The following is a 53,546-nucleotide window of genomic DNA, read 5'->3' on the forward strand; positions in this document are numbered from 1 at the left end:
ATCACGTTCAGCTGGAACACGAAGAAGATCGCCACCCGCTGGGCCGACAACCTGGTGGCCGCCATCGAGGCCAGCCGCGAGGCGACGCTGGAGCGGTTGTTGTTCGCGCTTGGCATCGAGCATGTCGGCGAAAGCACGGCGAAAGCGCTGGCGCAGTGGTTCGGCGAACTGGAACTGATCCGCCACCTGCCGTGGCCGCTGTTCAAGCGGGTACCGGACATCGGCGGTGAAGTAGCACGATCGCTGGGTCATTTCTTCGAACAGCAGGGCAACCAGCAGGCCATCGACGATCTGCTGCAGCTCGGCCAGGTGCGCATCACCGATGAGCATCCGCCCAGCGGCAAGCTGCGCGAGGGGCTGGATCTTGCACAGCTGCTGGTGGAGGCCGAGATACCCGGCATCACCCGCCTGCGTGCGGAAAAGCTTGCCGCCGCACTGAGCAGTGCGCAGTCGATACTGGATGCCGAACACGGCCAGTTCGTCAATGCCGGGCTGCCTGACGACACCGCGCGCGGCCTGGCGGCGTGGCTGGACAGCGAAGGCCACGGCGAGCTGCTGCTGCAGGCAGAAGCGAAGATGAAGGAGATCCTGCAGCGCGCGCCGCAGCAGGCCGGGCAGCCCGTCGGGCCGCTGGAGGGCCAGACCGCGGTGCTGACCGGCACGCTGTCCGCGCTTACCCGCGATGTGGCCAAGGAGCGTCTGGAAGCGCTGGGCGCGAAGGTTGCCGGCAGCGTATCGAAGAAGACCAGCTTCGTGGTCGCCGGCACCGAAGCCGGTTCCAAGCTGGACAAGGCCCAGTCGCTGGGCGTGCCGGTGTGGGACGAAGACCAGCTGCTGGCCTTCCTCGCCGCCCACGAATGAAACGTACCAAAGCCGGGTACCCGCCCGGCGGGACCCCTTGAAGGAGAGTCGCATGCAGATCGCACCGCTGGATTTCCGCATGGCCGCCCGCGCCGATGAAGCACAGTTGCTCATCCTGATGCGCGCGTTCTACATCGAAGACCAGATCGCGTTCGACGAGGCGCGCGTGCGCCGCGGGGTCGATGCCTTGCTGGCCGACCCGCGCAATGGCGAGGTGCTGATGCTGCTGGACGAGAACGGCGCGGTCGGCGGTTACGTGGTGATCGCGATGGGCTTCAGCCTGGAGCAGGGCGGGCATTTCGCGCTGCTGGACGAGCTGTACCTGGCGCCGGGTGTACGCGGACGTGGCCGTGGCCGGCAGGCACTGGCGATCGTCGAGCAGCGCGCACGCGCACGCGGTGTCGAACGCCTGCGGCTTGAAGTGAACCGCCACAACGAACTGGCGCGCCGGCTGTACACCGCCACCGGCTACATCGACGATACCCGCGACCTGATGACGCTGCCGCTGGACCATCCGCGCGACGGCCTGCTGTGAGCGCGCTGCTGCAGGCGCTGCGCCAGCGCGCCGCGCTCAACGCGATGGTGCGCCGCTTCTTCGCCGAGCGCGAGGTGCTGGAAGTGGAGACCCCGATCCTGTCGGCGGCAGGCAATACCGAGCCGAACATCGACAGTTTCCATACCGATTTCAGCGGCCATCGCGATGCCGGTGCGCGTCGTCGCTGGCTGCGTACCTCGCCGGAATTCCCGCTCAAGCGATTGCTGGCTGCCGGCGTGGGTGACTGTTACGAGCTCGGCCGGGTGTTCCGCAATGGCGAAGCAGGCGGCCGCCACAACCCGGAGTTCACCATGCTGGAGTGGTACCGGGTGGGCTGGGACCATCACCGGCTGATCGACGAAACCGCCTCGCTGGTGCAACAGGCGCTGGCGTCGGTCGGGCGGGTGGCGACCCTGCAGGTGATCGACTACCGCACGCTGTACCTGCAGCGCATCGGCGTGGATCCGTTCGAGGCGAGCATCGCCGAACTGCGGCTGCCACTGGCCGGCATCCAGATCGATGCCGCGGGCCTGGGGCGGGACGACTGGCTGGACCTGTTGATGACCCACTGCATCCAGCCGCACTTCGATGACACCGTGATGACCGTGGTGCATGACTGGCCGGCATCGCAGGCGGCGCTGGCGCGGATCCGCGACGATACGCCGCCGCGCGCGGAGCGCTTCGAGCTGTACCTGGGGCCGGTCGAGCTGGCCAATGGCTACCACGAACTGGGCGATGCGCAGGAGCAGCGCGCACGCTTCGAAGCTGACCATGCGCGTCGGCAGGCACGTGGGGATGTGCTGCCGCCGCTGGACGAAGCGCTGCTGGCGGCGTTGCCGGCGATGCCCGCCTGCGCCGGCGTCGCGGTGGGCGTGGACCGGCTGCTGATGGCCATGGGGCGTACCGCGCGGATTGCCGACGTGCTCGCATTTGATTTCAGTCGTGCCTGAACGTCGTAACCGGCGCTTGCGGGGGATACGCGATGATGCTCTTATCACGCCGGTTGCCGCATGGTGGCAAACGAACCACGATGACAGGGCGGACGAGTCGTTGAACAAGTTGTTGGCAAGCACGGGGGCCTCGTTGGGCGCGCTGCTGCTCTGGACCGCGCTGCTGCCATCGGCGGCCGCGCAGGGGCAGGGCGGCTATGCCGGCGAGGTGGTGCGTTGCCAGTCGCGCGACCTCGGATGGGTGCACTGCAACATGGATGTCGAAGGGGGCGTGGAACTGGTGCGCCAGCTGTCCGAAAACGCCTGCGTGCGGGGCAGCGAGTGGGGCACCGACCGTTCCGGCGTGTGGGTCACCCTGGGGTGCCGTGCTGAATTCCGCGCGCGCGGTAGCGCCGGCGCCGCAGCACCGGGTGCACCGGCCAAGGTCGTCAGGCGCGTGGTGCGTTGCGAATCCAACGGCCGCCCGCAGAGCTGTCCGGTGCGCCTGGAAGGTGCGCCGGTGCGCCTGCTGCGGCAGAACTCGCGCATGCCCTGCCGTGAAGGCCACAGCTGGGGTTATCGGCGCAACGAAATCTGGACCACGCGCGGTTGCGAGGGTGATTTCGAGATCGGCGCGGCGGACGGCAGTGGCTTCGTCGATGCGCCACGCCGGCTCACCTGTGAATCCAAGGATCGGCGTCGGCGTTTTTGCGGGGCCTCCATCACTTCCGGCGTCAACCTGCTCAAGCAGCTGTCCGGGCGCGCCTGCGAAGAGGGACGCAACTGGGGCTGGGACAAGCGTGGGATCTGGGTGGACGACGGGTGCCGCGCCGAGTTCTCGGTGAACTGAGCGCGCATTACAATGGGCGCATGAACGCGCCCACCGATATCGACTACGCCCGCTACGACCACATCCGCCCGATCCTGTGGACCGGCGATGCCCTGCAACTGCTGGACCAGCGCAAGCTGCCCTTCGTGGTGGAGCACGTTGCCTGCACCACCAGTGACGAGGTGGCCACCGCCATCCACGCGCTGACCGTGCGCGGCGCGCCGGCCATCGGCATCGCCGCTGCCTGGGGCGTGGTGCTGGCCGCACGCGAGGTGCAGGCCGACGACGGCCCGCAGGCCCTGCAGAAGCTGGAACCGGCGCTGCAGCGCCTGAATGCCTCGCGGCCGACGGCGGTGAACCTGGCCTGGGCGCTGGCGCGCATGCGTCGGGTGCTGGGCGCGGCAGGCAATGACTGGCAGCAGGTGCTGGAACGCGAGGCCGAAGCCATCGCCACCGAAGACCTGGCGGCCAATCGGCACATGGGCGCCCTGGGTGCCGGCCTGATCGACGCCGGCAGCGGCGTGCTGACCCACTGCAACACCGGGTCGCTGGCCACCGCCGGCTTCGGTACCGCACTGGGCGTGATCCGCGCCGGCATGGCCCAGCAGCGCATCGCCAAGGTGTTCGCCGGGGAGACCCGGCCGTGGCTGCAGGGCGCACGCCTGACCGTGTGGGAGCTGCAGCAGGATGGCATCGATGCCACCTTGATCGCCGATTCGGCCGCCTCGCACCTGATGAAGACCGGTGCGGTGCAGTGGGTGATCGTCGGCGCCGACCGGATCTGCGCCAACGGGGACACCGCCAACAAGATCGGCACCTACCAGCTGGCCATCGCCGCACGCCACCATGGGGTGAAGTTCATGGTGGTGGCGCCGTCCTCGACGGTGGACATGGATACCGCCGATGGCGGACAGATCGAGATCGAACAGCGTGATCCCGGCGAGTTGTACGGGGTCGGCGGCAGCCGCACCGTGGCCGACGGTATCGCCGCCTGGAACCCGGTGTTCGACGTGACCCCGGGGGAGCTGATCGACGCCATCGTGACCGAGCGCGGGGTGATCCTGGCGCCGGCCGTGGCCAGCATGCGGGCCGCCTTCGGCTGATCCCGGACGGGGCGGCGAAGCGGATGGGGGAGGCAAGCGGGGCAATCGGTCAACAGGTGGACAACCGGTCCCTAAGTTGCTGATTTCTTCCGGTAAAAAGCCGCTGAACAGGGGAGAAAATTCCCGTGCTGTGGTAGACTCCGCCAGTTAATCGAGATTCCGCCGCTGCCGCCCTGAAAAGGGAGTGGCGCGACGGACTGGACCGCTACCAGACAACGGAACCCGAATGGCAGAATCCGCCAAGGAAATCATCCAGGTCAACCTGGAAGACGAGATGCGCAAGAGTTACCTCGATTACGCGATGAGCGTGATCGTGGGACGCGCGTTGCCTGATGCGCGCGACGGCCTCAAGCCTGTGCATCGCCGTGTGCTGTTCGCGATGAGCGAGCTGAACGCACACGCCAACAAGCCTTATTTCAAGTCGGCGCGTATCGTCGGCGACGTCATCGGCAAGTACCACCCGCATGGCGACCAGTCGGTGTATGACACCCTGGTACGCCTGGCGCAGCCGTTCGCGCTGCGTTACATGCTGGTCGATGGCCAGGGTAACTTCGGTTCCGTCGATGGCGACTCCGCCGCGGCCATGCGTTACACCGAAGCGCGCATGTCGCGCCTCGCGCATGAGCTGATGGCCGACATCGACAAGGAAACCGTCGATTTCCAGCTGAACTACGACGAAAAGGAAAGCGAGCCGACGGTCATGCCGACCCGGTTTCCGAACCTGCTGGTCAACGGTTCGGCCGGTATCGCGGTGGGCATGGCGACCAACATCCCGCCGCACAACCTGACCGAATCGATCAACGCCTGCATCGCCTTGATCGACAATCCGCAGATCGATGTCGATGGCCTGATGGAGTACATCCCGGGTCCTGATTTCCCGACCGCGGGCATCATCAACGGCACCGCCGGCATCATCGCCGGCTACCGTACCGGCCGTGGCCGCGTGCGCATCCGTGCCAAGGCGGACGTGGAAGTGGCCGACAACGGCCGCGAGTCGATCATCGTCACCGAAATTCCGTACCAGGTGAACAAGGCGCGTCTGATCGAGAAGATCGCCGAACTGGTCAAGGAAAAGAAGCTCGAAGGCATCAGCGAACTGCGCGATGAGTCCGACAAGGACGGCATGCGCATCTACATCGAAATCAAGCGCGGCGAGTCGGCGGAAGTTGTCCTCAACAACCTCTACCAGCAGACCCAGATGGAGTCGGTGTTCGGCATCAACATGGTGGCGCTGGTCGACGGCCGCCCGCAGTTGTTGAACCTCAAGCAGATGCTGGAGGCGTTCGTCCGCCACCGTCGCGAGGTGGTGACCCGCCGTACCGTGTTCGAGCTGCGCAAGGCGCGCGCCCGTGCCCACGTGCTGGAAGGGCTGACCGTCGCGCTGGCCAACATCGACGAGATGATCGAGCTGATCAAGAGCTCGGCCAACCCGAACGAAGCCCGCGAGCGCATGCTGACGCGCGTGTGGGATCCGGGCCTGGTCGGTTCGCTGCTCGGCGCCGCCGGTGCCGAAGCGTCGCGTCCGGAAGACCTGCCCAAGGGCGTAGGCCTGGTCCAGGGCGGCTACCAGCTGACCGAAGTGCAGGCCACGCAGATCCTGGAAATGCGCCTGCACCGCCTGACCGGGCTGGAGCAGGACAGGCTGACCGACGAATACAAGCAGCTGCTGGAAGTCATCGCCGGGCTGATCCACATCCTGGAAAACCCGGACCGCCTGCTCGAAGTGATCCGCGAGGAGCTGATCAACGTACGCGAGGAATTCGGCGACGCACGTCGTACCGAAATCCGCCACAGCGAAGAAGACCTGGACATCCTCGACCTGATCGCCCCGGAAGATGTGGTGGTCACCCTGTCGCATTCCGGCTACGCCAAGCGCCAGCCGGTCAGCGCGTACCGCGCGCAGCGTCGTGGCGGTCGTGGCCGCAGCGCGGCGTCGACCAAGGAAGAGGATTTCATCGAGCAGCTGTGGCTGGTCAACACGCATGACACGCTGCTGACCTTCACCAGCGCCGGCAAGGTGTTCTGGCTGCCGGTGCACCAGTTGCCCGAAGCCGGTTCCAATGCGCGCGGGCGCCCGATCATCAACTGGATTCCGCTGGAACCGGGCGAGCGGGTGCAGGCGGTGCTGCCGGTGCGCGAGTATGCCGAAGGACAGTTCGTGTTTTTCGCCACCCGCAACGGTACGGTCAAGAAGACCCCGCTGGGTGAGTTCGCCTTCCGCCTGGCGCGCGGCAAGATCGCCATCAACCTGGACGACGGCGATGCCCTGGTGGGCGTCGGCCTGACCGACGGTGCACAGGACATCCTGCTGTTCGCTTCCAATGGCAAGACCGTGCGCTTCGGCGAAGACAAGGTCCGTTCGATGGGCCGTACCGCTACCGGCGTGCGCGGCATCAAGATGGCCAAGGGCGAAGAAGTGGTCAGCCTGATCGTCGCCGAAAGCGCCGGCGGGATCGAGGACGAGAACGAGGACGATACGGGCGTGGAGGACACCAGCGTGGACAACGGTGATGCCGTGGTCGAGGTCGGTGACGAGGCGGGCATGAAGTTCATCCTGACCGCGACCGAGAACGGCTACGGCAAGCGCACCCCGCTGCCGGAGTATCCGCGCAAGGGACGTGGCACGCAGGGCGTGATCGGCATCCAGACCACCGAACGCAACGGCAAGCTGGTCGCTGCGGTGCTGATGGGTCCGGCCGACGAAGTGCTGCTGATCTCCGACGGCGGGACCCTGGTGCGGACGCGTGGCTCGGAAATCAGCCGGGTCGGCCGCAACACCCAGGGCGTCACCCTGATCCGCCTGTCCAAGGAAGAGAAGCTGCAGGCGGTGGAGCGGATGGACGCCTTCATCGAAGCCGACGAGGAGCAGGAAGGGGCGGTCGATGCTGCGGCGATCGAGCCGGCGGCTGCTACCCCGGCCGCAACGGACGAGACGCCGTCGCAGGACTGACCGCTCTCTTGGTGGTCAACGGAAGACGCCGGCCCAGTGCCGGCGTTTTTCGTTACGCAGGATCGGTAGTGTCGAGCTTGCTCGACACTGCGGTAGTTCCCCACACTGCGGTGCGCGCCCTACGGTACCTGGCCATGGCTTTCGCCACGGATGCTGGAGCCATGTCCAGTCAGCTTCGCATCGGCCGGGTTTCGCTTACGGGGACTTATTACTCCATCACCACTGTCACGGCACAACGGTCGCCTTGCTTCGTTGATCCCACGCTCGCTGCGCTGATGATGGAACAGCTTGAGCGAAGCGATCGGTCCGGCCTGACGCGCTCATTCGCTCGAGTGGTCATGCCCGACCATCTGCATTGGGTGATGCAGCTGAAAGACGGAAGGCTGTCGCGCTGCGTGCAATCATTGAAGTCCCGTTCCGCGATCGCGATCAATTCAGCTCGCGTGGGCGAAGGCACGGTATGGCAACGGGGCTACTACGATCATCTCATCCGGGACGGCAACATGAAGCCAGTGCACGCGCAGCGCTCCGCGACGCGGTAATCTTGCGGTCCGCTGTTGAAGGAATTCCCTGTGCGTACCGTGCACGCTCTGCGCTATGTCACTCCGCTCCGCGAAGGCGGGTCGTTGCCGGCGATCGTCGAAACCGACGATGAGGGCATGGTCGTGCTCAAGTTCCGGGGTGCAGGCCAGGGTCCAAAGGCACTGATCGCTGAGCTGATCGCCGGGGAGATGGCGCGCACGCTGCAGCTTCCGCTGCCGGAGATCGTGTTCGTCGAACTGGATGCCGAGTTCGCCCGCACCGAGCCCGATCCGGAAATCCAGGAGCTGATCCGCGCCAGCGAAGGGCTCAACCTGGGCAGTGATTACCTGCCCGGTGCGATCAACTACGACCCGGCCGCGATGCCGGTGGATGCTGAGCTGGCCTCGCGGATCGTCTGGTTCGATGCGCTGGCCAGCAACGTGGACCGCACCGCGCGCAACCCGAACCTGATGGTGTGGCACCGCAAGCTCTACCTGATCGACCACGGTGCGGCGATGTACTTCCACCACGATTGGGCGACGGCGGGACAGGCCTGCGAGAAGCCGTTCGTGCTGATCCGCGACCATGTCCTGCTGCCCTTCGCCAGCCGGATCGCCGAGGTCGATGCCGAACTGGCAGCGCGCCTGCCGGATCACGAAATCGAACGCATCGTCAGCCTGGTGCCGGACGCCTGGCTGGTCGACGAGCCTGCATTCGATACGCCGGCCGCCTACCGCCAAGCCTACGTCGACTACTTCATCCATCGCCTGCGCGTGCGCGCGGCCTTCGTCCAGGAGGCCGTCCGTGCCCACGCTGCATACCTATGATTACGCGGTGATCCGGGTCGTTCCCCGGGTCGAGCGCGAAGAGTTCATCAACGTCGGAGTCATCGTCTCCTGCCCGGGCGCCAGGCACCTGGAGGCGGCGATCGAGATCGATCCGGCGCGCCTGCACGCCTTTGCTCCCAGCCTGGACCTGGAGGCGTTGCGGCCCTGGCTGGATGCCATCGTGGCGATCTGCCGCGGGGAAGCCGGCGCCGGGCCGATCGCGCAGTTGCCGGCGCGTGCGCGCTTCCACTTCCTCACCGCCAAGCGCAGCTCGGTGGTGCAGATGTCGAGCACGCATGTCGGCCGCACGGCAGATCCGGCGGGCGTGGTGGAGCACCTGCTGACGAAGATGGTGCGCGTACCGACCGGATGAGCCCACATGGGCCGCTGCGCTCGCCGACCACGGGGTTGCGGGTCCTGCGCGGATACCAGGATGGCCGGGAGCGCCGAGGGCAGCACGCAGCCGTTGATCACCGCCCAGCACTCCGGTCCAGGCCCGGTCCTTTCGTTGATCATGGCGCGTGCCCGCGCACGTGCTCGATCAGCGCGCGCAGCTTGGCCGGTTGGTTGTGCCGGTTCGGGAAATACAGGAAAAAGCCCGGGAACGGGGGCAGGTACTCGTCCAGCATGGTGACCAGTTCGCCACGGGCCAGGTAGGGCGCGAAGGTTTCCTGCATGCCGAAGGTGATGCCGCCGCCGGCCAGTGCGGAGCGCACCATCAGCAGCATGTCATTGGTGGTCAGCTGCGGTGCCACGGTCACGTCGAAGTCGCGCCCGTCTTCAACGAACTCCCACCGGTACGGGGCCACCTGCGGTGAGGGGCGCCAGCCGATGCAGCGGTGCCGGGCAAGCTCACGCGGGTGGGCCGGCGTACCGTGCTCGGCCAGGTAGGCCGGCGTGGCCACCACGACTTCGCGCTGCGGTCCGGTCAAGGGAATGGCCACCATGTCCTGTTCGATCACCTGTCCCAGCCGCACGCCGGCATCGAAGCCGGCCGCGACGATGTCCGATTCATCATCGGTCACGGTGACATCCAGGGTGATGCCGGGATACCGACGCATGAAGTCGGCAATCAGCGGCCCGGACAGGAAGCGTTCGGCGATGGAGGTCACCGCGACGCGCAGCAGGCCGTGCGGCTGGCCGTCGCTGGCGGTGTCTTCGATGGCCGCAGCGACCACGCGCAGCGGGCCGGCAATCTGGCGGTGCAGCTGTTCACCGGCTTCGGTCAGCCGCACGCTGCGGGTGGAGCGCTGTACCAGCGCGATGCCCAGGCTGTCTTCCAGGCGTCGGATGCCCTGGCTTACCGCAGACCGGGTCACCCCCAGGCGATCGGCCGCCACGCGGAAGTTGTGGCCTTCGGCGACGGCCAGGAACAGGCGCAGGAGGTTGAGGTCGGTATCCATTGGTTACCGATACTAACCATTCTGTCCAGCGTACAGGGAATTCCGTGGACGCCGCGCTCCTCATAGGCTGGCAGCTCCTTCAAACAGACAGCTTCCAGGAGCCTGCCATGAACCTCATCCAGGACAAGATCATCGTCATCACCGGTGCCAGCAGCGGTATCGGCGAAGCCACCGCACGGCTGCTCGCGCGCAGCGGCGCCACCGTGGTGCTGGGCGCCCGCCGCGTTGATCGCCTGCAGCAGGTGGTGGCCGACATCCAGGCCGAGGGCGGCACGGCGGTCGCGCACGCGCTGGATGTCACCGCGCGTGAGCAGGTGCAGGACATCATCGACCGCACGGTTGCCGCGTACGGACGGGTCGACGTGATCATCAACAATGCGGGCGTGATGCCGCTGTCGCCGCTGGCCGCGCTGAAGGTCGAGGAGTGGGACTGGATGATCGACGTCAACATCCGTGGCGTGCTGCACGGCATCGCCGCGGTGCTGCCGCAGATGCAGGCGCAGGGCCACGGCCAGGTGATCAACATCGCCTCGATCGGTGCGCATGCGGTGTCGCCCACCGCAGCGGTCTACTGCGCTACCAAGTACGCAGTCTGGGCACTCTCCGAAGGCCTGCGCCAGGAGAGTCCTGCGATCCGGGTGACCACGATCAGCCCGGGCGTCACCACCTCCGAACTGGCCGAGAGCATCTCCGATGCGCAGGGGCGCGAAGAAATGCGCAGCTTCCGCGCCACCGCCATTCCCGCAGAGGCGGTGGCGCGCGCTATCGCGTTCGCCATCGCCCAACCCGCCGACGTGGATACCAGCGAGATCATCATCCGGCCTACGGCCAGCCCGTACTGAGTCCGACGCGCGCGCTCAAACCGGGACCGGTGCGTCCGCCGCGATCAGTTTGAGCTGCTTCAGCTCGGCCCAGAAATCGGCCGGGATCGCGATCGCCATCGACTCCACGTTGGCGCGCACCTGCTCCGGCGTACGCGCGCCGGGGATGATCGAAGAGACCACCTGCGGGGCATCGGCGAACTGGAGGGCGGCGGTGCGGATGTCGATGCCGTGGCGCTCGCAGACTTCGGCGATCTTCGCGCGTTTGGCGGGCGCCCATTGCGGGATCGGACCGCCATACAGATAGCGCTCGCGTCCGGTGAGGTAGCCGGCCAGCAACGGTGAACCGACCATCACCGACACGCCCTTTTCCGCCAGCCTGGGGAAGGTGTCGTGCAGGGTGGCTTCGTGATCCAGCAGCGAGTACTGGCAAGCCAGGAGCATGATGTCCGGATCGGCTTCTGCTACCGCGCGCAGCGCCGGCTGGGGCCGGTTCACGCCAAAGCCCCAGCCCTTGATCAGGCCTTCTTCGCGCATCCTGGTCAGTTCGGGCATGGCACCGCGCAGTGCCTCGGAAAAACGCTGTTCCCACGGCATGCCGAGGTCTTTTTCGTTCTCCGGCGAGAGATCGTGGATGTAGACGATGTCCAGCTGGGAGACGCCAAGCCGGTTGAGGCTGTCTTCAACCGAACGCCGCGCGCCATCAGCGGAGTAGTCGTATCGATAGTGGAACGGGGCGGGGTCATGCCAGTTGGTTTTCTGCAGCGGGCCGGCGGTGCCGGTCAGCAGGCGGCCGACCTTGGTGCTGAGCGTGTACGCATCGGCGGGATGGGTGTGCAGTTCGTGGCCCATCCGCCGTTCGCTCAGGCCCAGCCCGTACCACGGCGAGGTATCGAACAGGCGCACGCCCGCCGCCCACGCCGCCGCCATCGTGGCATCGGCCGCCTCGCGGGTGGTCGGTGCCAGGCTGCCGCCAAGCGGCGCCCCGCCCAGTCCCAGCCGAGTGGGTGGACGGTAGCGGCTGCCCTTGGGCGTTGCACGCGGGGTGGCCTGGTTGCCCGTGCGCGGGGTGCCGCGGGTGGGCAGCACGCTGCCCGGTGCCGGCGATTGGCCGAACAGGGGAGAGGCGGCCATCATCGCCGCGCTGGCCGCGGCAATCGAAAGGAACTGACGACGTGAGTTCACTGGTGTCTCCTGTGGAGGAAGGCGTTCAGGGCGCTCGCAAGCCGTTCGACCATAGCGTGGGGACGTGTCAACGCGGTGGGAACGGCATCGCACCGCGACCGCTGATGACGATCGTCGGTGGGTGACGACCGTTGGTCGTCACGCTGTTGCTTTCCGCTGCGCTCGCCGAGCATGGCTCGGCGCTACCAGGGCGCGTGCGGTCCGGTAGTGACGGCCGCTGGCCGTCATGCGGATCCGGTGCGGCGTCAGTGCGCCAGCAGGCGCGCGTACAACGCGGCGCCGTAATGCGGCGCATGCAGGGGTGCGCGCAGGACGAAGTCCGGGCTTGCCGCGTGCAGCGCGTCAGCGAACGGGTGCATCAACGCGTCACCGGCGCTGAATGCACCGCCGGACCAGGACAGCGGCACCGGCTCGCCGGGCTGGAAGCCCAGGGTGACCCGCAACGCCTCGCCGATCGCCGCCAGTTCATGCCCGGCACGCTCGAAGATCGATGCGGCCACCGCATCGCCGGCCAGTGCGGCCTGCGATACCAACGGTGACAGCTGCGCCAGTTCGCCGCGCGAGCCATGGCCTTGGCCATACACATGCGCACAGATGTCCAGGTCGTGCTCTCCCAGCTTGAAGTGTTCGCGCAGGATCACGTGCAACGGGCCGCGCGGCAGCCGCCCGTCACTCATCCGCGAGAACGCGTTCAGGCCCTGCACGGCAATCCAGTACGCCGACCCTTCATCGGAAAAGGCTTCGCCCCAGCCACCGGCGCGCGCCGACGCATCACCACGCCGACCGTAGCCCATCGATCCGGTGCCGGCGATGATGTTGATGCCGTCCGCACAGGCCAGCGAACCGGCCCAGCCACATACCATGTCGTTGTCGCAGGCATAGCGCGCATGCCCCAGCACCTGGCCGGGAATCGCCTGCAGCAGGGCGGTGGCGCGACTGTCTTCGCCGTACGCCGGAAGCCCGAAGAACGCCTGGGTGATGTCGGCGCTGTTCGCCTGCACCTGCGCCAGCACCGCCTCGATGCCCGCACCGAGGATCGCACGCACCCCGTCCAGCCCCACCTGCGGATGGTAGGTGGTGCCCAGCTGGGCTTCGGCGAGCAGGCCAGCCTGCGCATCGATCAGCGCAAACCGGGTCTTGGTGCCGCCGCCGTCCACGCCCAGGTAGAGCGGGGCGGTCATGCGTCCAGCGCGTACAACTGCACGCCCTGTACCACGCGGTTGACGATGCCGGCCGGGTTCGGATTATCCGGCGTCACGCCGCGCTCCAGTGAATGCAGCAGCGCGTAGATCTGTGCGGCGGCGACATACGGCCACAGCAGGTCCACGTCTTCGGCACGTTCCAGTCCGTGCACGGCCAGGGTGTCCTGGAGCGCTCCGGCGCGCGGCTGGGCGCTGATCTCGACCACGCGCGCCGCACAGCCATCGCGGCGCAGTTCGTCGATCAGGTCATGGTCGTAGCGGCGGGTATACGGATCATTGGAGACGAACACGATCACCAGGGTGCTGTCGGTGACGAAGGTCTTCGGGCCGTGGCGGAAGCCCAGCGGCGAATCGAAACAGGTCACCACCGCGCCATTGGTCAGCTCGCCCAGCTTCAACGTGGCTTCGCGCGCCAGTCCCTGCAGCAGTCCGCTGCCGAGATAGACCACGCGGTCGTGGCGGGCTGCGGCGAGTTCCTGCAGCAGCGGCATCGCGCCTTCGATCACGCCGTCGGTGGCGCGGGAAATCGCTTCGATGCGGCCATCCAGCGCCGCAGCCGGTGACAGTGCGGCAAGGGTTGCATACATCATGCAGCTGAAGCTGGAGGTCATGGCAAAGCTGGTGTCGTGGGTCTGCTCGGGCAGCAGCAGGGTCATCGCCTGCGCGACCGGGATGCGGGCCAGCGCACCGGCCGGGTTGCAGGTCACCACCAGATGGCGGATGTCGCTCACCACCGCTTCGGCCAGTTCCACCGCAGCCAGGCTTTCCGGACTGTTGCCGGAGCGGCCGAAGGACACCAGCAGCAGCGGTTGGCCAGGATCCAGGTACAGCTGCGGGGCGCAGACGATATCGGTGGTGGGCACCGCATCCACGCGCGCGGCGAGCTGGCGGTCCAGCAGCGGTGCGAGGCATTGGCCGATATAGGCCGAGGTGCCGGCACCGGTCAGGATCACACGCGCCCTGGGATCATCCACCAGCGGGGCGATGAAGGCACGCAGCTGCCCGGCCAGCGAGTCCACCAGCGCATGGGTGGCCCGCAGCATGGCCGGCTGCTGGGCGATCTCGCGCGCCGTCCACAGCGCGCCCTTCGCCTCCAGCAGGGGTTCTGGGAATCCGAGGATTTCAGGAGAGGTCATGGTCTTGGCATGCATGGTGGTAGTCATCGAGGACAGCGCTGATATGGGCCATGGCCAGGGACTGCGGATCGAACGTAGCAGTTCCATCGCGCACTGCGTGCAGGGCATGGGGAAGGTATTGGCTGACGAGCGGCAGCGGCGGGGGATCGGCACGCAGGTTGTCGAACAGCTGTACGCGCGCAGCTTCGATGGCGGTGTCCGGCCAGTAGTAGCGGATGCGGTCGCTGAGGCTGTACTGCAGGTCGGTGGACAGCGCACGTCCGGCGCCGTGGTAGTAGCGCTGCCAGTAGCCCGGCGCCTCCTGCATGCGGCGCAGGGTGACTTCGCGCAGGCGCGCGCGCTTGCCCTCCTCGATCCACTCGCCTTCGATCGCATCCAGTGCCCACAGCGCTTCGCGCAGGGCGAAGGTCAGGCCGGGGCCGACCTTCAGGATCGCGAAATGGTCGCGCACCAGCGCGGTCAGCGCATCGCGGGTCTGGTAATCGGTCGAATGCGCTTCGAACACCAGCCTGGGCACGGTGGTGACCGAATGGCTGAGCGGCTGCGCCTTGTCGCTGTCGTAGTCGATGACATCGTGGTGGTCGAACTCCACGCCCGGCTGCACCACCGAGGCCAGCACGCGCTGCCAGGCGGCGTCCAGTCCGGCTTCGGCGAAGGCGACCCGGTGCGCCTCGATGGTGGTCAGCGCCGCTGCCGGAGTGGTCAGGGCGAGACCGTCGATCGCTTCGGTCGCGCCGCCCGGAACCGGCACTTCGGTGCCGATCACATACACCGGCGCCTCGCCGCCTGCGCTGGCCCAGGCGTCTTCGGCCGCGCGGCACAGGCGCACCGCGCGGCGCACGATCTCCGCTTCGGGCAGCGGCTCCGGATCGCCCTTGCAGGCCATCGAACAATCCAGGTGGATCTTGCGGAAGCCGGCGGCCACGTACTCGGCCACCATCACCTCGGCCTTGTCCATCGCCGTGGCGGCATCCAGCGCGGTCCATGGGTTGGGCCCCAGGTGGTCACCGCCGAGGATCAGCCGCTCGATATCGAAACCCACCCGCGCGGCGATGCCATGCACGAAGCGCACGAAATCGGCCGGGCGCATCCCGGTATAACCGCCCTCCTGGTTTACCTGGTTGCAGGTCGCTTCGAACAGCAGCAACGCCTGGCCGCTGCGCTGGGCGTGGCGCAGGCTGGCTTCGATGACGAGGGGATGGGCCGAGCAGATCGAGGTCACGCCGATGGCGTGGCCCTGCCGGTGCCGCGCGACCAGGTCGAGCAGTGCATGCATGGGGGAGTCCTTCAGGAAAGAGGGCGTTGTGCCGGTTCGCGCTCGGGTTCGAGCACCAGCAGCAGCGAGGCGACCAATGCCAGCACCAGGCCGACGGTCTTCAACGGACCGGGCACCACGCTGGCGAACAGCAGCGACAGCACGGCGGTGACCAGCGGCGCGCCGGCATTGCTCAGCGGCGCCACCACCATCGCCTTGCCGTGGCGGAACGCATACACCAGCGTCAGTGCGCCGACCGCGTTGAGGATCTGGATGCCGGCGGTCATCCACGGGCCATCCAGGCCCCAGTTGATCGGCTGGCTGAAGTCGGTCATCGCAAGCGCCACCGGCGCCAGCAGCAGCGCACCGACGGTCATGTAGGCGAAGATGCTTTCTGCCCGCACGCTGTCGTTGGCCAGCTTCATGAAGTAGGCCTGCAGGCCCCAGGCCAGCATGATCAACAGCGACTGCAGGAACCAGCCCAGGCCGGCTTCGCCGCTGCCGAAAGAGAAATCCAGCAGCGGCAGTGCGACCAGCGCCAGCACGATCCCCAGCGTGCCCTGCCAGCCGGTGCGCTCGCGCAGCAGCAGGAAGGACAGGGCGATGGTGACCACCGGCGACAGCGAGATCACCGGAAACACGAAGTATGCCGGGCCGATGGTCAGCGTATGGAACAGCAGCATCTGCCCGCCTGCACCCAGCAGGCCGATGACCAGCCCGTAGCCGATGGCGCGCGGCGAGCGCTCCAGCTGCCAACCGCCGCGCCACAGGATGTACAACGCCGGTGGCAACATGGTCAGCGCCCATACGCAGTACACCAGCGTATCCGGGAAGCCATGCGCGGCCGACAACGGGGACAGCGCGCCCCATACGCCCCACAACGCGACAGTCGCCAGCGCATAGCCGAGCCACGGGCGGCGTCGCGTTGTAGCGGAGACCGACACGGCGTCGGCATTCATGCCACGCTCCCGGCCGGAGTGGCCTGCAGGAACAGGAAGCGTTCGAAGCGCGCGGGCAGGGTAGCCACCGCACCGCCGTCGACCACGCCCAGGTCGGTTTCGTTGAACAGGTCGCGGACCTGCCAGCGGCCGGCCGGCAGGCCGCGCAGCTCGACCTTGCCGTCCCAGCGCGGGGCATAGAAGGTGTAGTACTGCGCACCATCCTTGCGGATGGCGTGGGCTTCGGGCTTGTCGAAGCCGATGTCATACAGGGTGCCGAGGTACTCGCCCTTGGGCAGCATGTGCGTGTTGTAAAGGCCTACCCAGCGGCGCCACAGCGCCTCGCGTTCGTCGGTCAGCACGAAGCCGCCCGGCGGTAGCGGTACCGAAGGTCGATCGGTGTCCTTGGGCCAGGTGAACTTGCTGGAAATCACCGCGCCGATGCCCACGCTTGAAGCAAAGTCATCGCGGTTGTCGGACAGCTCCACGTGGTCGCCGGCGTAACTGCTGCGCTCGCCGATAAGCGCCTTGATCGACTTGCCCTTGCTGCGCACCTGCCAGGATGACAGCGGGTCCGAGGAGGGGAATTGATCGGTGGCCGGCAGGTTGTGGAAGGCGAACGCGGTGCCGCACGGGCACAGCTCCACCACCGCCTCGGGATTGGCGTCATGGGCGGCGCGGTAGATCGCGTTCCAGAACGTGGCCAGTCCGGTGACCGAGTCGTCCGGGCTGGCGTGTCCGTGCGCCGGATTGTGGCAGGGCGCCACGGCGTTGAGGTGCTGGCCGTCCAGCTTGATGCCCTCGAAGCCCCAGTCGCCGATCGCCTTCTTGACCAGCTCGACATAGAAATCGATGGTCGGCTGGTAGGCCGGACACTGGGTGAGCGCGTTCCACCAGGTCACGGTCTGGAAAGCGCCTTCCTTGTCCAGCAGCAGCATGTCCACGTGGTCGTGCAGCACGTCGCTGCCCGGATCGGCCGCGAGCGGGGCCAGCCACAGCCGCGGGCGCATGCCGTGCCGGCGGACTTCGGCGGTGAACGCGCGCATGTCCGCGTCACCGCGCGGGAACTTGCGCCGATCGATCTTCCAGTCGCCTTCATTGGTCTGCCAGCCATCGTCCAGCACCGCCCACTCAAAGCCGAGCTTCTTGGCCTTGGGCAGGGTCGCGTAGATCTGCTCGACGCGGAAATCACGTTCATAACCCCACGCGCACCAGATCGGGGCGAACGCCGAATCCGGTGGGCGCGGGCCTTCGATCCCCTCGCCGCGCATGAACACCTGGTACTGCTGCAGCGGCGCGTAGAAATCGCCTTCATGCACGGCCAGCAGGGTGCGTTCGGTGACCAGTTCCTGCCCCGGGGCGAGGGTCTGCGCCTTCGCTGACTCAACCGCGATGGACGCGCCGTTTGCGGTGCGCTTGACCGGCATGTCCAGTGGGCGCGGCACCGGTTCGACGTGGCCCACGGCCAGGCCCCCATCGCGACGCCAGATGTTGGCCACTGGCGTGCCGCCGCCGTAGTCCGATGAATCCATCGCCAGGGTGTTGCGCTGGTCGAAATCGGCCGCCAGCGGTTGCACCCAGTCGCGGCGATCGGTGTGGGTGGCGCCGGAGAAACTCCAGAAGCCACCGGGCGCGTCGTCGAGCTGGTAGGCGCTGCTGCGCCAGCCTGTCACTTCAAGCGGCACATCGCCGAGGTTGCGGTAGCGCACCTGCACCAGCGCCAGTCCGGGCTGGGCGTCGAAGCTGCTGAGCGAGACCTGTTTTTCCACACCCGCCGCGCGCGAGCGACCGGTGAACACCACCTGCCTGCCAGCCCCGTGGCGGGGGTCATCCAGCACATGCGCGGTCTGCTCGACCAGGGCAAAGTCGGTGATATCCCCGCTGGCCAGCAGCAGGGCTTCGCTGGGCTGCCAACCGGTGAGCGGCTTGCCATGGCGCCAGATGCGCGTATGCATGCGCTTGTCGAAGCCGATGGACAGCACGGCATCACCGGCGCGGCCATCGGGGGCGGGTGCAGCGGTGGCAGCGCGCACCCAGGGGGCGGCACTCCAGGCCATGCTGCCTGCCACGCTTCCGGCAATCAGCTTCAAGGCGGTACGGCGTCCGATCGGTGGCATAAGCGTCAACCCGGTGGAGATGGCTAGCATTCTGCGCACGCACCGCAGATTGATGCAAGCGTTTTGTTGCGATATGGTTCGATCAAGTTTCGTTATGTATAAGCGAGGGCGTCATGCGGTGGAACCTGCGTAGCTGGACCGGGTGTGCGGTGGTCGGAATGGTGGTGCTGGCGGGCTGTACGCCGGAAAAAACGCCGCCAGCAGACCCGAGTGCGACCGCCATGACAGAGGGGCGCGGCGGGCCGTCCTATGCGATGGCGGACTTTTCCACGGTGCGCAAATTCGACGCGCACGTGCATGCCAACGACCGTGGTACAGCGCTGCTGGAGCAGTCGCGCGCGGACAACTTCGGGCTGCTCTCCATCAATGTGGATTACCCCGACTTCCCCAGCCTGCAGGACCAGCGCGCGATCGCAGTAGCGCAGGCACGGCAGGATCCGGGCCACTTCCATTGGGCGACCACGTTTTCAATGAAGGGCTACGGCAGTGAAGGCTGGGCCGGCCAGGTCAACGCCGCGCTGGACCGTGACGTGGCCGAGGGCGCGCGTGCGGTGAAGGTGTGGAAGAACATCGGCATGGTGGAAAGGGATGCGCAGGGCAGGGCGATCATGCTCGATGATCCAGGTCTTTCCCCGGTGGCCGAGCACGTGCGCGCGCTGGACGTGCCGCTGATCGCGCACCAGGGCGAGCCTTACAACTGCTGGCTGCCGCTGGACAAGATGACCACCAACAATGATCGCGAGTACTTCGCCAAGCATCCGCAGTACCACATGTTCCTGCACCCCGAGCAGCCTTCGCATGCCGAGCTGATGGCCGTGCGCGACCGCTTCGTCGCCGCCCATCCGCAGCTGCGCGTGGTGGGTGCACACATGGCCAGCCTGGAGTACGACGTGGATGTGCTGGCCGCCTTCCTGGATCGTTTTCCGCAGGCCACGGTCGACCTGGCCGCGCGCATGAGCCAGGTGCAGTACCAGTCCAACGCTGATCGCGCGAAGGTGCGCGATTTCTTCATCCGCTACCAGGACCGGCTGCTGTACGGCACCGACCTGACCCAGTCCCCCGGCGCGGATGCGGCGCAGTTCAAGGCGGAAACGCACGCGGTATGGCAGTCGGACTGGCGCTACCTGGCGACCGGCGAGAGCCAGCGGATCGAGGTGCTGGAGGCGGACGTGGCAGGGCTGTCGCTGCCGCGCGCGGTGATCGACAAGGTGTACTACGGCAACGCGGCGCGCGAGTTCAAGCTGTAAGTCGGGCAGCGCCGAGCCATGCCCGGCGAGCGCAGCGGGAAGCAGGAGCGTGACGACCAACGGTCGTCACCCACCGACAGCGGAAGCAGACGACCAACGGTCGTCACCCACCGACAGCGGAAGCAGACGGCCGGCGGTCGTCACCCACCGACAGCGGAAGCAGACGGCCAACGGTCGTCACCCACCGACAGCGGAAGCAGACGGCCAGCGGCCGTCACTACCGGGCGGGCGATCAGGCCAGCTGCAGGTCCACGCCCAGCGCACGGCAGGCGTCGGCGACCTCGCCAGGCGCGCCGGTGTCGGTGATCAGCGCGTCCAGCCCGGATACCGGGATGATCCGGTGCAGGCAGACTTTGCCGAACTTGGAGCTGTCGGTGATCGCCACCACCGCACGCGCGGCTTCCACCATCTTGCGGTTGAGCATCGCCTCGGGTTCGTAATGCGTCGTGATGCCGCGCTCCAGGTCGAAGCCATCCACGCCCAGGAACAGCAGGTCCACGTGCAGCGCATCGAGCGCTTCCACTGTCAGCCCACCGTAGAAGGCCATGTTCTTGCGGCGCAGCTCGCCGCCCAGCATCACCAGGTTGATCCGGGTCTTCGGGCTGAGCACGGTCAACACGCCGAAATCGTTGGTGACCACGGTCAGGTCGATGTCCGGAAGCGCCTCGGCCAGCTGCATCGAGGTGGTGCCCGAGTCGATGGCGATGGTGTCGCCTGGCTGCACCATCGCCGCTGCGCGCGCCCCGATCCGGCGTTTTTCATCCAGGTAGGCAGTGCGCTTGGCTTCGTAATGGGGTTCTGCCGCCGGGGCCGGACCCACCGCGCCACTGTCGATGCCGCCGCCGTAGGCGCGCGCCATCACCCCGCGTTCGGAGAGATAGCGCAGGTCCTTGCGCACGGTCTGCAGGCTGACGCCGAACTGCTGGGCCAGCGAGGACACCTGCACGCTGCCGTGCTGGCGTACCAGTTCACTGATCTGTTGACGGCGATGGCTGGTGTCCCGGGTGGCGACCATGCAGAAAGCTCCTTTCAAACGTTCCAGAGTATGGCGGTTTTCGTTACATTTCGCTATTGATGCAAAACGAAACCTCATATACGCTCGGTTTCGTTGTTTCACCAGCCAGGCCCCCACAGCCCGCCGTCCTATGCTTCATGCCTCAGGAGAGAGAGCCCGTGAACGCCGTCCGTCCGCACCGCCACTGTCTTTACCATGGAATTGCCCTTGCCCTGCTGCTGCCCGCTACCGCGTGGTCGCAACAGGCCACCGAACCTGTCCCGGCCAACATCTCGACCGGGCAGGCCGCTGCACCCGCAGGCGAGGGCCCGATCGACCTGCAGACGGTCCAGGTCAGTGGCGTACGCGCCGCGCTGGCGCGTTCCACCGAGCTCAAGCGCGATGCGTCCACCGTGCAGGATTCGATCAGCGCGCTGGAGCTGGGCCGGTTCCCGGATGACAACGTGGCCGATTCGCTCAGCCATATCACCGGCGTTTCCATCACCCGCACCGCCGGTGGCGAAGGCCAGAAAGTCAGCGTGCGCGGGCTGGGCCCGGAGTACACCCTGACCACCTTCAACAACCGCATCCTGGCCACCGATGGTGCCGGCCGTGATTTCGCCTACGACGTGCTGCCCTCCGATGTGATCAGTGGGGCCGACGTGGTCAAGGGGGCCCAGGCTGCGTTGACCGAAGGTGCGATCGGCGGGCTGATCAACCTGCGTTCGGCCAGCCCGTTCGACAACAAGGGCCAGCACGCCATCGTGCGTGCCGAGGGCGACCACAACCAGATGTCCGAGTTGAACGGCCGCAAGTTCTCCGCGACCTACAGCAACACCTTCGTCGATGACACCATGGGCCTGCTGATCGGCGCGGTGTACGCCGAGCGCAAGGACCGCACCGATATCGCCGGCAACGACGGCGGCTGGACCCGCAACCCGGACCCTGCCGACCCCAGCTGGGGCGGCAATGCCTGGGGGGGCAACATCGACCCGAACGGCAACGGCGAACTGGACCCTGAAGAATACGGGCTGATCGCACCGGGCCAGTTCCGCGTCGGTACGGTGCAGGAAGACAAGAAGCGCAAGGCGTTTTCCGGCAAGTTCGAATGGCGTCCCAACGATGACGTGCGGATCGTGGTGGACGGCCTGAAGACCCGGCTGGATTCGCCGCAGGTGTCCTACCAGCAGTCGTTCTATCCGCTGTTCGCGCCCGGCCGCTGGTCGGACATCAACGTGCAGAACGGTATCGTCACCGGCTTCACCATGGACAACCCGGATCCGGAGCAGCGGATGAACCCGGAGCTGCTCAACCAGACCGAACACCGCGTGGTGGACACCGACCTGTTCGGCATCAACGGCAGCTGGAAGGTCAATGACAGCCTGACCATGACCGGCGATGTGTACCGCTCCACCTCTGAACGCAAGTCCGGCGGGCAGGACACCTACGTGGTGCTGCGCATGAACCAGCCGAACGTGACCCGCATCGACCTGACCCGCGACGCCGTGCCGAATGTCACCACCACCTTCGATGATGGTCGTGACCTGTCCACCGGCCTGGCCAACGGCCAGTTCAACGACAGCGACTTCAACACGCACTACATGGAACTGCGCGGCGACAACATCAAGGATGAGATCACCGGCGGCACCGTCGGCGGCAAGCTGTACGTGGGCCAGTGGGGCATCGACAGCCTGAACTTCGGCATGACCCGCACCGAACGCAGCAAGCGCCGTGACCTGGTCAACAACACCCTCAACGGCGGTGCCGACTACTACTCGGTGGACAACGCGATCAACGTCGGCGACCTGGGCGGCGGCGTGCTGGATCGCACCCTGTCGCTGCCGAACTTCATGAACAAGGTCGGTTCCACTTTCCCGCGCAGCTTCCTGGGCTTTGACGTGCCCAATTACCTCAGCAGCCTGGAGGCCTACAACGGCAACCCGCGCCCGGATGGCACGGTCTACGATTTCGCCAACGCCGCGCCGCAATGGAATCCGCTGGAAAGCTACCGCGTGGAAGAGAAGACCAACGCGTTCTACGTGCAGGCCGATCTGTCCGGCGATCGCTGGAGCGCGGACGTAGGCGTGCGCGTGGTCAGTACCCAGACCCGCGCCGAAGCCTGGGATGCGAAGATCATCGGCATCACCGAGAACGGCGCGTTCAACTACACCGCCCGCTATGCCGATCCCACCCCGGTGCAGCAGGACGGCAGCTACCGCTACATCCTGCCGTCGGGCAACTTCACCTGGCGCTTCACCGATGAGCTGTTGCTGCGCCTGGGCGCGGCCAAGACCATGGCCCGCCCGCCAGTGGACAAGCTGGCCCCGACCAACACCACCGCCAGCGTGTCCTGGGGCGAGTTCACCCAGATCTACGGTGGCAACGTCGACCTCAAGCCGTATACCGCCAAGCAGGGTGACGTGTCGCTGGAGTGGTACTTCGCTGAACAGTCCATCGCCAACATGGCGGTGTTCTACAAGCGCATTTCCAACCAGATCACCACCAGCTGGGAGCCGGGCCAGGACATCGGCGTGCCGGGCTATCTGTTCAACGTGATGCGCCCGATCAACGGCGACTACGCCAAGGTGCATGGCCTGGAAGCCGGCCTGCAGCACTTCTGGGAGAACGGCCTGGGTTTCCGCGCCCAGTACACCCGCAACTGGTCCAAGAGCTTCGTGGCAGGGGAAGAACGTCCGCTGGAAGGGATTGCCCCGTCGGTCTACTCGCTGGGCCTGATGTATGAAAAGGGCCCGTGGTCGATCAGCACCACCGCCGACTACAGCGATGGTTTCGTGACGGCCACCAACGTGCTGGGCGCGGGCTACAACGAACAGGCCGATGAGATCACCTGGCTCACCGCCAGCATCTCTTATGAGATCAACGACATGTTCAGCGTCAGCCTGCAGGGCCAGAACCTGCTGGACGAAGCGCAGACCTACAGCATCAACGGCAATCCGCTGCTTTCGCAGGGCTACTACCGTTACGGCCGTTCGTTCACGCTCGGCTTCAGCGCGCGCTTCTGATCTCGATGGCGTGCCGGCTTTCCGGCCGGCACGCCATGCGCATCGCTGGGCAGATGGTCATCATCGGCCATTACACTATCCCGTCTTTGCCACGGGGCCCCCGGTCATGAAACTGCATGCTGCAGGCCTGTGCTGCCTGCTCCTCACCAGCGCGCCCGCATGGGCCGACGCGGTCACCGTCAGTGGACGGGTCTACCAGGAACGAGATGGCAAGTCCGGTCGCGGGCCGACCGATCCGGGCATGGGCGGCGTACAGGTCTCCAACGGCCGCAGCATCGTGCGCACCAGCGCCGATGGCAGCTATCGCCTGCCGGTCGAGGCCGGCGATACCGTGTTCATCATCAAGCCCGACGGCTACCGCATTCCAGCCGGTTCGGATGGATTGCCCGCATTCTGGCGCCACCACGTCCCGCAGGGGTCGCCGGTGTTGAAGTACCGCGGCATCGCGCCGACCAGCACACCCGCTACTGCCTACGATTTCGCGCTCGCCCCTGAAAAACACGACAACCGCCGCGGCTTCCAGATGCTGGTGTTCACCGATCCGCAGACCGCAACGCGGGGTGACATAGGCTACTACGAGCAATCCATCGTCAGTCCGCTGGTGGGAAAGACCAAGGCGCGCCTCGGCACCACGCTGGGCGACATCGTCAACGACGACCTGTCGCTGTATCCGGCCATCAACAAGGTGACCACCCAGCTCGGTGTCCCGTGGTTCCATGTCCCCGGCAACCATGACCTGGATTTCGACGCCGGCCATGATGAGCATTCGCTGGACAGCTGGCGTGCGGTGTACGGACCGGACACCTATGCAGTGGAAGAGGGCGGCGCCAGCTTCGTGTTCCTGGACGATGTGGTCTACGATCCGGCGGCCCGGCCGACCTACATCGGCGGGCTGCGTGAGGATCAGTTCGCCTTCCTCGGCCAGTACCTGAAGGGCGTGCCGCACGACCGCCTGCTGGTGCTCGGGATGCATATCCCGCTGTTCGATGCCGCACCGGGTCGCGAAACCTTCCGCCATGCCGACCGCCAGCGCCTGTTCGAGATGCTCAAGCCTTTCAGCAACGTGCTGCTGTTGAGCGGTCACAGCCATACCCAGCAGCACTACTACCACGCCGCGGCCGATGGCTGGCACGGCGACAAGCCGCTGCACGAGTACAACGTCGGCGCCAACTGCGGCGCGTTCTGGTCCGGGGTCAAGGATCGGCGTGGCGTGCCCGACAGCACCATGAGTGATGGCACGCCCAAGGGCTACGCGCTGCTGGATGTGGCCGGCAACGGGACGTACCGACTGCAGTACCGCGTGGCCGGTGCGGCGGACAGCGAACAGATCGGCCTGCATGCGCCGAAGGTGCTGCGCCAGGGCGCTTACCCGGCCTGGGGCGTTTTCGCCAACGTGTACATGGGCGAGGCTGCCACGCGCGTGGAGTTCCGCATCGACGGCGGCCCCTGGCAGCCGATGAAGCAGGTGCGCCAGGGCGATCCGCGGCTGCTGGCGGAGAACGTGGCCGACGACCTGGCCCCGGCATTGCGTGGCTATGACCGTTCGCCCGAAGCCACCCCGTCGCCGCACCTGTGGCGCGGCGCGCTGGCCACCGACCTGGCCCTTGGCGAGCACAAGGTGGACGTGCGCGCGACCCAGCCGGATGGTTCGGTCTACACCGCCAGCACCCGTTACGCGTTGCAGTCAGCCCAGCCCTGAGCAGCTGGCGAGGGTAGCGCCGGCCAGTGGTTGGCGAGCGCAGCGGGCCGCAGAAAAAAAACGGCTGCCGCCCATCAAGGCGCGGCTGCCGCGGAGAGAACGGACCCCGCCGCGAGGCGGGGTTTTTTCAGCTCAGAACTTGTAATTCAGGCCGAAGTACAGCTGGCGGCCACTGTAGATGTTGGAGATCAGGCGGGCCTTGGTGTCGCCCCCCAGGTGCATGCGCTGTTCTGACTTGGTAGCGTTGAGCACCGAAGCGGTCAGCGTCAACGCCTCGGTCAGGTTGTAGGCCGCATTGAGGTCCAGCTGTTCGTAGGGCTCGGTGAACACGGTCATGCCGTTGTTGAGCCCACCGACCACTTCGCCGCGGCGGTTGTAGGACGCGCGCGCGAGGAACTTGTCGTTCTCGTAGAACAGGGTCACGTTGGCCTGGTTCTTCGCGCTGCCGACCAGCGGCGAAGCGCCGATGTTCTCTCCGTCCAGCACGATCGAGGCCAGGTTGGTGTCGTTGTAGGTGTAGTTGGCCTGCATGCCAAAGCCCATGTCGAAGGTGTACTGGCCGTAGATTTCCACGCCCTGCGACACGCCGTCACGGCCGTTGGCCTCGGTGGAGTAGTTCTGCACCGTCACCATCTCGCCGCCCACGTCCATCTGCTGGTCGGTCACCACCGGCACGGTGAAGTTGTCCACGTCCTTGCGGAACAGGGCCACGCCGGCGACCGCGCCCGGCTTGAAGTAGTACTCCAGGCCGAGGTCGTACTGCAGGGCCTCGAACGGCTCCAGCTGCTTGTTGCTGCCCGACCCGTACCAGCCCGGGGTGGTGGTGCCACCGGCCACGCGGCGGTCGTTGCTGTATTCCTCGCTGATGTACTCCAGGCCGCCCGGGTAGGCGATGCTGGTATAGCCGGGACGTGCGATCACCTTGGACGCCGCGCCGCGCAGCACCAGGTTTTCGGTGATGTCCCAGGCGATGTTGAAGCTGGGCAGGACATCGGTGTAGGTCTTGTCCAGCGAGGACTGCTCGTAGGTTTTTTCGCGCACGTCGCGGCGCACGAAGCCGGATTCGCAGACCGTGCCAGCCGGCGGCGCGCCGGTCGGGCAGGCCAGCGGATTGCCGTCGGCGCCGTCGACGAAGTAGTCCATGAAGCGCTCGACCGAGTCGCTCGATGCCGCGTGCTGCTTGGTCTGCACCAGGCGCACGCCCAGGTTGCCGCGGACGCGTTCGGTGCGGAAGTTGGCCTGGAAGTAGGTCGAGTAGATCTTCTCGTTGACGTCGTAGACGAAGTCCGGCTCGATCCGCTTCTGCATGCCGCCGTAGCGTTCGTTGAGGTAGGCCAGGTAGGCGGGGAAGTTGATGCCCGGCATCACGTTGGCGTCGAAGCCGCCGGCGATGTCGTCGATCGGGCTGGACAGGAAGAAGCCCGGCTGGGCCACGCTCTTTTCCGGATCGGCACAGTTGCCGGCCTGGTAGCGTGCCTCGTAATCGTTCGGATCAGCACCCTGGCAGGCCCAGTAGGTGTTGCCGGTGTTGCGATGGACCTTGCCGTCGCGGTACTTCACGCCGAACTGGAACGAATCGATGAAGCCGCTTTCAAACAGGCGGGTGAAGTCGGCCTGGAAGTAGTTCTGTTCGATGCTGGTCTCGCGCCACGACGAATCGGTCGAGCCGGTGTCGATCTCGGCGATGCCGGCCATCAGCTGGTCCTGCAGGTCCGGCGAGAACGTGGCCGACGGCGTGCCGGTCAGGTCGTACGCGCTGTAGCTGGTGCCGGATTGCCACACGCCATCGACCTGGCGGCGCGGCTTGGCCGACATGCGGAAGTTGATCGACGGGCCGCCTTCGGACCAGGTGCGGCCGCCCTTGAAGGTCACCTTGGACAGCGGGCTGATTTCCCAGTCCACGGTCAGGTCGCCGGTCTGCGACAGCGCCTTTTCGCGGCTGTAGGCACCACTCAGCTGCGGGGTGGGGATGGTGCAGTCATCCGGGCCCCAGCCACCCGGCGCCATGCCGGCGGCAGCGGCCTGTGCTTCGCTGCAGTAGTACGCTTTGCCGGGCAGCTTCTCGAACTGTGCGCCGGTGACGACGCTGCCGCTGGAATCGAAGTCCATGCCATTGAGCAGGCGTCCGCCGGCCCAGTTGCCATCGCCGTTGTAGCGGGCGATGTTCCACTCCGGGATCTTGGCCTGGTTCAGCGTGTAGTCGCCGGACAGCTCGAAGCGGAAGTAGTTGGCGGTGACGGTCAGGTTGTCGACCGGCTTGAACTGGAAGGTGAACTGGCCGCCGGTACGCTCGCGCTCTTCTTCGCGCACGCCGAAGTTGACCGACGTCGGCATGAAGAATTCGCTGTAGTTGCCACCGGTCTGGTTGTTGAAACCGGACTCGCCCCACCAGTAATGGATGCCATCCTGCGGCAGGGTATTGCCGTAGGCGTCCTTTGCTTCGGTGCCGGCGCCGTACCACTGGTAGTCATCCACGGTGACTTCCATGCTGCGGTTGGTGCGCTTCTGCTTGGTCGCCCCGATCAGCACGCCGAAACGCTCGTCCTTGCTGTGCCAGGCGTACATCGCCGACAGGTTCGGATCCACGCTGTCGCTGGTATCGGAGGTGACCCCTTCAATGTTGACGAAGCCGGAGTTGGCTTCCATTTCCAGCGGGCGGCGGGTATGCAGGATCACCGTACCGCCGATGCCGCCTTCGTCGATGCGCGCTTCGGGCGACTTGAACAGCTCCGCGCTCTCCAGCATGTTCGACGGCAGCAGGGTGTAGTTGAACGAACGCGAAGCCTCGTTGTTGGTTTCCGAGGTGGCGATGTAGTTGCCGTTCAACTGGGTCAGGGTCAGGTCGGCATCCAGGCCGCGCACGCTGACATTCTTGCCTTCGCCGCCATCGCGGGTGATGACCACGCCGGGCACGCGCTGCAGCGCATCGGCGACGTTCTTGTCGGGGAACTTGCCGACGTCTTCTGCGGTGATGACTTCGACCACGGCATTGGCGTCACGCTTCTGCTGCAGGCTCTTTTCGATGGCGTAGCGGTAGCCGGTGACATTGACGCTGTCCAGCGTGGTGGCGCTGGGCGAAGCGGCGGGGGTGGCGGGTGCTGCGTCCTGGGCGAACGCCGGCGCCGCAGTGGCCGCCAAGGCAAATGCGATGGCTGCCGACAGGGCGTGGCAACCGTGCTTGTGTGACATGTAATTCATTCTCTCCCTCTCCTGGATCGAACCGTTGGCTGATACGAAATACTTGAATCGATCTTATGTTTTGACGCGAGACCGCAAGCGTGGGGCGGGAGAGACAGGGCACCTGGGGGCGTTGCTGTCGGATTCCGAACCCGGCAATCGTGACCGTTTGAAGTTGGATCGATCTAAACGATTGCCGCGCATTTTTTAACACGGCCTGACTCAAGTCGCATGCTGCTGCGCAATATGAAAACGTTTGCAGTTCGCCCGCGCCCCGGTGGGCGGTGTTCCATGTTGCGCTGCAGGATGCGCGAGGACAGACGGTCATGTTTACTTCAATCGATCTAAATCGACGAACAGGCATCGGGCCGACCTCCCGCGACGCGGGCCTGTCGGCTCGGATCCCGATCTGCCAACGCCCGCCAAGGAGCCCGTGAACGTGACCTTCCGACGTTGTTTTCCCCTGCGTGCCTTCACGCCCATCGCCTCGCTGGCGTGCGTGATCGCGTTGTCTGCCGCGCCCGCCCTGCAGGCCGCGCCGGCCGCGCTGGAGCGCGAAGTGAACACCTTCATCGGCAGCAAGGATGATGGCAACACCTTCCCGGGCGCCTCGGCGCCGTTCGGCCTGATCCAGGTCAGCCCGATCGGCAGCCATTACGCCGGCTGGCGCTACGACGACGAAAAAATCCGCGGCTTCGGCCATTCGTTCCTGTCCGGTGCGGGCTGCTGGGAGCAGGGCGGTCAGGTCTCGGTGCTGCCGGTCACCGGCACCATCGGGGCAGGCGGCGATTTCGATACGTCCAACCCCAAGGCTTTCGACCACAAGGCCTATGCGTCCACCTATGAGCATGCCGGTGAAGTCGGCCAGGCCGGCTACTACCGCGTGCGCTTGACTGGCTACGGCGGCATCGATGCCGAAGCCACCGCGCGCACCCGCGCCGCCGCCGAACGCTACACCTTCGCCGCCGGACAGAAAGAAGGCCACGTGCTGGTGAATGTCGGACAGGCCAACGAACGCCATTCGGTGATCGGCAGCGTGGTCGACGTGGTCGGCGACCGCGTGGTGGAAGGCAAGCTGGTCACCAAGAGTTTCTGCGGTGGCCATCAGTACACGACGTGGTTCCGGATCGAGTTCGACCGTCCGTTCACCGCACACGGGGTGTGGGGCGAAGAGCGCGGCCTGCCCGGCGCGCGCCACAGCATGCAAGGCGAGGCCAAGCCGAATGGTGCCTGGCTGACCTTCGACATGGCGCAGGGCCGCGCCGTCACCGCGGTCAGTGCGATCTCGCACGTGGATGCCGAAGGTGCGCGCACCAACCTGCGCAGCGATGGCATGCAGGGCGGCAAGCTGCTCGGCTTCGATGGCATGCGCCGCCTGGCGCAGGACGCCTGGCGCGAAGAACTGTCGACGGTGAAGCTCGACGGGGGCAGCAAGGACGACCGCACGGTGCTGTATACCGCGCTGTACCACGCGCTCCTGCAACCGTTGACGGGCAGCGATGCCGACGGCCGCTATCGTGGCTACGACGATGCGATCCATCGTGCCGACGGCTGGACGTACTACGAGTATTTCTCGCTGTGGGATACCTATCGCGCGCAGAACCAGTGGCTGGCGCTGACCCGCCCGCAGGTGGCGCGTGACATTGGCCGCACGCTGCTGGCCATCGATGCACAGGGGGGATGGCTGCCGCGCTGGGGCTATGCCAACTTCGAAACCAACATCATGACCGGCGATCCGGTCACGCCGTTCATGGCCGACCTGTGGCGCTTCGGCGCGCTGGAAGGCCGCGAGCAGGAAGCCTGGTCGGCGCTGCGCCGCAATGCGTTCGACGTGCCGCCGTTGAACTCCCGCGCGGCAGGTCGCTCGGGCAACCCGTCCTACCTGGACAAGGGCTACGTGGTGTATGACCGCGCGTTCCCATCCAAGGGCATGGACGTGGACCCGCACCATGGCGGTTCGGCGACGCTTGAATACGCCTTGGCCGACTGTGCGCTGGCGCAGATGGCCGATGGCCTGGGCCATGCCGCCGACGCGGCGACCCTGCGTGCCCGTGGGCGTAACTGGCGCAACGTGTGGGATGTGTCGGTCCGCGATGACGAGACCGGTTTCACCGGCTTCCCGCGTCCGCGCACCGACGGTGGCCAGTGGTATGCGCCGTCCGACGGCCACTACAGCCCGCGCTCGCACCATGGTTTCCATGAAGGCACCGCCTGGCAGTACCAGTGGCTGGCGCAGCAGGACGTACCGGGCCTGGTGGAGGCGATGCATGGCCGCGAGCAGGCCGGCAAGCGCCTGGATGCGTTCTTCGCGATGGATGCGCTGCTGGCCGATCCGCTGCAGGCCGCGCGCAAGGAATGGGTGGTGGGCCCTTACAGCTATTACAACCAGTACCGCTACAACCCCAACAACGAACCGGACCTGCATGCGCCGTGGATGTACACGCTGATCGGCCAGCCGTGGAAGACCGCCACCGTGGTCCGCGCAGCGCAGCAGTTGTTCACCAACGCCCCGAACGGGGTGACCGGCAACGATGACCTGGGCACGATGTCGGCCTGGTACCTGTTCAGTGCGCTGGGCCTGTATCCGGCGGTGCCCGGCAGTGGTGAGTTCCTGCTGCACGCGCCGCGCTTTGCCAAGGTGGATGTGGCGCTGGGCAACGGCCGCACGCTGAAACTGCGCGCCCCCGGCGCGGACGGTCGCACGCTGCAGTACGTGCAGGGCGTGGAAGTGGATGGCGCCGCGCAGTCCGCGGTGTGGCTGGACTGGGAAGCGCTGCGCGCTGGCCCGACCCTGCAGTGGTCGCTCGGCACGCAGGCGCCGGAACAGGGCTGGGGCACGGCGGTCAATGACCTGCCGGTCTCGTTCTGCGCCGCACCCGGCAGCGTCCTGAAGTGAGGCATTCGGCCGCCCGTGCTGCGCATGACCGTGCACGCGCGGCTGGGGCCGTTATGATTCAGGTACCTATCCAGAGCTCAGGGTCCATTACAGGATGAATGACGCCACCGGCAGCAAGGGGCCGCGCAAAAGCGGCGACCGCGCGGTCACCGTGACCGACATCGCACGCGCGATCGGCGTGTCACGGGCGACCGTGTCGCTGGTGCTGCGTGGCAGCCCGCTGGTGAACGTGGATACGCGCGCCAAGGTGGAGGCCGAACTGCGCCGCCAGCGCTATGTGTACAACCGCGCGGCGGCCAACCTGCGCCGGCGCACATCCTCCAGCGTGGCGCTGGTGATCAACGACCTGTCCAACCCGTTCTTCGCCGAGTTCGCCGCCGGCGTCGACGAAGCACTGGGCGACCAGGGCTACGTGACCCTGCTCGGCAGCACCGGCGAATCACCACAGCGCCAGCAGGCGGTGCTGGGCACGCTGATGGAGCACACCCCGGCCGGATTGATCCTGTCACCGGCCGAAGGCAGCGATACCGCGCAGGTGCGCCAGGCGCTGGGCCCGACCGCCAACGTGCTGTTGTTCAACCGTGCACTGGCCGGCGCTGACTGGGATTTCCTTGCGCTGGACAACCAGCAGGGGGCCTATCTGGCGACCCGCCACCTGATCGAACGCGGTCACCGCGAAATCGCCTTCTTCGGTGGCCACGCCGATTCCAGTTCCTGCGAACAACGCCGTGCCGGCTACCAGCAGGCACTGGGCGAGGCCGGCCTGTCGGTCACGCCGCAGTGGCTGATCGAATCGGCGCCGAACCGCCTGGAAGCCGCGCGGCGGGTCGACGAACTGTTCGTCGGTGGTGGGCGGCCCAGTGCGGCGGTCTGCTACAACGATACCGTCGCGCTGGGGCTGATGCTGGGCCTGACCTCGCGCGGGATCCGTCCCGGCGGCGACTTCGCCGTCACCGGTTTCGATGACATTCCCGAAGCGGCCGTCGCCGTGCCGCCGTTGACAACCCTCACCGTTGATCCGCGGGCGCGCGGACGCCAGGCCGCCGAGCTGCTGCTGCAGCGTGTGCAGACCCCGGATGCGCCGCCGCAGCGTACCGTTGCCCCCGTGCAGCTGCGCATACGCGAAAGCAGCGCCGCCCGCCCGAACTGATTCCCCTTCCTCATTCAACCTACGCGCACCGAGGCGCGAACCCGCATGCCGATTTCATCAACGCCCCGTTTGAACACCACGCCCGGGCAAGGCGCACCACCGGTCAACACCCGCATGGCGCTGGGCGTGGCCACCACCATCTTCTTCATGTGGGGCTTCCTGACCTGCCTCAATGACATCCTCATTCCACACCTGAAGGCGGTGTTCGAACTGAATTACGCGCGCGCGATGCTGGTGCAGTTCACCTTCTTCGGCGCCTACTTCCTGATGTCCCTGCCGGCCGGTCGGCTGGTGGCCCACCTGGGGTACAAGAAAGGCATCGTGGCCGGCCTGTTGATCGCCGGCGTCGGCGCGCTGGGCTTCTGGCCCGCCGCCGAGCTGCGCGAGTACAGCGCCTTCCTGGGCGCGCTGTTCGTCCTGGCCACCGGCATCACCGTGCTGCAGGTGGCCGCCAACCCGTACGTGGCGCTGCTGGGGCCGGTGGAAACCAGTTCCAGCCGCTTGACCCTCGCCCAGGCACTGAACTCGCTGGGTACGGCGATCGCGCCGATCTTCGGCGGACTGTTGATCCTCGGCAACACGGTCAAGAGTGCCGATGAGATCAACGCGCTGTCGGTGGCCGAACAGGCCGCTTACCGTGCAGCCGAGGCGCAGTCGGTGCAGGGCCCCTACATCGGCCTGGCGATCGCCCTGGCGCTGCTGGCGCTGTTCGTTTACCTGTTCCGCCTGCCGACGCTGAGCGAGAGCACCGAGAAGGTCGATGATGGCCCTCAGCAGAGCTACGGCGCGGCCCTGCGCCACCGCCACCTGCTGTTCGCGGTGCTGGGCATCTTCTTCTACGTGGGTGCCGAAGTCTCCATCGGCAGTTTCCTGGTCAACTACCTGTCGATGCCCACCATCGGTGGCTTCACCGAACAGCAGGCCACCCATTACGTGTCCGCCTACTGGACGATGGCGATGATCGGTCGCTTCGCCGGCTCGGCGCTGCTGACCCGCTATTCGCCGCGGCACATGCTGGCCCTGTTCGCCGGCATCAACGTCGTGCTGCTGGGTGCCACGATGGCCAGTTCGGGCCAGGTCGCGCTGTACTCGGTGGTGGCCATCGGCCTGTTCAATTCCATCATGTTCCCGACCATCTTCGCGCTCGGCATCGAACGCCTGGGCCCACTGACCAACAAGGCCTCCAGCCTGTTGATCATGGCCATCGTCGGTGGCGCGCTGGTGCCGTACCTGCAGGGCGTGCTGGCCGACCACATCGGTCTGCAGCCGAGCTTCATCCTGCCGCTGCTGTGCTATGGCTACGTCATCTTCTTCGGTCTGGTGGGCGCCCGCCTGCCGGCTGCCACGACCCGCGGAGGCTGATGCAGATGGGCACCATTGTCTGTTTCGGCGAGATTTTGATCGATCTATTAGCGCAGCCACCGGCCTCGCCGGCCGAGCCGCGCGCGTTCCTGCAATACGCCGGTGGCGCGCCGGCCAACGTCGCGGTGGCTGCCGCGCGGCTGGGCGTGGATACCCAGTTCGTGGGCATGCTGGGACGGGACATGTTCGGCGATTTCCTCGCCGACAGCCTGCAGCAGCACGGCGTGGGCATCGACTACATCGCGCGTACCGATGCGGCCAAGACGGCGCTGGCATTCGTCGCGCTGGATCCGCATGGCGAGCGCAGTTTCAGCTTCTACCGGCCGCCGGCGGCGGACCTGCTGTTCCGCGCCGAGCATTTCCAGGCAGCCTGCTTTGCGCAGGCACGCTGCTTCCACGTCTGTTCCAACAGCCTGACCGAAGCGGCCATCGCGCAGGCGACGTTCGAGGGCATGCAGCGTGCGCGCGCGGCCGGTGCACTGGTCAGCCTGGACCTCAACCTGCGCCCGGCCCTGTGGCCGGCCGACGCCGATCCGCTGCCGACGCTGTGGCAGGCGCTGGCGCTGGCAGACGTGGTCAAGCTGTCGCGCGAAGAGCTGGATTTCCTTGCCGCACCGCTGGGCGACGACGGCGCCGCGCAGGTCCTGCAACGGCTGTTTGCCGCGCAGGCGCGCTGGGTGGTGGTCACCGATGGCGCCGCCGCACTGCGCTGGTACACGCGCAGCGCGCAGGGCCGGGCCACCAGCTTCCGTGTGGCCACCGTGGACAGCACCGCTGCGGGCGATGCCTTCGTCGGCGGCCTGCTGACCGCGCTGATCGAGCGCGGCGTGGATGCCGCCAGCCTGCCGGCGTTCTGCAGCGATGAAGCCGCCATGCGCGAGGTGCTTCGCTTTGGCGCTGCGGTGGGGGCGCTGGCGGTGACCCGCAAGGGCGCATTCGCGGCCATGCCCTCGCGCGATGAAGTCAACGAACTGCTGCTGCAAACCGAGGAATCGCACTGATGACCCAGACTCCGGACTTCCGTTCGCCGGCTTTCCTGCGCGGCCACATCGCCCACACGATGGCGTTCTACCATCCGCGTTGCATCGATCCGAACGGTGGCTTCTTCCATTACTTCCGTGACGACGGCAGCGTCTACGATGCAGGGCATCGCCATCTGGTGAGCAGCACGCGTTTCGTCTTCGACTACGCCATGGCCTACCGCGAGTTCGGTGATGCCGCTTATCTGGACGGGGTCAAGCATGGCGTGCGCTATCTGCGCGAGGTGCATCGCAACCCGGCCACCGGCGGCTATGCCTGGACGCTGCGCGATGGCGTGGTGGAAGACGCTACCAACCACTGCTACGGCGTCGCCTTCGTGCTGCTGGCGTACAGCTGCGCGCTGAAGGCGGGCATCGAAGAAGCGCGTGGCTGGATGGAGGAGACCTGGCAGCTGCTGGAAACGCGGTTCCATGAGCCGGCGCACGGTCTGTACCGTGACGAAGCCGATGCGCAGTGGAACTTCAGCGGTTACCGCGGGCAGAACGCCAACATGCACATGTGCGAGGCGATGCTGGCCGCGTTCGAGAGCAGCGGCGAGCAGCGCTACCTGGATCGCGCGCTGCAGCTGGCCGACATCATGACCCGGCGGCAAGCCGCCAAGGCAGACGGGCTGGTGTGGGAGCACTACGACAGCGAGTGGAACATCGACTGGAACTACAACCTGGATGATCCCAAGCACCTGTTCCGTCCGTGGGGCTTCCAGCCGGGTCACCAGACCGAGTGGGCCAAGCTGTTGCTGATCCTGGATCGCCATGTACAGGCGGACTGGCTGGTGCCGATGGCGCGCCATCTGTTCGACGTGGCGGTGGAACGCAGCTGGGACAACGAGCGCGGTGGGTTGTATTACGGCTTCGCGCCGGATGGCAGCGTCTGCGACGACGACAAGTATTTCTGGGTGCAGGCGGAGTCGCTGGCGACCGCAGCGGTGCTGGCACAGCGCACGGGTGATGCGGTGTACTGGGAGTGGTACGACCGTTTGTGGGCGTATGCGTGGGAGCACTTCGTGGACCATGAGTACGGTGCGTGGTTCCGCATCCTGGATGCGGACAACCGCAAGTACAGCGATGAGAAGAGCCCGGCCGGGAAGGTGGATTACCACACGATGGGCGCGTGCCATGAGGTGTTGAACGTGGTGCGTTCCGGAGCCGGAGCTGCGGCGCCTGTTTGATTCCGGGTAGCGGCGGCGGGGAGGCCTGCGCAGGACACCCCGCAAGTACGTCCCTGTAGGCTCGTTTCCGCCCGTGCGGGGCGCCAACGGTCCTGCGCGGGCCTCCCCGCCGCCGCTCAGCCGGGTTCCCGCGTGCGCGGCGGGTTCAGAGCCGGACACGTTCGGTGTGGGGCTTTCCAGGCGGGATCATTGTTGCGACGGGGTGTTCGGATGCGGATCTGGAATGCGTGGGTGCGGTTCGGTGCGGTAGTGCTGGCGTGTCTGTTGCCGGTGCTGGCACAGGCCGGTGTGCTGCAGGCACGCTGGGAGTTCCGGCTGCTGCCGGGTGGGGCGCAGGTGGCCGTGCATCCGGAAGCGGCAGGCTGGGGCGCAGCGCAGGTGCCGGGCAGTGTGCATACCGACCTGCTGGCCGCCGGCTTGATCCGCGACCCGTATGTCGGTGCGCCGGAAGCGCAGCTGCAGTGGATCGGGCTGGCGGATTGGGAATATCGCGCTGGCTTCGATGTGGATCCGGCGACGCTGGCGCGGCCACACGCCGAGCTGGTGTTCGAAGGGCTCGATACCTTCGCCGAAGTGGAACTCAACGGCCAGCCGTTGCTGCGCGCAGACAACGCGCACCGGACGTGGAAGGCGCGCGTCGACGGTCGCTTGCAGTCGCGGGGCAACGTGCTGCGCATCGTCTTCCGTTCGCCGATCACCCGGTTGCTGCCGGCCGTGCAGGCGATGCCGCACAAGATCGCGGGCAACTATCCCTCGCCTTATGGCGACGAGCCGCGCGATGCGATGGTCGGCAACTTCGTGCGCAAGCCGGCCTACCATTTCGGTTGGGACTGGGGGCCGCGCTATGTCACCGCAGGCGTGTGGAGGCCCGTACGGCTGGAGGCGTGGGGCGCACAACGGGTGACCGACCTGGCCATGCGCACCGAGGCGCTGGATGCAAACCTCGCCGCGCTGACCGCCCTGGTCGAGGTCGAACATGCCGGCGCCGACGCGACGTTGCCACTGCGGCTGGAGGTGCGCGATCCGGACGGCAAGGCTGTGGTGCGGATAGTTCGCGATGTCCGGGTGAAGGCGGGAAGGCAGACGCTGCAGGTGCCGTGGCAGGTCCCGAAGCCGCGTCGCTGGTGGCCGGCCGGGCAGGGCGCGCAGGACCGCTACAGCGTGCAGGTCACGCTGGGTGCGGGCGACGACCCGGCACTGCAGGCCAGCCGACGGATCGGCCTGCGCAGCGTGGAGCTGCGGCGCGACAAGGATGCCCAGGGTGGCCAGGGCTTCGCCTTCGTGATCAACGGGCGCGAGGTGTTCGCCAAAGGGGCCAACGTGATCCCCTTCGATGCGTTCCCCGCACGCGTGGATACCGCCCGCCTGCGCACCATCCTCACCGCCGCACGCGATGCCAACATGAACATGCTGCGCAACTGGGGCGGCGGTTACTACGAAGACGAGGCGTACTTCGAGCTGGCAGACGAGCTCGGGCTGATGGTGTGGCAGGACTTCATGTTCGGCGGCGGCATGCAGCCGGGGTTCGATCCGGCGTTCCGGCAGAGCGTGGTCGCCGAGGCCCGCGACAACGTACGGCGGCTGCGCCACCACCCCAGCATCGTGCTGTGGTGTGGCAACAACGAAGAAGAAACGGCTTGGAAGGATTGGGGGCATGGCCGCGATCTTGGGAAGGCCGACCCTGCGTTCGCCGCCCGCGTGTGGCAGGGCTACGTGGACCTGTTCGGGCATGACCTGCGCGCGGTCGTGGCCGAACAGGGCCTGGGTGTCCCGTACTGGTCCAGCTCGCCCAGCAACGACCTGGATGACAAGGCCAACGACTCCACCCGCGGTGACAAGCATTACTGGCAGGTGTGGGGAAATCCGGCATTGCCGGTCAGCGCCTACCTGAAAGAAACGCCGCGCTTCATGTCCGAGTATGGCCTGCAGTCCTGGCCGTCGCAGGCCATGGTCGACCGCTTCGCCACGCGTGCCGAGCAGCGCATCGACAGTCCGGTGATCCAGGCGCACCAGAAATTCATGGCCGGGCAGGGCAACGAACGGCTGCTGCATTACATCCGGCTCGGCTATGGCGAGCCGGCTGATTTCCCCGCGTTCCTGTACCTGTCCCAGGTGATGCAGGCTGAAGGCATCCAGCTGGCTGCACTGCACCACCGGGCATCGCGTCCCTACACCATGGGTTCGCTGTACTGGCAGCTCAATGATGTGTGGCCGGGTGCGTCGTGGTCGGGAATGGACCACGACGGCAACTGGAAGGGGCTACATTTCCAGGCACGTCGCTTCTTCGCCGACCTTGCCGTCGCGGCGCTGCGCGATGACGGGATGACCCGTGTGAGCCTGCTCAACGATACTGCGCAGCCTCACCCAGTGCGCTGGCGGCTGCGGGTGATGGACCTGCAGGGGCAGGTGCTGGGTACGCAGGAACAGGCGGTGGTGCTGGCGCCGGGATCAGCGACCGAGGTCGGGCGTTTCAGCGATGCGCGCCTGCTGGGTGGGGCGGATCCGGCGCGCACGATTGCGGTGGTGGAACTGCTGCAGGACCAGCGGCTGCTGTCGCGGCAGGTGGTCGGCTTCGTCGAGGCGCGCGATCAGGCGTTGCAGCCCGGCCAGCTGCAGGCAAGCCTGCAGGGCGAGGGCGATGCGCTCGAAGTGGTGCTGCAGGCACGCGGGCTGGTGCGCGCGGCATGGATCGGATTCGGGGCAAACGAAGCGGTGCTGGAGGACAACCTGCTGGACCTGCTGCCGGGCGAGCGCCGGGTGCTGCGTGTGCGCTCGGCCAGTGACGCCCGGACGCTGCGCGCGGCACTGCGCGTGCAGACCCTGGGCGACGTGTTGGAAGGGAGTCGGTAGCGCCGAGCCATGCTCGGCGGCTGTGCGCGGGAAGGGCCCCGCCGAGCACGGCTCGGCGCTACCAGGGCTTGGCCGCGCGGCTCGCTCAGAGCATGATCTGCGGCCGTGCGCGGGAGGGCCCCACCGAGCACGGCTCGGCGCTACCAGGGCTTGGCCGCGCGGCTCGCTCAGAGCGTGATCTGCTGGAAATTCTCCACCCGTTCATGGCCGTGCGTGGCCTCGCCGCTGCGCGGCAGCGGGTAGTCGTCCAGGCGGTCCAGCAGGCGGGTCTGCAGGCCGGCTTCGCGCGCCGCATCGAGTTCTTCCACCACGTCGGACAGGAACACGATCCCAGCGGCGGGAACACCGATGGCCGCCACGATACGGCGGTAGCTGTCCGCCTCGCGCTTGCCGCCGATTTCGGTATCGAACCAGCCGGAGACCAGCGCCGTCAGGTCACCGGCTTCGCTGAAGCCGAAGAACTGCTTCTGTGCCGGCACCGAGCCGGAGGAGTACACGTACAGCGGCAGCCCTGCGGCATGCCAGCCCTTCAGCACCGCGGCGACTTCCGGATAGAAGTGCGCCTTGTAGTCACCGTTGCGGTAACCGGATTCCCAGATCATGCCCTGCAGCGCCTTCAGCGCCGTGTGCTTGCGATCCTGGTCGATCCAGCCCTGCAGCGTTTCTGCCACCACGCTGTCCTGGCAGGCGCCACCGATCTCGGTGGCCACCGCATCCAGCCAGCGCCGGACCTGCGGCTCGTTGCCATGGGCGGCGATGAAGCCGGGCAGCGCCTGGCGTGCATACGGGAACAGCACGTTCTTGACGAACGAGATGCTGCTGGTGGTGCCTTCGATATCGGTGAGGATGACGCGCGGCTGCATGGATCTTCAGGCCTGGGTAGGGACGTAACGGGGGAACTTCTGCGCGATGTCGGTGCCGGTGAAATGACCGACCCAGCCATCGGCTTCAGTAAAGAAGCGGATCGCCACGAAGCTCGGTTCATCGCCCATGTCGAACCAATGGTTGACGCTGTCCGGCACGGCGATCAGGTCGTCCTTCACGCACTCGATCTCGTAGACCTTGTCGCCCACGTGCAGGGTGAACAGGCCGGAGCCTGCGACGAAGAAGCGGACTTCGTCTTCCTTGTGGAAATGCTCGTCGAGGAACTTCTTCCGCAGTTCGGCACGGTTCGGGTTGTCCGGCGCGATCGATGCGACATCCACGCTCTTGAACCCGCGTTCGGCGACCAGCCGGTCGATGTCGGTGCGGTAAGCGGCGAACACCTCTTCCTGGCTGGCGCCCGGTGCGACCGGCTGGCTGGCCTGCCAGCGCTCGAAGGTGACGCCGATCTTCTGCAGTTCGGCAGCGATCAGCGCGCCGTCCTGGGAGTCCAGCAACGGGGCGTCGGGGGCGGTGTCGTTGTAGATGCGCAGTCGGCTCATGGCGGCAGCTTGGACGTCGGGGGGGCGGGTAGGGTAGCAGCGTGGCGCGGCGGGGTCAGATTTCCATCGGCCATCTGAGCGCTCCGGATTCAGCCTCGCAGGCGGCGCAGTTCCAGTTCACAGTGGAACAGGAACTCGAACGCCTCCAGGTGGCGGCGTGCTTCGGCCATGTCGCGGCCCCAGGCGTACAGGCCGTGGCCGTCGATCAGGTAGCCCCACAGGCACTGCGTATCCAGCAGCGCGTCGACCTGGGCGGCCAGCACGTCCATGTCCTGCGTGTTGGCGAACACCGGCACGTCGATGGCCATCTCATGGGTGCTGTTGCCGGCGAAGGCCTTCAGCAGCTCGTAGCCTTCCAGCCGGATGTGGCCCTGGGGTGCGTACAGCCGCGAGGCGATGGTCTGCACCGGAGAATGGGTGTGCAGCACGCAGCCGACTTCGGGGAAGCGGCGATACAGCTGGGTATGCAGCAGCGTTTCGGCAGACGGGCGCAGCGGCCGGCCGACGGCCTTGCCGTCGAAGTCCACCACCATGATGTCGTCTTCGATCAGGCGGCCCTTGTCACGGCCGGACACGGTGATCGCCGCATGCTGGTCATCCAGCCGATGCGAGAAGTTGCTGCTGGTCGCGGGCGTCCAGCCGGCCTGGGCCAGCTCGCGGATGTTGTCGATCAGCAGCTGCGCCAGTTCGCTCAGGCGCTGGCTGTCATACGGAAAAAGGGGCGCGTTCATGCGCCCCATTCTATCCGGTCCCGCCGGGCAGGGCGCGTGCCTGCCCCGGCAGTGACGGCCGCTGGCCGTCAGCTCATTCCGTTGGCGGGTGACGGCCGCTGGCCGTCAGCTCATTCCGTTGGCGGGTGACGACCGTTGGTCGTCACGCTGTCGCTTGCCGCTGCGCTCGCCGAGCATGCCCCGGCGCTACCAACCCATGGCGTGGCGCTACCCGCTGCCTGTTACCGGCGCAGGCGGCTGTGGCGGAAGCCGTAACCGAAGTAGATCGCGAAACCGACCGCTGTCCACACGCCCATCAGCATCCAGTTGTGGAACGTCATGGCCGACAGCAGCGCCATGCAGCTCAGCACGCCCAGGCTGCAGACGAGCCAGGCACCGCGGATGCGGAACGGCCGCGGCAGGTCCGGCTGGGTGCGGCGCAGTACCAGCACGCCGGCGCACACCGCGGCGAAGGCGATCAGGGTGCCCATCGAGGTCAGCTCGCCCAGCACGTCCAACGGAAACAGCGCGGCCAGCAGGGCGATGCCGATGCCGGTGATCACCGTGTTGATGTGCGGAGTGCGGTACTTCGGGTGGATCTTGGTGAACAGGGGCGGCAACAGGCCGTCTCTGCCCATGATCATGAAGATGCGCGGCTGGCCGATGATCATCACCAGCACCACCGAGGACAGGCCGACCAGCGCACCGATTTCCACCACCACGCGCAGCCAGCCCAGGGACGGGTGGGCGGCCACCGCAGTCACCACCGGCTCATCGGTGCCCAGCAGCGTGTACGGCACCAGGCCGGTCATGACCGCCGCCATGGCGATGTACAGGATGGTGCAGATCACCAGCGAGAGCATCATGCCGATCGGCATGTCACGCTGCGGACGGTGCGATTCCTGGGCCGCCACCGAGACCGCCTCGAAGCCGATGTAGGCGAAGAACACCATCGCCGCACCGCGCAGCACGCCTTCCATGCCGAACTGGCCGGGGCCGGTGTTTTCAGGGATGAACGGCTGCCAGTTGGACGTGTCCACGTACTTCCAGCCCACCGCGATGACCAGCACGATCAGGCCGGTTTTCAGGATCACCATGGCCATGTTCATCGCCGAGGACTTGCGGATGCCGACGTAGCACAGCCAGGTCAGCAGCAGCACCAGGATCGCAGCGGGGATGTTGGCGATCGCTCCGGTGGGGCGCAGCTGGCCGTCCAGTGGCGCGCTGACCAGCGCGGCGGGCAGGTGGATGTCGAAATGGCTGAGCAGGCTGAGGAAGTAGCCGGTCCAGCTGACCGCCACCGCCGAGGCGGAGACGCCGTATTCCAGCACCAGCATCCAGCCGATGAACCACGCCGCCAGCTCACCGAAGGTGGCATAGGTGTAGCTGTAGGCACTGCCGGAAACCGGCACCATCGCGGCGAATTCGGCGTAGGCCAGCGCGCAGAAACCGCAACAGATGGCGGCCAGCACGAAGGACAGCATGATCGCCGGCCCGGCATGGTTGGCGGCGGCCTGGCCGGTGATGACGAAGATGCCGCCGCCGATCACCGCGCCGATGCCCAGTGCGGTCAGGCCCCAGGGCCCCAGCGTACGGGTGAGGCTGAGGCCGTTGGCATCATCGTGGGCGGCGTGCGGGTGCTTGGTGGCCCACAGTTGCTTGAGCATGGGTGTGTGTTCTTGTGGGTGCGTGCAGGCAACCGGTGCCTGCGGAATGTGCCGGTATCAAAGCAGACGGGCCGGCGAGGGCCGACCCGTCAATGTATCAGGAGGACTTGGCCAGCTTGCTGTTGCGCATGCCGTAGCCGAAGTAGATCAACAGCCCCAGCACGGTCCAGCCGACGAACAGGTGCCAGTGTTCGCGGAAGGCCATGGCGAACAGGGTAAGGCACGCCAGCGCACCCAGCGGACAGATCAGCCAGGCCATCGGCACGCGGAACGGACGCACCAGTTCCGGACGGGTGTAGCGCAGCACCAGCACGCCGACGCAGACCGTGGCGAAGGCCAGCAGGGTGCCCATCGACACCAGTTCACCGAGCACGTTCAGCGGCATCATGCCGGCCAGTGCCGCGGCGATGACACCGACGATGATGGTGGCCACGTACGGTGTCTTGAAGCGCGCATGGACCTTGCCCAGGAAGCCCGGCAGCAGGCCGTCGCGGGAAATCGTGTAGGCGATGCGGGTCTGGCCCATCATCATCACCAGGATCACCGAGGACAGGCCAGCGATGGCGCCGATCTCCACGGCGGTTTTCAGCCATGCCAGCTGCGGATAGGCTTCCAGCGCGGTGGCGACCGGCTTGGCGGTTCCCAGCTGCTGGTAAGGCAGCAGGCCGGTCAGCACCAGGCATACGATCACGTAGATGACGGTGCAGACGGCCAGCGAGCCGAGCAGGCCGATCGGCATGTTGCGTTGTGGGTCCTTGGTCTCGCCGGCGGCGGTGGACACCGCATCGAAGCCGATGAAGGCGAAGAACACGATCGAGCCGGCGCGCAGTACGCCACTCCAGCCGAACTCACCGAAGGTGCCGGTGTTCTCCGGGATGAAGGGTTGCCAGTTGGCGGTGTCGATGTGCGAGGCGCCAAAGCCGATGAAGAGGCAGATCACGCTGACCTTGATGGCGACGATGATGCCGTTGACGAAGGACGACTCGGAAATGCCCACGTACAGCAGCCCGGTCATCACCGCCACGATCAACACCGCCGGCAGGTTGAACAGCTGCCCCGAGGAGACGAACCGGCCGCCTTCCCAGGCGATGGGCGCCGAGCTGAGGGCGGCCGGGAAGGGCATGTCCAGCGTAGTGGTCACGAAGCTCAGCAGATAGGCCGACCAGGCAACGGCAACCGACGCGGAGGCAAACAGGTACTCCAGCACCAGGCACCAGCCGATGAACCAGGCCATGCCTTCGCCCAGCGTGGCATAGGAATAGGAATAGGCACTGCCGGATACCGGCATCATCGCGGCGAACTCGGCATAGCACAGGCCGGCCAGTGCGCAGGCCAGGCCAGCGGCCACGAAGGACAGGGTGACGGCGGGGCCGGCATGGAACGCCGCGGCCTGGCCGGTCATCACGAAGATGCCCGCACCGATCACCGCGCCGATGCCGAGCAGGATCAGGTGTTTTGCCGTGAGCGTCCGTTTCAGGGTGGCTTCGCCGTCCAGGCGGCCTTCGATGGGTTCGCCAGCGTCAACGTGCCCGGCTGGCTCAACCGGTTTGACCCTCAACAGAGCTTTCAGCATGCGGTACTTCCCTAAGTGGTCGTTGATTGGCCGGCGATGCGTTGCCGCCGGCGCGTATGGTTGGTGAAGGCCATGCGAATGGCTCGCTGTACCTTAGCCAAAGCTGAAGGTGATGCACAAGCCGCATGTGCAATATTTTCTGGCGATAATGGCCGATACTTTTGCTGAACGCGTGCCGGACATGTCGGAAACTGTCGCAACCCTTGCCCTGCTTGACGATGCGTTGCGTCAACTGCTTCGCCGATACGCGCTTGAAGTGCCTGTGCAGGTCGCATTGGCTGACGAATTCAGCACACTTCTCGATGATCCGCTGGATCCGTTTTTTCGCGAGCGGCTGCAAGGCCATTTCACCGGAAGCGCGTGGCTGGTCAGCGCCGACGGGCAACGGGTTCTACTGACCCACCACCGCAAGCTGGACCGATGGCTGCAGCTGGGTGGGCATGCCGATGGCGATCACGACCTGGCGCGGGTGGCCTTCAATGAAGCCGAGGAAGAATCCGGGCTGTCCGGGCTGTCACTGGACGATCCGGCGATCTTCGACCTGGACAAGCATTGGATCCCGGAGCGTCACGACGTGCCGGGGCATTGGCACTACGACGTGCGTTTCGTGATCCGCGCGGGCGCTTCGGAAGCCTTCGCGATCAGCGAAGAGTCGCTGGCGCTGGCCTGGCGCGACATCGCCCCGATCGCCGCCGACCCGCAGGCGGATGAATCACTGCGGCGGATGGCCCGCCGCTGGCTGAGCCGCGGGTAGCGCCGAGCCGTGCTCGGCGAACGCTATCCGGTCGCGCCGGCAAAGAGCCGCCGAGCATGGTTCGGCGCTACCGATCCGCTGGTCAGCTGTACAGCACGCGGGTGCGCAGGGTACCGGGGATGGCGGCCAGTTCATCGCGTACCGCGCCGGCCTGCTCCACGCTGGCGGTGATGTCGATCACCACGTAGCCCACCTTCGCGTCGGTGCGCAGGAACTGGCCGTCGATGTTGACGTTGTGGCGCGAGAAGATTTCGTTGACCTTGGACAGCACGCCCGGCACGTTGCGGTGGATGTGCAGCAGGCGCAGGCTGCCGTCGTGCTCGGGCAGGGTGACTTCGGGGAAATTGACCGCGGTCAGCGTGCTGCCGTTGTCGCTGTAGCGGACCAGCTTGGCCGCCACTTCGATGCCGATGTTGTCCTGCGCTTCCAGCGTGCTGCCGCCCACGTGCGGGGTCAGGATCACGTTGTCGTGCGCGGTCAGCGGGGAGTCGAAGAGGTCGCCGTTGCCCTTGGGTTCCACCGGGAACACGTCCAGTGCCGCACCGCCGATGTGCCCGGAGCTGAGCGCTGCATCCAGCGCCGCGATGTCGACGATCGTGCCGCGCGCGGCGTTGATCACATGCGCGCCGCGGCGCATCTTCGCCAGTTCGGCCGCGCCGATCATCCACTGCGTGGCGGGGGTCTCCGGCACGTGCAGGGTGATGATGTCCGAGCGTTCCAGCAAGTCGTCCAGGCTGATCGCGGCGCGCGCGTTGCCCAGCGCCAGCTTGGCTTCCACGTCGTGGAAGATCACCTGCAGGCCCAGTGATTCGGCCAGTACGCCGACCTGGGTGCCGATATGGCCGTAGCCGATGATGCCCAGCGTCTTGCCGCGGACTTCGTGGCTGCCGGCAGCCGATTTGGACCAGCCGCCGCGGTGGCATTCGGCGTTCTTCTGCGGGATGCCGCGGGTCAGCATGATGGCTTCGGCGATCACCAGTTCGGCCACGCTGCGCGTGTTGGAGTAGGGCGCGTTGAACACCGGGATGCCGGCCAGTTCAGCCGCGTCCAGGTCGACCTGGTTGGTGCCGATGCAGAAGCAGCCCACGGCGATCACGCGCTTGGCCTCGGCCAGCACCTCGGCCGACAGCTGGCTGCGCGAGCGGATGCCGACGATGTGGGCTTCGGCGATGCGCGCCTTCAGCTCGTCTTCGGGCAGCGCTTTGGTATGCAGTTCGATCTGGCTGTAGCCGGCCGCAGTGAACACGTCCACGGCGGTCTGGCTGACCCCCTCCAGCAACAACACGCGGATATCCTGCTTGGGGTAGGAGGTCTTCTTGGGCGACATGGGACGGCACGGCCAGTGGGACAAGGGCTGATCACTATGCCAGATGCGGCTGCCCATGGTGCACTGCGGAATTGGTTGCAGACGTAGCCATTGCTGATCGCGCGCAGGGCTGGACGCTGGGCGGCGGCACTGGCACGCTTTCCCGTTCTGCCTGTGTCTGCCTGGACTGCCATGACCGATCCCCGCGTTGCCTCCCTCCAGCAGGCCGTTCCCGACCTGCGCCTGAAGACCGACGCGGCCGATCTGGAGCATTACGGGCGCGATTGGACCCGGCGCTGGACCCCGGCACCATTGGCCATCGCGCTGCCGGCCAGCGTGGAAGAGGTGCAGGCGGTGATGCGCTGGAGTGCTGCCCACGGCGTGGCGGTGGTGCCGTCGGGCGGACGTACCGGCCTGTCCGGTGGTGCGGTGGCGGCCAACGGCGAACTGGTGCTGAGCCTTGAGCGCATGAACAAGGCGCTGGGTTACGACGCGGTGGACCGGACCCTGGTGGTGCAGGCGGGCATGCCGCTGGAGGCGCTGCACAACGCGGCGCTGGAGCACGGGCTCATCTACCCGGTGGATTTCGCTGCGCGCGGGTCCTGCTCGATCGGCGGCAACATCGCCACCAATGCCGGCGGTATCCGGGTGATCCGCTACGGCAATACCCGCGAGTGGATTGCCGGGCTTAAGGTTGTCACCGCTGACGGTGAGCTGCTGGAGCTCAACAAGGGCCTGATCAAGAACTCCAGCGGGTATGACTTCCGCCAGCTGCTGATCGGCTCGGAGGGTACGCTGGGGGTGATCGTGGAAGCCACGGTGAAGCTGACCGATCCGCCGCCGGCCAGCAACGTGATGCTGCTCGCCGTGCCCAGCTTCGAGGTGCTGATGCAGGTGTTCGCTGCGTTCCGTGCGCGGCTGCAGCTGCAGGCGTTCGAGTTCTTCACCGCCCAGGCACTGAAGCACGTGCTGGCGCATGGCGCGCAGGCGCCGTTCGACCAGGTCCATCCGTATTACGTGGTGACCGAATTCGCCGCCGGTGACGAGGCGCAGGAAGCCGCGGCGATGGCGGCGTTCGAAGACTGCATGGGTAATGGCTGGGTCAGCGACGGGGTGATCAGTGCCAGTGACGCCCAGGCCGCGCAGTTGTGGCGCCTGCGCGAGGGCATCACCGAGGCGGTCGCGCGTTACAAGCCGTACAAGAACGACGTGTCGGTGCGGATTTCGGCGATGCCGGCGTTCCTCGCCGAAACCCAGGCGCTGATCACCCAGGCTTACCCGCAGTTCGACGTCGTGTGGTTCGGCCACATCGGCGATGGCAACCTGCACATCAACGTGCTCAAGCCCGATGACACCGGCGATGCGGAGTTCCTGCAGCAGTGCGAGCAGGTGACCAAGCTGCTGGCGCAGGTGCTGGCACGCTTCGATGGCAGCATCTCCGCCGAGCACGGCATCGGGCTGGTCAAGAAAGCCTACCTGGACAGCACCCGCGGGCCGGCCGAAATCGGCTTGATGAAGGCGGTCAAGCGCGCGTTTGATCCGCAAGCCCGGCTGAATCCCGGCAAGGTCTTTGATCTCTGAGCTGCCGTTTGCGTCATGGGTCGGGTACGCTCTGCACGTACCCTTCACGAGCAAAACCATGATCTCCCGACTGCCTTCGCTGCTGGTTCCCGTTGCCCTGTCCCTGTTGGTGCTGCCACTGGCTGCGGGTGCGTCCAGTTTCGCCGGAACTTCGGCGGGCTCGGCCTCCGGTGCGTCGTCCAATTCGTCGGGCAGCAGCTCCGGCGATGACAAGGTGATCCTGGCTGCGCGCGATGATGCGGCCGCCTTTGTTGCCAGCGATGGCCAGATCCGTGGCGCCCGCCTGCAGGCGGCGCTGGTCCACCTGCGCGAGCAGGATGCGGCGGCCCGCGCAACCAGCGACTTCGCGCTGGCCCAGGCGTTGCTCGCGCGCTGATGCCGATGCGCCGCCGCGCGTGGTTGGCGTGGTGGCTGCTGTGCGTGGCACCGGCCACGCTGGCGTTCGAGCTGGCGCCTGACCTGCACGGGCTGGACGCCGGCGAACGCGCTCGCGCCGAGCGCGCCGTGGATGCCGTGGCCCAGCGCCTGCCTGGCACGCTGCGCGCGGCGCTGCCACCGCAGGTGCCGGTGCGCTGGGTGGACACGCTGCCCGCGCATGTTGCCGGCCGCGCATTCGCCGGCGACATCCAGCTGCAGCGCTCTCTGCTTGGTGGTCATGAAGACGCGGCTGGCCGCGTGCTGCAGGCCGCGCTGATCCATGAACTGGTGCACGTGGCTGATCGCGGGCAGGCCGGTGGATGGTCGGGCCAGGCGCGCTTCCGCGAACTGGCCGGATGGCAGCGCCGTCCCTGGAAACTGGGGCGCAGCCCGAATCGTTTCAGTGACCGCAGTCCGGACGACTACGAGCGCGAGAGCGCGGCCGAATACCTGGCGGTCAATGCGGAACACTGGCTGATGGATGCGGACTTCGGCTGCCGCCGTCCGGCCCTGGCGAGCTGGTTTTCCGCGACGCTGGGCCCGGCGCCACGGCAGGCGGACTGTGATGCCGGCGTGCCGCTGCTTCAGGCCGGTGCGGAGGAAGGCCTGGTTGAACTGGCGCGATTGGATCCGGCACGCGTTTATGCGGTGGATTACCTGTTCGCCGAGAGCGGCGACGTACCGATGAGCCGCTGGGGCCACAGCATGCTGCGGTTGGTGATCTGCCGCGAGGGGCGCGCACCGGGGCCCGACTGCCGGCTGGACCTGGACCAGCACCGGGTGCTGTCGTTCCGTGCGTTTGTCGGCGATGTTGAACTGTCCAGCTGGCGTGGCCTGACCGGGGGCTACCCCTCACGCCTGTTCGTGCTGCCGCTGCAGCAGGTGGTGGATGAGTACACCAAGGTGGAACTGCGCGGCCTTGCCTCGCTGCCGCTGCAGCTTTCCGCGCAGGAGATCGCCGGCCTGCTCGAGCGCAGCGCGCAGGTGCATTGGAGCTACGACGGCCGCTATTACTTCATCGGCAACAACTGCGCGGTGGAGACTGCCAAGCTGCTGCAGGCGGGCGTGCCTGCGCTGCAGGAGGCCGGCATCGAACGCATCAGCCCACGGGGTCTCCGGCGCAGGCTGGCGCGGCTGGGCAGGCTGGATGAAAGCGTGCTGCATGACCGCGCCGCGGCGATCCGCCAAGGCTACTACTTCGAATCGAGCGACCAGCACTACGACCTGCTGTTCGCTGCGGCGCGCGACGAACTGGTGCTGCCGGCGCGTGACGCGCAGGCATGGCTGAAGCTGGACGCCGCAACGCGTGCGCCGTGGCTGCAACGCGGCGGGCTGCGCGCCACTGCCGGCCTGCTGCTGCTGGAACAGGCCGCGTCCGCACGCGCCGAGCTGCGTGCGCGCGACACGTTGAAGCGTGCCCTGCTGGCAGAGCGTGACAGCGATGGGGCGCGGCAGTTGCAGGGGTTGCTGGAGCAGGCGGGGCAATGGCTGCAGCCCGGCGCGTTGCTGGGTGGGCCGGGGTATGGACTGCCGCAGGCCGATGAACTCGCCGCGTTGCAGCCCCGGCTGCTGGCGGCATCGACGCAGGCACCGCAGGCGTGGAAGCAGTTGCGACAGCAGATGCGCGCGCAGCTGCCAGTGCAGCAGCGGCAGGAGCTGGACACGTTGGATGCCAACCTGATGGCGCTTCGGACGCATCTGCGTGCGCAGGCCGCTGCGCCTGCTCCGGCAGGAATCTGAACGCCACGAACGGCGTTTCCCGTGGCGTTGACGGTGCGGATGTTAGCGTGGTGTGCTGTTGAACGACGGAGAGGAGCGCACATGCGTCCATCTTTTTTCCTGCTGCCCACCGTGCTGGTGGTTGCCCTGGCGGTCGCCTGCCAGCCTGCGGCGGACCCAGCGCCAAACGGCGGGGCCGCCGCTGCTGGGCCTTCCGGCGCGCCGGCGGCGGTTGTTGCTCCGGCCGCTGAGGGGCGTGCTTCCGACGCCTTCCGCGCGACCGGCAACGAGCCAGGCTGGTTGGCCGAAGTCGCCGCAGGTGGCGGTTCGGCGCTACGCGTGGAAGTGGATTACGGCCAGACACAGTACGAGGTGGCTGCCCCCACGCATGGCCCGGATGGCTGGGCCGGCGCGGCTGCCGATGGCACGCCGATCAAGTTGAGCGTGCAGCGGGTGCCGTGCCAGGACGATATGAGTGGCAAGACCTTCGATGCGAAGGTGATGCTGACCGTGGGCACGCGCCAGCTGCACGGCTGCGGGAGTTTCAGCGCGGCGCAGTGAGCTGAGAGCCAGAGCCAGAGCCACCGCTGCAGGGCTGCGGGTGGGCGGGACGGGGTGGCTGTGCAGGACACGCCGTGAATCCGTCCGTGGAGGCTCGCTTTTCGCATCCATGCGAAAAGACGGTCCTGCACAGCCACCCCGTCCCACCTTCGACAGGTCCAGGGTGGCCATGCAACCTGCAACCGCTTTTTTCTCCCCCACCTGCGGCTGGCGGCACCGGAAACTGTCCCGTGCAGCCCACCCGCCCGGCCCAGTCCACGCACGCCACCGCGAATAAACCTATCCCGATACTCAGTCGGCGCGGCCGCCGAATTCGCCGGTGGTGGTGTTGACCAGCACGCGTTCGCCGTTGGCGATGTACTCCGGCACCATGATTTCCAGGCCGGTGCTCAGCTTGGCCGGCTTCGGACGCTTGGTGGCGGTGCCGCCCTTCATCTCCGGCGGGGTCTCGACCACTTCCAGCACGACGCTGGTCGGCAGCTGGATCGCCACCGGCTGGTCGTCGATCACCTGCACGTAGATGCCAGCCAGGCCATCGGTGATGTAGCCGGCGTCATCGCCGATCACGTCCGCATCCAGGGTGTAGGGGGTGTAATCCTCGTCGTCCATGAACACGAACGCTTCTCCATCCTTGTACGAGTAGGTCGACAGGCGGCGCAGCAGTTCCACTTCCGGCAGGTTGTCGTCGGAATCGAAGCTGGCGTCGAGCTTGTTGCCGCCCGGCACGCTGTACATGATGAAACGGAAGCGGACATTGCCGCCGCGGCCCTGCGGCGAGCTGCGTTCGATGTCGCGGATCTGGTACACGCCGTTGTTGTACTCGACGACGTTGCCCTTCTTGATATCGCTGGCTTTCATGGTGGTGTAGGTCGGTTGGGGGAGGGCGCCGTCCCGGCGCCCGGGGGAATCACTTCGGAGCGAGCCGGGTGGCGCCGTCCAGGCGGATGGTCTCGCCGTTGATATAGGTGTTGCCGAGAATGTAAGCGACCAGGCTGGCAAAGTCTTCCGGCTTGCCCAGCCGCGATGGGAACGGGATGGAGGCGGCCAGCGATTCCTGCACGGCCGGCGGCATGCCATCGACCATCGGCGTCCAGAACACGCCGGGGGCGATGGTGTTGACGCGGATGCCGAAGCGCGAGAGTTCGCGGGCCATCGGCAGGGTCATCGAGACCACGCCGCCCTTGGAGGCGGCATACGCGGCCTGCCCGATCTGCCCTTCATAGGCGGCGATGCTGGCGGTGTTGATGATCACTCCGCGCTCGCCGTCCGGACCGGCGTCGTTGTGCTGGATGCGGTTGGCCGCGGCCTTGGCGAGGTTGAAGCTGCCGACCAGGTTGACCATCACCGTGCCCTGGAAACCGGCCAGCGGCATCGGGCCTTCCTTGCCCAGCACGCGGCCGGCGCCGAGGATGCCGGCGCAGTTCACTGCCACGTTGAGTCCGCCTAGGAAGGCGTGGGCCTGTTCGATGGCTTCAGCCACGGCGGCCTCGTCGCTGACGTTGACCTGCTGGTAGGACGCGTTCGCCTGTCCCAAGGCGGCGATGGCGGCGGCGCCTTTTTCATCATTGAGGTCGAACAGGGCGACCTTGCCGCCGTGGGCGACGAGATGTTCGGCCACGGCCAGGCCGAGGCCGGAAACACCACCGGTGATGACGGCACGTACGTTGGACAACTGCATTGCACGGTCCTGCTGGTTCAAGAGCCCGCGATTCTAGCGGATGGCGCGTGGCGGGCCGTTGTGCAGTGCGTTGGGTGGGGTGTATGGATGCCGGGCTTGCAGCCCGGCGCCTGCTTTTCTGGAGCAACGGCAAGGGCAACGGCAACGTCAAAAGCCGCAGGGCTGTGGGTTGGCGGGGCGGGGTGGGTTTGCGGGGGACGGCAAAGACTGCATCCATGCGGGCCTTGTTTCGCGCCATCCATGGCGCTCAACACCCCCGCCAACCCACCCCGCCCCACCTTCGACAGGTTCATGGTGGCCATGGGTCGGCGCTACCGCTTTTCTTCTTTCTCCCATCGCGGTGGCGGCGCACGGAAGCTGTCTGGGGTCGGGCGGGTGGGCTGCGGGGGACCGTCGTGAGGCAGGAGCCGAACGCGAGCCTACAGGGACGTACTTGCGGCGTGTCCCCTGCAGCCCACCCGCCCGGCCCAGCCAGGAGATCACGGCTTTGCCCCACCACCGCAAAAAAACCTACTTCAACTTCCTCACGAATTCTTCCGGCGTCAGCCCCGGCGCGAACAGGAAACCCTGGCCGATCTGGAGCAACGGCAACGGCAACGGCAACGGCAAAAGCCGCAGGGCTGTGTGTTGGCGGGGCGGGGTGGCTGTGCAGGACACGCCGTGAACCCGTCCATGGGGGCTCGCTTTTCGCATCCATGCGAAAAGACGGTCCTGCACAGCCACCCCGCCCGACCTTCGACAGGTTCATGGTGGCCATGGGTCGGCGCTACCGCTTTTCTTCTTCCTCCCATCGCGGTGGCGGCGCACGGAGACTGTCAGGGGTCGGGCGGGTGGGCTGCGGGGGACCGTCGTGAGGCAGGAGCCGAACGCGAGCCTACAGGGACGTACTTGCGGCGTGTCCCCTGCAGGGCCCCCCCCCCCCCCCCCCCCGCGAGA

Annotated in this window: 41 protein-coding genes (1 of these 41 only partly in view); 24 read left to right on the forward strand and 17 right to left on the reverse strand. The window is 66.7% G+C overall.

The features are described 5' to 3' along the window. From ligA to ACI2JH_RS15565, 9 genes are all read left to right on the forward strand, one after another. Positions 1-861, forward strand: partial view of an NAD-dependent DNA ligase LigA gene (gene ligA, locus ACI2JH_RS15525; RefSeq protein WP_404736633.1) — the end only. It extends 1,605 nt beyond the left edge of the window; only the last 861 of its 2,466 coding nucleotides appear in the window; its start codon lies off the left edge, out of view; it ends in the stop codon at positions 859-861. 52 nt (positions 862-913) lie between these two features. Next, positions 914-1,396, forward strand: coding sequence for a GNAT family N-acetyltransferase (locus ACI2JH_RS15530; RefSeq protein WP_404736634.1), 483 nt, complete (start codon positions 914-916; stop codon positions 1,394-1,396). Further along, complete coding sequence (gene epmA / locus ACI2JH_RS15535) at positions 1,393-2,346, forward strand: EF-P lysine aminoacylase EpmA (protein WP_404736635.1); 954 nt, start codon at positions 1,393-1,395, stop codon at positions 2,344-2,346. Before ACI2JH_RS15530 ends, epmA begins: the two co-directional genes overlap by 4 nt. A gap of 133 nt (positions 2,347-2,479) precedes the next feature. Beyond that, complete coding sequence (locus ACI2JH_RS15540) at positions 2,480-3,175, forward strand: DUF3011 domain-containing protein (protein WP_404736654.1); 696 nt, start codon at positions 2,480-2,482, stop codon at positions 3,173-3,175. Positions 3,176-3,195: 20 nt separating this feature from the next. Next, positions 3,196-4,257, forward strand: coding sequence for an S-methyl-5-thioribose-1-phosphate isomerase (mtnA, locus tag ACI2JH_RS15545; RefSeq protein ID WP_404736636.1), 1,062 nt, complete (start codon positions 3,196-3,198; stop codon positions 4,255-4,257). 226 nt (positions 4,258-4,483) lie between these two features. After that, positions 4,484-7,207, forward strand: coding sequence for a DNA gyrase subunit A (gene gyrA, locus ACI2JH_RS15550; protein WP_319278449.1), 2,724 nt, complete (start codon positions 4,484-4,486; stop codon positions 7,205-7,207). A 161-nt stretch (positions 7,208-7,368) separates the two neighbouring features. After that, positions 7,369-7,749, forward strand: a complete 381-nt coding sequence (locus ACI2JH_RS15555; RefSeq protein ID WP_404736637.1) for an REP-associated tyrosine transposase — start codon at positions 7,369-7,371, stop codon at positions 7,747-7,749. A gap of 30 nt (positions 7,750-7,779) precedes the next feature. Next, positions 7,780-8,556 (forward strand): HipA family kinase, encoded by a 777-nt coding sequence (locus tag ACI2JH_RS15560; RefSeq protein WP_319278451.1) that lies wholly within the window; start codon positions 7,780-7,782, stop codon positions 8,554-8,556. Next, a complete protein-coding gene (locus ACI2JH_RS15565; RefSeq protein ID WP_101100552.1) occupies positions 8,534-8,929 on the forward strand; it encodes a DUF3037 domain-containing protein in 396 nt (131 codons plus the stop codon). The genes ACI2JH_RS15560 and ACI2JH_RS15565 overlap by 23 nt, the downstream gene beginning before the upstream one ends. Before the next feature lie 139 nt (positions 8,930-9,068). On the opposite strand, the gene ACI2JH_RS15570 is transcribed toward ACI2JH_RS15565, so the two are convergent. Continuing rightward, the gene (locus ACI2JH_RS15570; protein ID WP_101100551.1) at positions 9,069-9,959 is read right to left on the reverse strand and encodes a LysR family transcriptional regulator; all 891 of its coding nucleotides are present in this window, start codon (positions 9,957-9,959) and stop codon (positions 9,069-9,071) included. 107 nt (positions 9,960-10,066) lie between these two features. Between ACI2JH_RS15570 and ACI2JH_RS15575 the strand changes: the two genes are divergently transcribed. Beyond that, complete coding sequence (locus ACI2JH_RS15575) at positions 10,067-10,801, forward strand: SDR family oxidoreductase (protein ID WP_101100550.1); 735 nt, start codon at positions 10,067-10,069, stop codon at positions 10,799-10,801. A gap of 15 nt (positions 10,802-10,816) precedes the next feature. On the opposite strand, the gene ACI2JH_RS15580 is transcribed toward ACI2JH_RS15575, so the two are convergent. The 6 genes from ACI2JH_RS15580 to ACI2JH_RS15605 form a co-directional block, all read right to left on the reverse strand. After that, positions 10,817-11,965: an aldo/keto reductase gene (locus ACI2JH_RS15580; RefSeq protein ID WP_404736638.1), complete on the reverse strand. Its 1,149-nt coding sequence runs from the start codon at positions 11,963-11,965 to the stop codon at positions 10,817-10,819. Positions 11,966-12,210: 245 nt separating this feature from the next. Beyond that, a complete protein-coding gene (locus tag ACI2JH_RS15585) occupies positions 12,211-13,146 on the reverse strand; it encodes a BadF/BadG/BcrA/BcrD ATPase family protein (protein WP_349998946.1) in 936 nt (311 codons plus the stop codon). Further along, positions 13,143-14,303, reverse strand: coding sequence for an SIS domain-containing protein (locus ACI2JH_RS15590; RefSeq protein WP_404736639.1), 1,161 nt, complete (start codon positions 14,301-14,303; stop codon positions 13,143-13,145). Before ACI2JH_RS15590 ends, ACI2JH_RS15585 begins: the two co-directional genes overlap by 4 nt. Next, positions 14,290-15,579 (reverse strand): D-tagatose-bisphosphate aldolase, class II, non-catalytic subunit, encoded by a 1,290-nt coding sequence (locus ACI2JH_RS15595; protein WP_101100547.1) that lies wholly within the window; start codon positions 15,577-15,579, stop codon positions 14,290-14,292. The genes ACI2JH_RS15590 and ACI2JH_RS15595 overlap by 14 nt, the downstream gene beginning before the upstream one ends. An 11-nt stretch (positions 15,580-15,590) precedes the next feature. Further along, on the reverse strand, positions 15,591-16,517 hold the full coding sequence (locus tag ACI2JH_RS15600; RefSeq protein ID WP_404736640.1) for an EamA family transporter: 927 nt from the start codon (positions 16,515-16,517) through the stop codon (positions 15,591-15,593). Next, a complete protein-coding gene (locus tag ACI2JH_RS15605) occupies positions 16,514-18,643 on the reverse strand; it encodes a glycoside hydrolase family 36 protein (protein ID WP_404736641.1) in 2,130 nt (709 codons plus the stop codon). The genes ACI2JH_RS15600 and ACI2JH_RS15605 overlap by 4 nt, the downstream gene beginning before the upstream one ends. A 191-nt stretch (positions 18,644-18,834) precedes the next feature. Between ACI2JH_RS15605 and ACI2JH_RS15610 the strand changes: the two genes are divergently transcribed. Continuing rightward, complete coding sequence (locus tag ACI2JH_RS15610; protein WP_404736642.1) at positions 18,835-19,860, forward strand: amidohydrolase family protein; 1,026 nt, start codon at positions 18,835-18,837, stop codon at positions 19,858-19,860. A 232-nt stretch (positions 19,861-20,092) separates the two neighbouring features. Here ACI2JH_RS15610 and ACI2JH_RS15615 read toward each other — a convergent pair whose 3' ends face one another. Further along, positions 20,093-20,875: a DeoR/GlpR family DNA-binding transcription regulator gene (locus tag ACI2JH_RS15615; protein WP_101100543.1), complete on the reverse strand. Its 783-nt coding sequence runs from the start codon at positions 20,873-20,875 to the stop codon at positions 20,093-20,095. Between the two features lie 158 nt (positions 20,876-21,033). On the opposite strand from ACI2JH_RS15615, the gene ACI2JH_RS15620 reads away from it, so the two are divergent. Together ACI2JH_RS15620 and ACI2JH_RS15625 are read left to right on the forward strand one after the other, a co-directional pair. After that, the gene (locus ACI2JH_RS15620) at positions 21,034-23,877 is read left to right on the forward strand and encodes a TonB-dependent receptor (RefSeq protein WP_404736643.1); all 2,844 of its coding nucleotides are present in this window, start codon (positions 21,034-21,036) and stop codon (positions 23,875-23,877) included. 106 nt (positions 23,878-23,983) lie between these two features. Further along, entirely contained in the window at positions 23,984-25,576 is a 1,593-nt protein-coding gene (locus ACI2JH_RS15625) for a calcineurin-like phosphoesterase C-terminal domain-containing protein (protein ID WP_404736644.1), read from the forward strand. A gap of 132 nt (positions 25,577-25,708) precedes the next feature. Here ACI2JH_RS15625 and ACI2JH_RS15630 read toward each other — a convergent pair whose 3' ends face one another. Then, the gene (locus ACI2JH_RS15630; protein ID WP_404736645.1) at positions 25,709-28,774 is read right to left on the reverse strand and encodes a TonB-dependent receptor; all 3,066 of its coding nucleotides are present in this window, start codon (positions 28,772-28,774) and stop codon (positions 25,709-25,711) included. Between the two features lie 478 nt (positions 28,775-29,252). On the opposite strand from ACI2JH_RS15630, the gene ACI2JH_RS15635 reads away from it, so the two are divergent. The 6 genes from ACI2JH_RS15635 (at position 29,253) to ACI2JH_RS15660 (ending at position 39,220) form a co-directional block, all read left to right on the forward strand. Then, positions 29,253-31,649: a GH92 family glycosyl hydrolase gene (locus ACI2JH_RS15635; protein ID WP_319278493.1), complete on the forward strand. Its 2,397-nt coding sequence runs from the start codon at positions 29,253-29,255 to the stop codon at positions 31,647-31,649. 94 nt (positions 31,650-31,743) lie between these two features. After that, positions 31,744-32,799, forward strand: a complete 1,056-nt coding sequence (locus ACI2JH_RS15640) for a LacI family DNA-binding transcriptional regulator (RefSeq protein WP_101100538.1) — start codon at positions 31,744-31,746, stop codon at positions 32,797-32,799. A 45-nt stretch (positions 32,800-32,844) separates the two neighbouring features. After that, positions 32,845-34,161, forward strand: coding sequence for a sugar MFS transporter (locus ACI2JH_RS15645; RefSeq protein WP_101100537.1), 1,317 nt, complete (start codon positions 32,845-32,847; stop codon positions 34,159-34,161). Between the two features lie 5 nt (positions 34,162-34,166). After that, positions 34,167-35,162, forward strand: a complete 996-nt coding sequence (locus ACI2JH_RS15650) for a carbohydrate kinase (protein WP_404736655.1) — start codon at positions 34,167-34,169, stop codon at positions 35,160-35,162. Further along, complete coding sequence (locus ACI2JH_RS15655) at positions 35,162-36,370, forward strand: AGE family epimerase/isomerase (protein ID WP_182656794.1); 1,209 nt, start codon at positions 35,162-35,164, stop codon at positions 36,368-36,370. Before ACI2JH_RS15650 ends, ACI2JH_RS15655 begins: the two co-directional genes overlap by 1 nt. 210 nt (positions 36,371-36,580) lie before the next feature. Continuing rightward, positions 36,581-39,220, forward strand: a complete 2,640-nt coding sequence (locus ACI2JH_RS15660; RefSeq protein WP_404736646.1) for a glycosyl hydrolase 2 galactose-binding domain-containing protein — start codon at positions 36,581-36,583, stop codon at positions 39,218-39,220. A gap of 167 nt (positions 39,221-39,387) precedes the next feature. Here the strand turns inward: ACI2JH_RS15660 and mtnC are convergent, their stop codons facing one another. From mtnC to ACI2JH_RS15685, 5 genes are all read right to left on the reverse strand, one after another. After that, positions 39,388-40,083, reverse strand: coding sequence for an acireductone synthase (gene mtnC, locus ACI2JH_RS15665; RefSeq protein WP_101100534.1), 696 nt, complete (start codon positions 40,081-40,083; stop codon positions 39,388-39,390). Between the two features lie 6 nt (positions 40,084-40,089). Continuing rightward, positions 40,090-40,644, reverse strand: coding sequence for an acireductone dioxygenase (locus tag ACI2JH_RS15670; RefSeq protein ID WP_182656796.1), 555 nt, complete (start codon positions 40,642-40,644; stop codon positions 40,090-40,092). Positions 40,645-40,733: 89 nt separating this feature from the next. Beyond that, positions 40,734-41,375: a methylthioribulose 1-phosphate dehydratase gene (locus ACI2JH_RS15675; RefSeq protein WP_319278477.1), complete on the reverse strand. Its 642-nt coding sequence runs from the start codon at positions 41,373-41,375 to the stop codon at positions 40,734-40,736. Between the two features lie 221 nt (positions 41,376-41,596). Further along, positions 41,597-43,021 carry an amino acid permease gene (locus tag ACI2JH_RS15680; protein ID WP_404736647.1) on the reverse strand — a complete coding sequence of 475 codons (1,425 nt, stop codon included), beginning with the start codon at positions 43,019-43,021 and terminating at the stop codon, positions 41,597-41,599. 97 nt (positions 43,022-43,118) lie between these two features. Next, a complete protein-coding gene (locus ACI2JH_RS15685) occupies positions 43,119-44,594 on the reverse strand; it encodes an amino acid permease (protein ID WP_404736648.1) in 1,476 nt (491 codons plus the stop codon). Between the two features lie 181 nt (positions 44,595-44,775). On the opposite strand from ACI2JH_RS15685, the gene ACI2JH_RS15690 reads away from it, so the two are divergent. Continuing rightward, positions 44,776-45,348 (forward strand): NUDIX hydrolase, encoded by a 573-nt coding sequence (locus ACI2JH_RS15690; protein ID WP_404736656.1) that lies wholly within the window; start codon positions 44,776-44,778, stop codon positions 45,346-45,348. Between the two features lie 82 nt (positions 45,349-45,430). Here the strand turns inward: ACI2JH_RS15690 and serA are convergent, their stop codons facing one another. Next, the gene (gene serA / locus ACI2JH_RS15695; protein WP_349998955.1) at positions 45,431-46,675 is read right to left on the reverse strand and encodes a phosphoglycerate dehydrogenase; all 1,245 of its coding nucleotides are present in this window, start codon (positions 46,673-46,675) and stop codon (positions 45,431-45,433) included. A gap of 171 nt (positions 46,676-46,846) precedes the next feature. Here serA and ACI2JH_RS15700 point away from each other — a divergent pair, with 171 nt between their 5' ends. From ACI2JH_RS15700 to ACI2JH_RS15715, 4 genes are all read left to right on the forward strand, one after another. After that, positions 46,847-48,235 carry an FAD-binding oxidoreductase gene (locus tag ACI2JH_RS15700; RefSeq protein ID WP_404736649.1) on the forward strand — a complete coding sequence of 463 codons (1,389 nt, stop codon included), beginning with the start codon at positions 46,847-46,849 and terminating at the stop codon, positions 48,233-48,235. Positions 48,236-48,293: 58 nt separating this feature from the next. After that, entirely contained in the window at positions 48,294-48,611 is a 318-nt protein-coding gene (locus ACI2JH_RS15705; protein ID WP_404736650.1) for a DUF2388 domain-containing protein, read from the forward strand. A 5-nt stretch (positions 48,612-48,616) separates the two neighbouring features. Next, entirely contained in the window at positions 48,617-50,392 is a 1,776-nt protein-coding gene (locus ACI2JH_RS15710; protein WP_404736657.1) for a DUF4105 domain-containing protein, read from the forward strand. An 81-nt stretch (positions 50,393-50,473) separates the two neighbouring features. Next, positions 50,474-50,932, forward strand: a complete 459-nt coding sequence (locus ACI2JH_RS15715) for a hypothetical protein (RefSeq protein WP_404736651.1) — start codon at positions 50,474-50,476, stop codon at positions 50,930-50,932. A 291-nt stretch (positions 50,933-51,223) separates the two neighbouring features. Here ACI2JH_RS15715 and yeiP read toward each other — a convergent pair whose 3' ends face one another. Together yeiP and ACI2JH_RS15725 are read right to left on the reverse strand one after the other, a co-directional pair. Then, positions 51,224-51,790 (reverse strand): elongation factor P-like protein YeiP, encoded by a 567-nt coding sequence (gene yeiP, locus ACI2JH_RS15720; RefSeq protein ID WP_057508927.1) that lies wholly within the window; start codon positions 51,788-51,790, stop codon positions 51,224-51,226. A gap of 49 nt (positions 51,791-51,839) precedes the next feature. After that, on the reverse strand, positions 51,840-52,610 hold the full coding sequence (locus ACI2JH_RS15725) for an SDR family oxidoreductase (RefSeq protein ID WP_182656804.1): 771 nt from the start codon (positions 52,608-52,610) through the stop codon (positions 51,840-51,842). Between the last annotated feature and the right edge of the window lie 936 nt (positions 52,611-53,546).

Source organism: Stenotrophomonas sp. NPDC078853 (assembly GCF_044901215.1).
GTDB lineage: Bacteria > Pseudomonadota > Gammaproteobacteria > Xanthomonadales > Xanthomonadaceae > Stenotrophomonas > Stenotrophomonas lacuserhaii.

Excerpts from the sequence above, each read along its gene's own strand:
- ACI2JH_RS15530 (WP_404736634.1), top strand. The coding sequence starts at position 914 with ATGCAGATCGCACCGCTGGATTTCCGCATGGCCGCCCGCGCCGATGAA.
- mtnA (WP_404736636.1), top strand. The coding sequence starts at position 3,196 with ATGAACGCGCCCACCGATATCGACTACGCCCGCTACGACCACATCCGC.
- gyrA (WP_319278449.1), top strand. The coding sequence starts at position 4,484 with ATGGCAGAATCCGCCAAGGAAATCATCCAGGTCAACCTGGAAGACGAG.
- ACI2JH_RS15555 (WP_404736637.1), top strand. The coding sequence starts at position 7,369 with ATGTCCAGTCAGCTTCGCATCGGCCGGGTTTCGCTTACGGGGACTTAT.
- ACI2JH_RS15570 (WP_101100551.1), bottom strand. The coding sequence starts at position 9,959 with ATGGATACCGACCTCAACCTCCTGCGCCTGTTCCTGGCCGTCGCCGAA.
- ACI2JH_RS15575 (WP_101100550.1), top strand. The coding sequence starts at position 10,067 with ATGAACCTCATCCAGGACAAGATCATCGTCATCACCGGTGCCAGCAGC.
- ACI2JH_RS15585 (WP_349998946.1), bottom strand. The coding sequence starts at position 13,146 with ATGACCGCCCCGCTCTACCTGGGCGTGGACGGCGGCGGCACCAAGACC.
- ACI2JH_RS15590 (WP_404736639.1), bottom strand. The coding sequence starts at position 14,303 with ATGACCTCTCCTGAAATCCTCGGATTCCCAGAACCCCTGCTGGAGGCG.
- ACI2JH_RS15595 (WP_101100547.1), bottom strand. The coding sequence starts at position 15,579 with ATGCATGCACTGCTCGACCTGGTCGCGCGGCACCGGCAGGGCCACGCC.
- ACI2JH_RS15600 (WP_404736640.1), bottom strand. The coding sequence starts at position 16,517 with ATGAATGCCGACGCCGTGTCGGTCTCCGCTACAACGCGACGCCGCCCG.
- ACI2JH_RS15605 (WP_404736641.1), bottom strand. The coding sequence starts at position 18,643 with ATGCTAGCCATCTCCACCGGGTTGACGCTTATGCCACCGATCGGACGC.
- ACI2JH_RS15610 (WP_404736642.1), top strand. The coding sequence starts at position 18,835 with ATGACAGAGGGGCGCGGCGGGCCGTCCTATGCGATGGCGGACTTTTCC.
- ACI2JH_RS15615 (WP_101100543.1), bottom strand. The coding sequence starts at position 20,875 with ATGGTCGCCACCCGGGACACCAGCCATCGCCGTCAACAGATCAGTGAA.
- ACI2JH_RS15625 (WP_404736644.1), top strand. The coding sequence starts at position 23,984 with ATGAAACTGCATGCTGCAGGCCTGTGCTGCCTGCTCCTCACCAGCGCG.
- ACI2JH_RS15630 (WP_404736645.1), bottom strand. The coding sequence starts at position 28,774 with ATGAATTACATGTCACACAAGCACGGTTGCCACGCCCTGTCGGCAGCC.
- ACI2JH_RS15640 (WP_101100538.1), top strand. The coding sequence starts at position 31,744 with ATGAATGACGCCACCGGCAGCAAGGGGCCGCGCAAAAGCGGCGACCGC.
- ACI2JH_RS15645 (WP_101100537.1), top strand. The coding sequence starts at position 32,845 with ATGCCGATTTCATCAACGCCCCGTTTGAACACCACGCCCGGGCAAGGC.
- ACI2JH_RS15650 (WP_404736655.1), top strand. The coding sequence starts at position 34,167 with ATGGGCACCATTGTCTGTTTCGGCGAGATTTTGATCGATCTATTAGCG.
- ACI2JH_RS15655 (WP_182656794.1), top strand. The coding sequence starts at position 35,162 with ATGACCCAGACTCCGGACTTCCGTTCGCCGGCTTTCCTGCGCGGCCAC.
- ACI2JH_RS15660 (WP_404736646.1), top strand. The coding sequence starts at position 36,581 with ATGCGGATCTGGAATGCGTGGGTGCGGTTCGGTGCGGTAGTGCTGGCG.
- mtnC (WP_101100534.1), bottom strand. The coding sequence starts at position 40,083 with ATGCAGCCGCGCGTCATCCTCACCGATATCGAAGGCACCACCAGCAGC.
- ACI2JH_RS15670 (WP_182656796.1), bottom strand. The coding sequence starts at position 40,644 with ATGAGCCGACTGCGCATCTACAACGACACCGCCCCCGACGCCCCGTTG.
- ACI2JH_RS15675 (WP_319278477.1), bottom strand. The coding sequence starts at position 41,375 with ATGAACGCGCCCCTTTTTCCGTATGACAGCCAGCGCCTGAGCGAACTG.
- ACI2JH_RS15680 (WP_404736647.1), bottom strand. The coding sequence starts at position 43,021 with ATGCTCAAGCAACTGTGGGCCACCAAGCACCCGCACGCCGCCCACGAT.
- ACI2JH_RS15685 (WP_404736648.1), bottom strand. The coding sequence starts at position 44,594 with ATGCTGAAAGCTCTGTTGAGGGTCAAACCGGTTGAGCCAGCCGGGCAC.
- ACI2JH_RS15690 (WP_404736656.1), top strand. The coding sequence starts at position 44,776 with ATGTCGGAAACTGTCGCAACCCTTGCCCTGCTTGACGATGCGTTGCGT.
- serA (WP_349998955.1), bottom strand. The coding sequence starts at position 46,675 with ATGTCGCCCAAGAAGACCTCCTACCCCAAGCAGGATATCCGCGTGTTG.
- ACI2JH_RS15700 (WP_404736649.1), top strand. The coding sequence starts at position 46,847 with ATGACCGATCCCCGCGTTGCCTCCCTCCAGCAGGCCGTTCCCGACCTG.
- ACI2JH_RS15705 (WP_404736650.1), top strand. The coding sequence starts at position 48,294 with ATGATCTCCCGACTGCCTTCGCTGCTGGTTCCCGTTGCCCTGTCCCTG.
- ACI2JH_RS15710 (WP_404736657.1), top strand. The coding sequence starts at position 48,617 with ATGCGCCGCCGCGCGTGGTTGGCGTGGTGGCTGCTGTGCGTGGCACCG.
- ACI2JH_RS15715 (WP_404736651.1), top strand. The coding sequence starts at position 50,474 with ATGCGTCCATCTTTTTTCCTGCTGCCCACCGTGCTGGTGGTTGCCCTG.
- yeiP (WP_057508927.1), bottom strand. The coding sequence starts at position 51,790 with ATGAAAGCCAGCGATATCAAGAAGGGCAACGTCGTCGAGTACAACAAC.
- ACI2JH_RS15725 (WP_182656804.1), bottom strand. The coding sequence starts at position 52,610 with ATGCAGTTGTCCAACGTACGTGCCGTCATCACCGGTGGTGTTTCCGGC.